This is a genomic window from Micromonospora sp. NPDC048839 (assembly GCF_040649915.1).
Taxonomy (GTDB): domain Bacteria; phylum Actinomycetota; class Actinomycetes; order Mycobacteriales; family Micromonosporaceae; genus Micromonospora.
This window is the reverse complement of sequence record NZ_JBEZGL010000016.1, coordinates 1-55,913: the sequence shown is the minus strand read 5'-3', so window position 1 is coordinate 55,913 and position 55,913 is coordinate 1. Positions and strand designations below refer to the sequence as shown.

The 55,913-nt window shown below is 70.1% G+C and carries 53 protein-coding genes and 2 pseudogenes; 32 read left to right on the top strand and 23 right to left on the bottom strand.

What is annotated here, in order from left to right; all coding sequences use genetic code 11:
• The first annotated feature begins 501 nt into the window (after window positions 1-501).
• The 6 genes from AB0C25_RS26345 (at window position 502) to AB0C25_RS26320 (ending at window position 8,556) form a co-directional block, all read left to right on the top strand.
• The gene (locus AB0C25_RS26345) at window positions 502-2,013 is read left to right on the top strand and encodes a sugar ABC transporter ATP-binding protein (protein ID WP_357376896.1); all 1,512 of its coding nucleotides are present in this window, start codon (window positions 502-504) and stop codon (window positions 2,011-2,013) included.
• A gap of 55 nt (window positions 2,014-2,068) precedes the next feature.
• Window positions 2,069-3,043, top strand: coding sequence for an ABC transporter permease (locus AB0C25_RS26340; protein WP_357376895.1), 975 nt, complete (start codon window positions 2,069-2,071; stop codon window positions 3,041-3,043).
• A gap of 2 nt (window positions 3,044-3,045) precedes the next feature.
• Window positions 3,046-4,029, top strand: a complete 984-nt coding sequence (locus AB0C25_RS26335; RefSeq protein ID WP_357254345.1) for an ABC transporter permease — start codon at window positions 3,046-3,048, stop codon at window positions 4,027-4,029.
• 25 nt (window positions 4,030-4,054) lie between these two features.
• A complete protein-coding gene (locus AB0C25_RS26330; protein WP_357376981.1) occupies window positions 4,055-5,227 on the top strand; it encodes a substrate-binding domain-containing protein in 1,173 nt (390 codons plus the stop codon).
• A gap of 6 nt (window positions 5,228-5,233) precedes the next feature.
• A complete protein-coding gene (locus tag AB0C25_RS26325) occupies window positions 5,234-6,085 on the top strand; it encodes a sugar phosphate isomerase/epimerase family protein (RefSeq protein ID WP_357376894.1) in 852 nt (283 codons plus the stop codon).
• Between the two features lie 74 nt (window positions 6,086-6,159).
• A complete protein-coding gene (locus AB0C25_RS26320; RefSeq protein WP_357376893.1) occupies window positions 6,160-8,556 on the top strand; it encodes an RICIN domain-containing protein in 2,397 nt (798 codons plus the stop codon).
• 65 nt (window positions 8,557-8,621) lie between these two features.
• On the opposite strand, the gene AB0C25_RS26315 is transcribed toward AB0C25_RS26320, so the two are convergent.
• Both AB0C25_RS26315 and AB0C25_RS26310 read right to left on the bottom strand, forming a co-directional pair.
• The gene (locus AB0C25_RS26315) at window positions 8,622-9,608 is read right to left on the bottom strand and encodes a family 43 glycosylhydrolase (RefSeq protein ID WP_357376892.1); all 987 of its coding nucleotides are present in this window, start codon (window positions 9,606-9,608) and stop codon (window positions 8,622-8,624) included.
• A gap of 38 nt (window positions 9,609-9,646) precedes the next feature.
• Window positions 9,647-10,672 (bottom strand): LacI family DNA-binding transcriptional regulator, encoded by a 1,026-nt coding sequence (locus tag AB0C25_RS26310; protein WP_357376891.1) that lies wholly within the window; start codon window positions 10,670-10,672, stop codon window positions 9,647-9,649.
• 371 nt (window positions 10,673-11,043) lie between these two features.
• Here AB0C25_RS26310 and AB0C25_RS26305 point away from each other — a divergent pair, with 371 nt between their 5' ends.
• The 9 genes from AB0C25_RS26305 (at window position 11,044) to AB0C25_RS26265 (ending at window position 22,640) form a co-directional block, all read left to right on the top strand.
• A complete protein-coding gene (locus AB0C25_RS26305) occupies window positions 11,044-12,399 on the top strand; it encodes an extracellular solute-binding protein (protein WP_357376890.1) in 1,356 nt (451 codons plus the stop codon).
• Complete coding sequence (locus AB0C25_RS26300; protein ID WP_357376889.1) at window positions 12,396-13,349, top strand: sugar ABC transporter permease; 954 nt, start codon at window positions 12,396-12,398, stop codon at window positions 13,347-13,349. Before AB0C25_RS26305 ends, AB0C25_RS26300 begins: the two co-directional genes overlap by 4 nt.
• Window positions 13,346-14,170 (top strand): carbohydrate ABC transporter permease, encoded by an 825-nt coding sequence (locus AB0C25_RS26295; RefSeq protein ID WP_357376888.1) that lies wholly within the window; start codon window positions 13,346-13,348, stop codon window positions 14,168-14,170. The genes AB0C25_RS26300 and AB0C25_RS26295 overlap by 4 nt, the downstream gene beginning before the upstream one ends.
• A 3-nt stretch (window positions 14,171-14,173) precedes the next feature.
• The gene (locus AB0C25_RS26290; protein ID WP_357376887.1) at window positions 14,174-15,328 is read left to right on the top strand and encodes a serine hydrolase domain-containing protein; all 1,155 of its coding nucleotides are present in this window, start codon (window positions 14,174-14,176) and stop codon (window positions 15,326-15,328) included.
• Window positions 15,329-15,542: 214 nt separating this feature from the next.
• Window positions 15,543-18,008 carry a family 43 glycosylhydrolase gene (locus tag AB0C25_RS26285; RefSeq protein WP_357376886.1) on the top strand — a complete coding sequence of 822 codons (2,466 nt, stop codon included), beginning with the start codon at window positions 15,543-15,545 and terminating at the stop codon, window positions 18,006-18,008.
• Between the two features lie 194 nt (window positions 18,009-18,202).
• Window positions 18,203-20,623 (top strand): family 43 glycosylhydrolase, encoded by a 2,421-nt coding sequence (locus AB0C25_RS26280; RefSeq protein WP_357376885.1) that lies wholly within the window; start codon window positions 18,203-18,205, stop codon window positions 20,621-20,623.
• A gap of 27 nt (window positions 20,624-20,650) precedes the next feature.
• Window positions 20,651-21,283: a hypothetical protein gene (locus tag AB0C25_RS26275; protein ID WP_357376884.1), complete on the top strand. Its 633-nt coding sequence runs from the start codon at window positions 20,651-20,653 to the stop codon at window positions 21,281-21,283.
• 60 nt (window positions 21,284-21,343) lie between these two features.
• A complete protein-coding gene (locus tag AB0C25_RS26270; RefSeq protein WP_357376883.1) occupies window positions 21,344-22,423 on the top strand; it encodes a hypothetical protein in 1,080 nt (359 codons plus the stop codon).
• Window positions 22,424-22,487: 64 nt separating this feature from the next.
• Window positions 22,488-22,640 carry a GntR family transcriptional regulator gene (locus AB0C25_RS26265; RefSeq protein ID WP_357376882.1) on the top strand — a complete coding sequence of 51 codons (153 nt, stop codon included), beginning with the start codon at window positions 22,488-22,490 and terminating at the stop codon, window positions 22,638-22,640.
• Between the two features lie 36 nt (window positions 22,641-22,676).
• On the opposite strand, the gene AB0C25_RS26260 is transcribed toward AB0C25_RS26265, so the two are convergent.
• Entirely contained in the window at window positions 22,677-23,342 is a 666-nt protein-coding gene (locus AB0C25_RS26260; RefSeq protein WP_357376881.1) for a TetR family transcriptional regulator, read from the bottom strand.
• A gap of 101 nt (window positions 23,343-23,443) precedes the next feature.
• Between AB0C25_RS26260 and AB0C25_RS26255 the strand changes: the two genes are divergently transcribed.
• A complete protein-coding gene (locus AB0C25_RS26255) occupies window positions 23,444-24,358 on the top strand; it encodes an SDR family NAD(P)-dependent oxidoreductase (RefSeq protein ID WP_357376880.1) in 915 nt (304 codons plus the stop codon).
• Between the two features lie 172 nt (window positions 24,359-24,530).
• On the opposite strand, the pseudogene AB0C25_RS26250 reads toward AB0C25_RS26255, so the two are convergent.
• The 7 genes and pseudogenes from AB0C25_RS26250 to AB0C25_RS26220 form a co-directional block, all read right to left on the bottom strand.
• A pseudogene (locus AB0C25_RS26250) lies at window positions 24,531-24,620 on the bottom strand (superoxide dismutase, Ni); the annotation flags it as partial.
• 58 nt (window positions 24,621-24,678) lie between these two features.
• Entirely contained in the window at window positions 24,679-25,485 is an 807-nt protein-coding gene (locus AB0C25_RS26245; RefSeq protein WP_357376879.1) for an inositol monophosphatase family protein, read from the bottom strand.
• A gap of 3 nt (window positions 25,486-25,488) precedes the next feature.
• Window positions 25,489-26,004, bottom strand: coding sequence for a hypothetical protein (locus AB0C25_RS26240; RefSeq protein ID WP_357376878.1), 516 nt, complete (start codon window positions 26,002-26,004; stop codon window positions 25,489-25,491).
• Window positions 26,005-26,161: 157 nt separating this feature from the next.
• Window positions 26,162-26,611: a hypothetical protein gene (locus tag AB0C25_RS26235; RefSeq protein ID WP_357376877.1), complete on the bottom strand. Its 450-nt coding sequence runs from the start codon at window positions 26,609-26,611 to the stop codon at window positions 26,162-26,164.
• Window positions 26,612-26,712: 101 nt separating this feature from the next.
• Window positions 26,713-27,426, bottom strand: coding sequence for an NADPH-dependent F420 reductase (locus tag AB0C25_RS26230; protein WP_357376876.1), 714 nt, complete (start codon window positions 27,424-27,426; stop codon window positions 26,713-26,715).
• 7 nt (window positions 27,427-27,433) lie between these two features.
• On the bottom strand, window positions 27,434-28,462 hold the full coding sequence (locus tag AB0C25_RS26225) for an LLM class flavin-dependent oxidoreductase (RefSeq protein WP_357376875.1): 1,029 nt from the start codon (window positions 28,460-28,462) through the stop codon (window positions 27,434-27,436).
• Complete coding sequence (locus tag AB0C25_RS26220) at window positions 28,455-29,504, bottom strand: LLM class flavin-dependent oxidoreductase (protein WP_357376874.1); 1,050 nt, start codon at window positions 29,502-29,504, stop codon at window positions 28,455-28,457. The genes AB0C25_RS26225 and AB0C25_RS26220 overlap by 8 nt, the downstream gene beginning before the upstream one ends.
• Before the next feature lie 108 nt (window positions 29,505-29,612).
• Between AB0C25_RS26220 and AB0C25_RS26215 the strand changes: the two genes are divergently transcribed.
• From AB0C25_RS26215 to AB0C25_RS26205, 3 genes are all read left to right on the top strand, one after another.
• Entirely contained in the window at window positions 29,613-30,104 is a 492-nt protein-coding gene (locus AB0C25_RS26215; protein ID WP_357376873.1) for a MarR family transcriptional regulator, read from the top strand.
• 137 nt (window positions 30,105-30,241) lie between these two features.
• The gene (locus AB0C25_RS26210) at window positions 30,242-31,387 is read left to right on the top strand and encodes a sensor histidine kinase (protein WP_357376872.1); all 1,146 of its coding nucleotides are present in this window, start codon (window positions 30,242-30,244) and stop codon (window positions 31,385-31,387) included.
• Window positions 31,384-32,052 carry a response regulator transcription factor gene (locus AB0C25_RS26205; protein WP_357376871.1) on the top strand — a complete coding sequence of 223 codons (669 nt, stop codon included), beginning with the start codon at window positions 31,384-31,386 and terminating at the stop codon, window positions 32,050-32,052. The genes AB0C25_RS26210 and AB0C25_RS26205 overlap by 4 nt, the downstream gene beginning before the upstream one ends.
• Here the strand turns inward: AB0C25_RS26205 and AB0C25_RS26200 are convergent, their stop codons facing one another.
• A complete protein-coding gene (locus tag AB0C25_RS26200; RefSeq protein WP_357376870.1) occupies window positions 32,053-32,466 on the bottom strand; it encodes a DUF6223 family protein in 414 nt (137 codons plus the stop codon).
• Window positions 32,467-32,922: 456 nt separating this feature from the next.
• On the opposite strand from AB0C25_RS26200, the gene AB0C25_RS26195 reads away from it, so the two are divergent.
• A complete protein-coding gene (locus AB0C25_RS26195; RefSeq protein ID WP_357376869.1) occupies window positions 32,923-33,306 on the top strand; it encodes a hypothetical protein in 384 nt (127 codons plus the stop codon).
• Here the strand turns inward: AB0C25_RS26195 and AB0C25_RS26190 are convergent.
• Window positions 33,296-33,976, bottom strand: coding sequence for a class I SAM-dependent methyltransferase (locus tag AB0C25_RS26190; RefSeq protein ID WP_357376868.1), 681 nt, complete (start codon window positions 33,974-33,976; stop codon window positions 33,296-33,298). The genes AB0C25_RS26195 and AB0C25_RS26190 overlap by 11 nt on opposite strands.
• A 140-nt stretch (window positions 33,977-34,116) precedes the next feature.
• Window positions 34,117-34,881, bottom strand: a complete 765-nt coding sequence (locus AB0C25_RS26185) for a hypothetical protein (RefSeq protein ID WP_357376867.1) — start codon at window positions 34,879-34,881, stop codon at window positions 34,117-34,119.
• Window positions 34,882-35,233: 352 nt separating this feature from the next.
• Between AB0C25_RS26185 and argS the strand changes: the two genes are divergently transcribed.
• Window positions 35,234-36,952: an arginine--tRNA ligase gene (gene argS / locus AB0C25_RS26180; protein WP_357376866.1), complete on the top strand. Its 1,719-nt coding sequence runs from the start codon at window positions 35,234-35,236 to the stop codon at window positions 36,950-36,952.
• Window positions 36,953-36,956: 4 nt separating this feature from the next.
• On the opposite strand, the gene AB0C25_RS26175 is transcribed toward argS, so the two are convergent.
• The 4 genes from AB0C25_RS26175 to AB0C25_RS26160 all read right to left on the bottom strand — a co-directional run bounded on the left by AB0C25_RS26175 (window position 36,957) and on the right by AB0C25_RS26160 (window position 40,053).
• Window positions 36,957-37,298, bottom strand: coding sequence for a metalloregulator ArsR/SmtB family transcription factor (locus tag AB0C25_RS26175; RefSeq protein WP_208641223.1), 342 nt, complete (start codon window positions 37,296-37,298; stop codon window positions 36,957-36,959).
• Between the two features lie 225 nt (window positions 37,299-37,523).
• A complete protein-coding gene (locus AB0C25_RS26170) occupies window positions 37,524-38,717 on the bottom strand; it encodes an endo-1,4-beta-xylanase (RefSeq protein ID WP_357376865.1) in 1,194 nt (397 codons plus the stop codon).
• A gap of 350 nt (window positions 38,718-39,067) precedes the next feature.
• Window positions 39,068-39,259, bottom strand: a complete 192-nt coding sequence (locus AB0C25_RS26165; protein WP_357376864.1) for a DUF397 domain-containing protein — start codon at window positions 39,257-39,259, stop codon at window positions 39,068-39,070.
• Complete coding sequence (locus AB0C25_RS26160) at window positions 39,250-40,053, bottom strand: helix-turn-helix transcriptional regulator (protein WP_357376863.1); 804 nt, start codon at window positions 40,051-40,053, stop codon at window positions 39,250-39,252. Before AB0C25_RS26160 ends, AB0C25_RS26165 begins: the two co-directional genes overlap by 10 nt.
• Window positions 40,054-40,455: 402 nt before the next feature.
• Here AB0C25_RS26160 and AB0C25_RS26155 point away from each other — a divergent pair, with 402 nt between their 5' ends.
• Complete coding sequence (locus tag AB0C25_RS26155) at window positions 40,456-40,692, top strand: hypothetical protein (RefSeq protein WP_357376862.1); 237 nt, start codon at window positions 40,456-40,458, stop codon at window positions 40,690-40,692.
• A gap of 87 nt (window positions 40,693-40,779) precedes the next feature.
• Here the strand turns inward: AB0C25_RS26155 and AB0C25_RS26150 are convergent, their stop codons facing one another.
• Window positions 40,780-41,610 (bottom strand): PIG-L family deacetylase, encoded by an 831-nt coding sequence (locus tag AB0C25_RS26150; protein ID WP_357376861.1) that lies wholly within the window; start codon window positions 41,608-41,610, stop codon window positions 40,780-40,782.
• A 180-nt stretch (window positions 41,611-41,790) separates the two neighbouring features.
• On the opposite strand from AB0C25_RS26150, the gene AB0C25_RS26145 reads away from it, so the two are divergent.
• Window positions 41,791-42,687 (top strand): alpha/beta hydrolase, encoded by an 897-nt coding sequence (locus tag AB0C25_RS26145; protein WP_357376860.1) that lies wholly within the window; start codon window positions 41,791-41,793, stop codon window positions 42,685-42,687.
• 9 nt (window positions 42,688-42,696) lie between these two features.
• Here the strand turns inward: AB0C25_RS26145 and prfH are convergent, their stop codons facing one another.
• The gene (gene prfH / locus AB0C25_RS26140; RefSeq protein WP_357376859.1) at window positions 42,697-43,332 is read right to left on the bottom strand and encodes a peptide chain release factor H; all 636 of its coding nucleotides are present in this window, start codon (window positions 43,330-43,332) and stop codon (window positions 42,697-42,699) included.
• Entirely contained in the window at window positions 43,329-44,516 is a 1,188-nt protein-coding gene (locus tag AB0C25_RS26135) for an RNA ligase RtcB family protein (protein WP_357376858.1), read from the bottom strand. Before AB0C25_RS26135 ends, prfH begins: the two co-directional genes overlap by 4 nt.
• 169 nt (window positions 44,517-44,685) lie before the next feature.
• Between AB0C25_RS26135 and AB0C25_RS26130 the strand changes: the two genes are divergently transcribed.
• The 3 genes from AB0C25_RS26130 (at window position 44,686) to AB0C25_RS26120 (ending at window position 46,227) form a co-directional block, all read left to right on the top strand.
• Window positions 44,686-45,216 carry an AAA family ATPase gene (locus AB0C25_RS26130; protein ID WP_357376857.1) on the top strand — a complete coding sequence of 177 codons (531 nt, stop codon included), beginning with the start codon at window positions 44,686-44,688 and terminating at the stop codon, window positions 45,214-45,216.
• A gap of 127 nt (window positions 45,217-45,343) precedes the next feature.
• On the top strand, window positions 45,344-45,592 hold the full coding sequence (locus AB0C25_RS26125) for a hypothetical protein (RefSeq protein ID WP_357376856.1): 249 nt from the start codon (window positions 45,344-45,346) through the stop codon (window positions 45,590-45,592).
• 293 nt (window positions 45,593-45,885) lie between these two features.
• On the top strand, window positions 45,886-46,227 hold the full coding sequence (locus tag AB0C25_RS26120; RefSeq protein WP_357376982.1) for a hypothetical protein: 342 nt from the start codon (window positions 45,886-45,888) through the stop codon (window positions 46,225-46,227).
• A 55-nt stretch (window positions 46,228-46,282) separates the two neighbouring features.
• On the opposite strand, the pseudogene AB0C25_RS26115 reads toward AB0C25_RS26120, so the two are convergent.
• Together AB0C25_RS26115 and AB0C25_RS26110 are read right to left on the bottom strand one after the other, a co-directional pair.
• Window positions 46,283-46,900 (bottom strand): annotated as a pseudogene (locus AB0C25_RS26115) (ice-binding family protein); the annotation flags it as partial.
• Between the two features lie 327 nt (window positions 46,901-47,227).
• On the bottom strand, window positions 47,228-47,881 hold the full coding sequence (locus tag AB0C25_RS26110) for a class I SAM-dependent methyltransferase (RefSeq protein WP_357376855.1): 654 nt from the start codon (window positions 47,879-47,881) through the stop codon (window positions 47,228-47,230).
• Window positions 47,882-48,011: 130 nt separating this feature from the next.
• On the opposite strand from AB0C25_RS26110, the gene AB0C25_RS26105 reads away from it, so the two are divergent.
• A complete protein-coding gene (locus AB0C25_RS26105; RefSeq protein WP_357376854.1) occupies window positions 48,012-48,758 on the top strand; it encodes an SDR family oxidoreductase in 747 nt (248 codons plus the stop codon).
• An 8-nt stretch (window positions 48,759-48,766) separates the two neighbouring features.
• Here the strand turns inward: AB0C25_RS26105 and AB0C25_RS26100 are convergent, their stop codons facing one another.
• Complete coding sequence (locus AB0C25_RS26100; protein ID WP_357376853.1) at window positions 48,767-50,995, bottom strand: hypothetical protein; 2,229 nt, start codon at window positions 50,993-50,995, stop codon at window positions 48,767-48,769.
• A gap of 278 nt (window positions 50,996-51,273) precedes the next feature.
• On the opposite strand from AB0C25_RS26100, the gene AB0C25_RS26095 reads away from it, so the two are divergent.
• The 5 genes from AB0C25_RS26095 to AB0C25_RS26075 all read left to right on the top strand — a co-directional run bounded on the left by AB0C25_RS26095 (window position 51,274) and on the right by AB0C25_RS26075 (window position 55,749).
• Window positions 51,274-52,449 carry an FUSC family protein gene (locus tag AB0C25_RS26095; protein ID WP_357376852.1) on the top strand — a complete coding sequence of 392 codons (1,176 nt, stop codon included), beginning with the start codon at window positions 51,274-51,276 and terminating at the stop codon, window positions 52,447-52,449.
• 65 nt (window positions 52,450-52,514) lie between these two features.
• Entirely contained in the window at window positions 52,515-53,039 is a 525-nt protein-coding gene (locus AB0C25_RS26090; RefSeq protein ID WP_357376851.1) for a hypothetical protein, read from the top strand.
• Window positions 53,040-53,111: 72 nt separating this feature from the next.
• Window positions 53,112-53,954, top strand: a complete 843-nt coding sequence (locus AB0C25_RS26085; RefSeq protein ID WP_357376850.1) for a DUF4097 family beta strand repeat-containing protein — start codon at window positions 53,112-53,114, stop codon at window positions 53,952-53,954.
• 32 nt (window positions 53,955-53,986) lie between these two features.
• Window positions 53,987-54,964, top strand: a complete 978-nt coding sequence (locus AB0C25_RS26080; RefSeq protein ID WP_357376849.1) for an ATP-binding cassette domain-containing protein — start codon at window positions 53,987-53,989, stop codon at window positions 54,962-54,964.
• Complete coding sequence (locus tag AB0C25_RS26075; RefSeq protein ID WP_357376848.1) at window positions 54,961-55,749, top strand: ABC transporter permease; 789 nt, start codon at window positions 54,961-54,963, stop codon at window positions 55,747-55,749. Before AB0C25_RS26080 ends, AB0C25_RS26075 begins: the two co-directional genes overlap by 4 nt.
• Window positions 55,750-55,913 lie beyond the last annotated feature (164 nt).

Here is a 55,913-nt window from a genome sequence, read left to right as displayed (position 1 = left end):
CTCCGAGTGCGCCCACGGGCTCACCCTGCGTCAGGTTGTGCCTGGTCGCATGGATGGGCACGAGTGCGCTGGTCTGTCCTCGTGCCGTTCGCCGAAACGGCAGTCAGACCCGCGGGACATCACAGAGGGTGATGGCGGCTGTGGTTCGTGTCCCGTGGTCCACAAGGTCAGGATGAGCTAGAGATAAACGGCTGTCAATGAATGGGGTGACGTCCGACGTCTTGCCCTGATGACGACGGCCATGTCCGAATCTCTCGGGCACGGCGTCGCTGCCGGCCGAGTGATGGCCCTGGCAATCAGCCCCGGTCGAGGATTGCGGACCTGCATCCAAACATCTATGTTCTTCATACGTGTGATGTTTCGTCGATGTCAAGAGAATGTTCGCAACATAAAAACGGAAGTCTTCGCAGCTAGCTGCGAAAGATCCTGGTCCGGCCACGAGTGGGTCGGACGCCGACCTGTGCACCTTGTTGATGACTACTATCTGTGAGGGCTTTCGGGATGTCAGATCCACCGCCGTCGCCGCTGCTCACCCTCCGGGGCATCGGCAAGTCCTTCCTCGGGGTACGCGTGCTCGACGGTGTCGACCTCGACGTCACGCCAGGCGAGGTCCACGCCGTTGTCGGTGAGAACGGCGCCGGCAAGTCGACCCTCATGAAGATCGTCTCGGGCGGGTACGCCCCGGACGAGGGCACCGTCGAGTTCGCCGGTGAGTCGCGTACGTTCCGTGGCCCGCGGGACGCCCAGCGGGCCGGCGTCGGCATCATCCACCAGGAGTTCAACCTGCTGCCGGAGCGCACCGTGGCGGAGAACGTCTACCTGGGACACGAGCCGGTCCGGCGCGGGCTGGTCGACCGTCGGGAGATGCTCGACCGCACCACGCGCCTGCTCGCCTCGATCGGGGAGACCACGTTGCCCGCCGACGCCCGGGTGGGGCAACTCGGCGTCGCCCAGCAACAGGTCGTCGAGATCGCCAAGGCCCTCGCCCTGGACGCGCGGCTGCTCATCATGGACGAGCCGACCGCGGCGCTCGCCGACCACGAGGTCGAGCTGCTCTACGGGTTGGTCCGCCGACTTCAGGAGCGGGGCATCGGCCTGCTGTACGTCTCGCACCGGCTCGCCGAGGTCTTCGACCTGTCCAGTCGGATCACGGTCCTGAAGGACGGCCGCCGAGTGACCACGGTGGACACCGCGAGCACCAGCGGCGACGAGTTGGTGCGGCACATGGTCGGCCGGGAACTGTCCAGCTACTACCCGGACCGGGCCGCCCCCGACGACCGGGGTCCGGTGCGGCTCAACCTTCGCGACGTGGGCAACCGGAAGCTGAGTGACATCAACCTCCAGTTGCGCGCCGGCGAGGTGCTCGGCATCGGCGGCCTCCAGGGCTCCGGGCGGTCCGCGCTGGCCCGTGCGATCTTCGGGGTGTCGCCGTTCACGACCGGCGACGTCACGCTCGACGACCGGCCGGTCCGACTGCGCTCGCCCCGCACCGCGATGCGGGCCGGCATCGCCTACGTCACCGAGGACCGCAAGGGCGAGGGGATCGTCCCCCGGCAGTCGGTGCTCGACAACGCACTGCTCGCCAGTCGGGCCGTCTTCGCGGCCCGGTCCGGCCGTGCGGCCCGCACCGTTCGGGTGCGCGAGCTGCTCAACGCCGTGGAGGTCCGTGGTGCGGGCGACGACCAGGAGATCCGGTTCCTGTCCGGCGGCAACCAGCAGAAGGTAGTGCTGGCCCGCTGGCTCGCGCTCAACCCGCGGATCCTGCTCTTCGACGAGCCGACCCGCGGCATCGACGTGGGCGCGAAGTCGGCCATCCACGACCTCGTCCGCCGCCTCGCCCGCGACGGCGCGGCCGTGTTGATGATCTCGTCCGACCTGCCGGAGCTGCTGGGCATGAGTGACCGCATCGTCGTCATGCGGGACGGCCGTGTCGCGGGTGAGTTGCCTGCCGGCGCGAGCGAGGAGGACGTCGTCACCCTGGCGGTCGGCGCCATCCCGGAGGCCGCCCAGTGAGCGCGAGGAGTGAGCCGGTTTTGCGAGCCCCGCAGCCGCGAACGGAGATGACTCAGTGAGCGCCCTGTCGCTTCTGCCGGCCCGGCGTCCCGTACCGGGCGTCTTCGTGGCCCTGACCCTCACCCTCGCGATCGGCTGGCTTGTCGTCCTCGTCGACGGTGGCCAGCTGTTCAACCAGAGCACGACGGTGAGTCTGCTGCACGTGGCGGCCGGCCTCGGGCTCGTCGCCGTCGGCCAGACATTGGTCATTTTGGGTGGGTCGCTCGACCTGTCGGTGGCGTACGTGATCAGCCTCAGCACCCTCGTCGCCGCGGAGACGATGAACGGCAGCGACGGCGCGGTGCTGCCGGCGATCGGCCTGGTGCTCGTCGTCAGCGCCGGCATCGGGCTGTTCAACGGGCTCCTCGTCACCAAACTCCGGGTCAACGCGTTCATCGCGACCCTCGGCGTCGGGCTGCTGCTCAAGGGCTACCTCGACAACGGCTACGACGGGCCGGCCGGCACCACCGCGCCGTCGCTCGTGCAGTCGCTCGGCTACCAGCGCATCGGCCCGGTGCCGGTGTCGTTCCTGCTGCTGGTCGCGGTGACCGCGGCGGCCTGGTTCGCGCTCTCGAAGACCCGCTTCGGCCATCACCTGGTCGCCGTCGGCGGGGACCCGGAGGTGGCTCGGCTCTCCGGCGTCCGCAACGACCGGGTCCTCGTCACCGCCCACGTGCTGTGCTCGATGTGTGCCGGGCTCGCTGGTATCTACCTCGCCAGTCGCCTCGGCTCAGGCGCGCCCCGGGTGGGCACCGAGGGCCTCTACGACCTGGAGTCGATAGCCGCGGTGGTGATCGGCGGCACGGCCCTCGCCGGTGGACGCGGTGGCGTCATCGGCACGGTCGGGGGTGTGCTGCTGCTCGCCAGCATCGACGCGATCTTCAACCAGTTGGAGGTCGACGCCTTCTTCAAGCAGGTGATCCGGGGCGCGATCATCATCGCCGCGGTGGCCGTCTACGCCCGCCGGGCCATGCGAAAGGCGGCTGCCTAGTCATGCAGACCGTTCAGCGCCGTACGCTGCCGCTGCGTCTTCCGCGGGTCCGTCCCGGTGGCATCCTGCCGATCCTCGCGATTCTCGCGGTGTTGGTGGTGCTCGTCGGCATTCGGCAGCCCGACTTCCTCTCCCCTCCGTCGCTGATGTCGTTCCTCGGGCGGTCGGCGCCGATCATCCTGCTCGCCGCCGGTCAGTACTTCGTGATCGTCTCCGGCGAATTCGACCTCTCGGTCGGCTCTCTGGTCACCGCGCAGGTGGTCGTGGCCGCCCGGCTCATCGACAGCGACCCGGCGCGTACCTGGCCCGTGGTGCTTCTCCTGCTCGCCTTCGGTGCGCTCGTCGGGCTGGTCAACGGCCTGATCACGACACGGCTGCGGGTGCCGTCGTTCATCACCACCCTCGGCATGTTCCTGATCCTGGTCGGCGCGGTCTACCTCTGGTCCGACGGTGCCCCGAAGGGTGGTCTCTCCGAGGAGTTCCGGCGGTTCGGCCGGCGGGCCTTCGAGGACGTGCCGGTGCTGGGTCGCGTGCCGTTCGCGTTGCTGGTCCTGGTGGCCCTGGCGGTGGTGGCCGTGCTGCTGATGCGGTCCGACTTCGGCCGGACGCTCGTTGCCGTCGGCGACAATCCGCGCACCGCCGAGCTGAGCGGCGTACGCGTCTGGCGTACCCGGACGATCGCCTTCATCCTCAGCGGGCTCGCGGCGGCGGCTGCGGCGATCCTGCTGGGCGGCTACAGCGGCGTGTCGTTCCAGGCCGGCGCCGGCCTGGAGTTCGGTGCGATCACCGCTGTCGTCCTCGGTGGCGTCGCACTGGGCGGGGGCCGCGGTTCGGTCGTCGGCGCGATGCTCGGTGCGCTGACCCTCGAGCTGCTGTTCGCCCTCATGAATTTCTACGGCGTCTCTGGCGCCCTCAGGTCGACCGTCCAGGGCGGGATCATCCTGCTCGCCGTGGCGGTCTCGGCAACGCGTTCTTCTTCGAGATAAAGGGGAATCCATAGTGCGACGTTCCATGGCGGCCTTGGCCGCTGTCACCCTGCTGTCCCTCACCGCCTGTGCCACCGACGAGCCCTCCGCGAGCCCCTCGGGCGGTGCCTCCACCGCCGCCGGATCGGGCACCGGGGAGCAGTCGAAGTTCTTCGTGCAGGCCGACTACGACGCCGAGCTGGCACTGCTCAGCGCGACCCCGACGGGCCCGGCCGACAAGCCGTGGGAGCAGGTGCTCAACCCGAAGATGGTGGACACCGCCAAGTTCAAGAAGGCCGGTCCGCACAAGATCTGCTTCTCGAACGCGGCGCTCAACAACCCGTGGCGGCAGGTCGGGTTCAAGACCATGCAGGCCGAGGTCGAGGCGCAGAAGAGCCGCATCAAGGAGTTCGTGCACGTCGACGCCGAAGGCAAGGACCAGAAGCAGATCGCGGACATCAACGACCTGCTCGGCAAGGGCTGTGACGCGCTGATCGTCTCGCCGAACACCACCGCCACGCTGACCCCGGCCGTCGAGGCCGCCTGCCAGGCGGGGCTGCCGGTCGTCGTCTTCGACCGTGGTGTCAACACGAAGTGCCCGGTGACGTTCATCAACCCCATCGGCGGCTACGGGTTCGGCCACGTCGGCGCCGAGTTCGTCAGTCAGAAGATGAAGCCCGGAGGCAAGGTCCTCGCTCTGCGGATCCTGCCGGGTGTGGACGTCCTGGAGACCCGCTGGTCGGCGGCGAAGGTAGCGTTCGACAAGGCGAAGGTCGACGTCGTGGGTGTCGAGTTCACCGACGGCGACCCGGCCAAGACCAAGAAGATCGTCGACGACTACATCCAGCGGTACGGCACGATCGACGGCGTCTGGATGGATGCCGGTGCGGTGGCGGTCGCGGCGGTCGAGGCGTTCCAGGACGCGGGCAAGCCCGTTCCGCCGATGAACGGTGAGGACCAGCTCGACTTCCTGAAGATCTGGAAGGACAAGCAGCTCACCGCGATCGCGCCGACCTACCCGACCTACCAGTGGCGTACGCCGATCATCGCGGCGCTGCGGATCCTCGACGGCGAGCAGGTCTCCAACCCGTGGAAGCTGCCGCAGCCGACCGTCACCCAGGACAACCTGGACACGTACCTCGACGCGAGCATGCCGCCGCTGCACTACGCGATGTGCGGCTGCACCGACCTGCCCGGCTACCCGCAGCGCTGGAAGTAGGACCTGATGTACGCCATCGGCGTCAACCCCTGGGTGTGGGCCTCGCCTGTCGACGACGAGGCCCTGGCCGAGCTGATCCCACGGATCGCCTCGTTCGGCTTCGACGCGGTCGAGCTGCCGATCGAGCAGCCCGGCGACTGGGACCCGATCCGTACCCGGGACCTGTTGGCGGCGCACGGCCTCGTCGCCGCCGGGGTCTGCGCGGCCTTCTCGCCGGGGCGGGAGTTGGTCGACGCCGCGCCAGCGGTGGTGGAGTCGACGGTGGCGTACCTCAAGGGCTGCGTGGCGAGCGCGGCGGCGATCGGCGCGCCGTGCGTCGGCGGCCCGGTGTACGCCTCGGTCGGCCGCACCTGGCGGATGTCACCGGCGGCTCGCGCGGCCTGCTATGCGGATTTCCGGCGGGCCCTGGCGCCGGTTGCCGAGCAGGCCGGCGAGTTGGGCGTGAGCATCGGTGTCGAGGCGTTGAACCGCTACGAGACGAGCGTCGTCAACACGATCGAGCAGACGGTCGAGTTGATCGACGGTCTTCCGTCGAGCGTCGGCATCATGATCGACACGTACCACATGAACATCGAGGAGGCCGACCCCTACGCGGCTCTCGCGGTCGCCGGCCCGCACATCAAGCACGTGCAGGTCAGCGGCTCCAACCGGGGCACACCCGGTGCGGACCACTTCGACTGGCCCCGCTTCTTCGCCGTCCTGCGGGACACCGGTTACCAGGGTGCGATCTGCATCGAGTCGTTCACCGGGGAGAACGAGGCCATCGCGGTCGCCGCGGCGATCTGGCGTCCGTTGGCCCCCTCGCAGGACCGTCTCGCCACGGACGGCCTGCGCTATCTCCGGGAGATCCTCGGGTGACCGCCCCCACCCACCGAGGTCCCGGCCCCCGGGCTCTGCCCGCCACCCCCCTCTAGAGTCAGGAGCACCGTCCCGTGTCTGTCTCGTCCAGTCCCCCGCTGCGGCGACTGTTGGCCGGCGCCGCCGCGTCAGCGTTGACCGCTCTGGTCGCGGTGACCGCCTCGGCGTCCCCCGCGCTCGCGGCCACCACCACCCTCTACGCGTCGCCCGGCGGCTCCGGCACCAGCTGCTCCGCCAGCCAACCGTGTTCGCTGTCCGCCGCGCAGACCGCGGTCCGGGCAGCCAACACCACGATGTCCGGTGACATCGTGGTCGAGTTGGCCGACGGCGCGTACCGGCTGTCGTCGCCGATGCGGCTGACCGCTGCCGACTCCGGTAACAACGGCTACCAGGTGATCTGGCGGGCGGCCGCCGGCGCCCGTCCGACGATCACCGGTGCCCGAGCGGTCACCGGCTGGTCGCTCGTCGACTCCGGCAAGAACATCTGGCGGGCCAACGTTCCCGCCGGCCTCGACTCCCGTCAGCTCTACGTCAACGGAGCCGTCGCCACGCGGGCGCGCACCGCCATGACCCGTGCCAACTTCACCTTCACCACGTCCGGCATGCGGTTCACCAACAGCGCGCTCAACTACCTCAACAACCTCGGCAACCAGAGCCGGGTCGAGGTGGAGAGCGTCGGCTCGTTCACCGACCGGTACTCGCCGGTGCAGAGCATCAGCGGCAACTTCCTGACGATGCAGCAGCCGGCCTGGAACAACAACACCTTCGGCTTCGACACCCTGTCCAGCCCGCACCGCGCCGGCCCGTTCTACCTGGCCAACGCGTACGAGTTCCTGGACTCGGCGGGGGAGTGGTACCTCAACCCCAGCAGCGGTCAGCTCAACTACATCCCGCTCGCCGGACAGAACATGAGCTCGGTCAGTGTGGAGCTGCCGCAGTTGCAGTCCCTGGTGAACGTCGGCGGCACCCTTGACGCGCCCGCGCACCACATCTCGTTCAGCGGCATCACCTTCACCGGCACCAGCTGGCTCGGCCCGAGCAGCAGCAACGGCTTCGCCGACCAGCAGACCGGTGCGCACATCACCGGCACGTGGTCCCGCCCGTCCGACGCGCTGACCTCCTGCCAGGCCGGCTGCCCCCAGTTCGAGGCGACCCGGCCGAACTGGAACCAGATGCCCGCCGCCGTGCAGGTCTCCGCTGCCAACACCATCACCTTCAGCGACTCCCAGTTCGTCAACCTCGGGCAGACGGCCATCGGCATCGGTAACGACGCCAACGCCCACGCCAGTGGTGTCGGCCTGGCCGCCAACAACATCACCGTCACCCGCTCCGAGATCGCCCGCAACTCCGCCGGTGGCATCGTGGTCGGTGGCGTACGCGCCGACGCCCACCACCCCAGCGACCAGCGGATGGTCAACCGCAACATCACCATCAGCAACAACAAGGTGCACGACCTCGGCCTGGAGTACCGGGGCGTCGTCTCGATCCTGACCACGTACGTGAACACCGCGCTGGTGTCGCACAACGAGGTCTACAACATGCCGTACACGGGTCTGTCGGTCGGTTACGGCTGGGGCGCCAACGACGCCGGCGGCAGCCAGCACTACGCCAACCGGGGTCTCTACAACTACCAGCCGCGGTACTCCACGGCGACCACCGCGGCCAACAACCAGGTCATCGGCAACTACGTCCACGACGTGATGCAGCAGATGACCGACGGTGGCTGCATCTACTCGCTGTCGGCGAACCCGGGCGGGACCATCAACGAGAACTACTGCCTGCGGACCAACGGCTGGTTCGGGCTCTACTTCGACGAGGGCTCGCGCTACTACACCGCCCGCAACAACGTGTTCTCCTCCACCGGCACCTGGGCCACGGCCAACTACTGGTACGCCGAGAACATGGGCAACTTCACCGTCACCAACAACTGGTCGACGAACAACAGCACGAACGTGACGAACGGTGACCGCGGCAACGTCGTCAACGGCAACGTCACGGTCGCCAACGGCAACTGGCCGTCCGGCGCGCAGACGGTGATCAACAACGCTGGCGTGCAGAGCGGCGGCAGCACCAACCCGCAGAACGTGCAGCTCGTGAGCGCTCAGTCGGGTCGCTGCGCCGAGATCGGGGACTCCAGCACGGTCAACGGCACGCAGGCCCAGATCTGGGACTGCATCAGTAACGTCGCCAACCAGCGGTGGACCCACACCGCGAGCCGGCAGCTCATGATCTACGGCACCAAGTGCCTGGACGCCTCCGGCCAGGGCACCGTCAACGGCACGAAGGTGGTGATCTGGGACTGCAACGGTGGTGTCAACCAGCAGTGGAACATCAACTCCAACGGCACGATCACGGGCGTGCAGTCGGGTCTCTGCCTCGACGTGAACGCCGCCGCGACGGCGAACGGCACGAAGTTGATCCTCTGGGCCTGCAGCGGTGGCGCCAACCAGCGGTGGACGGTACGCAGCTGATTCAGTAGCTGGACAACCGACAGATCCGGGCCGGGGCGACATGCCCCGGCCCGGACCTGTCCGGTCTACTGCGCCACGTCCGCCCTCGCCGCGTTCACGACCAACCCGGTCGCGGTTTCGTAGCGGACCGGGATGGGTTCGCTGAGTTCCCCGACGAACGTCTCGTCGACGTGGTCGAGGAAACCGATGAGGGACCAGCCGTCGTCGGGTCCGGGGACCAGCCGGGGCGCGTACAGGTGCGGGTGGGTGAACGGCTGGGCGGACGAGATGTCCCACGGCCCGAGGATGTTCTCGCCGGTTGCCACCCAGATCCGGTGGTCGTCGCGCCGGGCGCTGCCGGTGGCCTCGCTGGAGAAGAGCAGCAGCGGTTGCCCGTCGAGCACCGCGACCTGGGGCACCTCGAGGTGACCGAAGCCGGCCGGTGTCGACAGCGGCGGCGCGACGGTCCAGGTGACGAGGTCGGTGGAGGTGGCGTGGCCGACGACGCCACGGGTGTTCGCGGGCCCGGTGTTGGCGCGGGCGGTGATGAGCATGTGCCAACCCTCGCCGGCGGGGTCGGGGAACACCCATGGGTCACGCCACGCCTGCTCGTACCAGAGGTCCTTGTCCAGCAGCTCGTACCACGTGGGGTCGGCCTGGACGATCGGCTCGGTGCCCTGCCGGTGCCAGGTCATGAGGTCGTCGGAGACGGCCAGTCCGATGCGTTGGACGAGCCCGTCCTCGGCGCGACCGACGCCGGTGTAGAACAGGTACCAGCGTCCGTCCGGTCCGCGGACCGTGCAGCCCGTCCAGGTCGCCAGGTCGTCCCAGCTGGGCGCGTCGGCGGGGACCACGGCGTCGGCGACCAGGCGCCACGAGCGCAGGTCCGCCGAGACGGCGTGGCCGATGGTGGCCCGGTGGTGGCGGCGGTGCGGGTCGTGCAGGGCGCGGGACGCGCGCAGGAAGAACACGTGCCAGAGGCCGTTGTCGTCCCGCGCGTACCAGCTGTCCCACACCCAGTGGTCGGGTAGACGAAGCATGGTCGGAAACCTAGCACTAAACCGTTTTAGCATCGGTCAAGCCCAACCCGGCGGTACGGGTCGCGTGGTGGTCAGTCGGCCGGGGGCGCGAGGGACCGGCGTCGGCGCAGGGGCATCGGAACGAGCGAGGGCTCGGCGACGCCCCCGTCCAGGAGCAGTTCGATCGCTCGCCGCCCCATCTGCTCGTGTGGCAGCGCCGTGGTGGCCAGGCTGGGGCGCAACCAGGCGGCGATCGGGTCGTCGTCGAAGGAGATGACCGAGATGTCCTCCGGGACGGTCAGCCCCGCCTCGCCGAGCGCCTGGTAGGCGCCGAAGGCCAGTCGGTCGTTCATGCAGATGATCGCGCTGGGGCGCGTCGGCTTGCTCAGCAGGCCACGCATGGCGGCGTAACCGTGCTCTGGTAACCACTCGGTGCAGAAGCACTCGGCCAGGAGGCTGACCTCCGCCTCGTCCAGCGTCTGCCGGATGCCGTGCAGGCGAGCGCGGGCGGCGAGCGAGACCTCCGGGTCGTCCTCCTTGAGTCGGTGACGGCCGATGAGCGCGATCGCGTCGCGGTGGCCAAGCTCCAGCAGGGCGGTGGCGACAGAGCGGCCCGCCCCCTCGTCGTCCGGGACCACGCTGGGCAGACCGTCGGAGCTGGTGGCGTTGAGCAGCACCACCGGCCCGCCGAGGATGGCTGCGGGCACCGTCAGCCGTCGGGTCGCCATCGCCGCATAGATCACCCCGTCGACCTGCCGGTCCAGGATGGCCTCGATGGCGTACTGCTCGAAGGTGGCGTCGCCCTGCGTCTCGGTGATGAGTAGGACGTGGTCCCGTTCCCGGGCCGCGTCGAGAGCGCCACGAATGAGGTCACCGGCGAACCGGGTGGTGGCCACGATGTCGGAGACGAACGCGATGGTGGCCGTCTTGCGCGTGCGCAGGCTGCGCGCGGCGAGGTTGGGCCGGTAACCAAGCTCCTCGGCGGCGGCGAACACCCGCTGATGCGCCTCGGCCGAGAGCCGGGTGCCCTCTCTGCCGTTGAGCACCATCGACGCGGCGGTCTTGGACAGCCCGGCCTTCCGCGCGACGTCGGCGAGTGTTGCTCTGTTGCGGCCCATCAGTCCTCCGAATCAGGCGCGGTGCCACAGGCACCGCTCCTGCCCATCATGATGCGTCGTCGTCCGGGCTCGAGCGCCAGTCACGTCGGCGTGCGGTGAACCAGACGTTTCCGCACTGTTGCCAAGTTGTCCTTGACAGCTCCCCACGCCACGCGCATGCTCTGCTAAATCAGTTTAGCGACCACTTCTGGCGCATCCAGAGGCGCCTTCGGTGGCAGTGCCGGGTCCTTTCTGCTGACGGTACGGGTGCTGCGCCCAGGCGACAGGCCACGGCATCCGTGTCGTGGCCGCCACCCGGTCGCGGTAGTCCCGGTGGAGCTGTCGCGCGGCCGTGGGTCGCGGGACGCGTGGAGATGTCGAGGAGTCATGAAATGGCAGATTTGCTGACGAAGTTGTCGCGACGGAGATCGGTGCTCCTCGCGTCGCTGCTGGCGGTCGGGATGACCGCGACGGCCTGCAGCGCGCCGGGCGAGGACCGGTCGTCGACCCAGAAGTCCGACACCGCCGTCAAGACGGAGCTGGGGACCGACCCGATCACCCTGGAGATGTACGCGGAGACCGGCTTCCCGCTGGCCAAGGCATTGGCCGACGAGTTTTCCAAGCAGCACTCGAACGTCAAGTTCACCATCCGCGAGGACCAGTTCACGGTGATCGTGGAGAACGCGCCCCGCGTGATGGCCTCGGACAACTCGCCCGACATCATCCGGCTCCCGACCATGGTCGACCTGGTCAAGGACGACCTGCTCAAGAACCTCGACCCGTACTTCACCGCGTACGGCTGGGACAAGTTCCCCGCCTCGCAGCTCATGCAGTTGCGGGTCGGCGAGAACACCCGGGGCACCGGCTCGCTGTACGGGATGGGGCTCGGCTACAGCGTCACCGGCGTCTTCTACAACAAGAAGCTGGCCAGCCAGATCGGCATGACCCAGCCGCCGGCCACTGTCGCCGAGTTCGAGGAGCTGCTCGCCAAGGCGAAGACCGGCGGGGTCCAACCGATCATGCAGTTCAACAAGAACACCGCGGGCATCAACTTCCCACACCAGGCGTTGCAGAACCAGTTCGGCGACCCGACCCAGGTCGCCGACTGGATCTTCCAGAAGCCGGGGGCCACGTTCGACACCCCGGCCGCCCTGAAGGCCACCCAGACGATCCAGAAGTGGGCCCAGGCCGGCTACTTCACCAAGGACGCCAACGCCCTGGACTACGCGGGCATGGTGGGGGAGTTCCAGAAGGGCAACGGCCTGTTCATGTTCAACGGCGACTGGGAGTCGGCCAACCTCGACAAGTCGATGCCCGGCAACGTGGGCTTCTTCCTCTTCCCCACCGAGTCTGCCGGTGGAAAGCACGTGGCGATGTCCGCCCCCAACACCTTCGGCGTCTCCGCCAAGGCCAAGAACCCGGACGCGGCCGCGTACTTCCTGAACTGGGTCCACACCAACGCCAAGGCCCGCGAGATCTCGGTGACGGTCGGCGGCTCCAGCCCCGGCGGCCCGAGTGACCTGCCGGTGCCGAGCGCCGCCCCGAACACCGTGCTGGCCGAGACCCTCAAGGCGTCGCAGCAACTCGGCGCGGAGAACGGCGCTGTGGACTTCACCGCGAACGCGACCGGCGGCATCTTCGCCGCCGCGATCACGCCGGAGATGCAGAAGCTGATCGCCGGCCAGCAGACGCCTGAGGGGTACGTGAAGGCGGTCCAGGCCGAGTACCAGAAGGAACTGTCCCGATGACGTCTGCCCTCGGCAGCGCACCAACCGGACGCGACGATCGTCGCGCCCGCCCCACCCCCACGCGGGCCCACCGATTCCGGTGGGCCCGCGCGGCCGGGACCGGCTGGTTGTACGTCCTGCCCGCCCTGGTGATGTACGCGGTCTTCGTCCTGCGCCCGCTCGTCCTGACGCTCCAGTACTCGCTCTACGACTGGAACGGGATCGGCGTGGCCCGGTGGGTGGGCCTGGACAACTACCTCACCGTCTTCACCGACAGCGACCTGCTGAAGATCATCGGCAACGCGATGGTCCTGATCGTCTTCTTCAGCTTGATCCCGGTCGCCCTCGGGCTGTTGGTGGCGAGCATGGTTCGCCGGATCACCACCGGCGCGTTCGGCACCGTGGTCCGGACAATCCTGTTCCTGCCGCAGGTCATCCCCCTGGTGGCGGCGGGCATCGCGTGGAGCTGGCTGCTCTCGTCGAACGGTCTGGTCAACCAGGCGCTGCGGGCGGTCGGGCTGGGTGGCGTGGCCCGCGCCTGGCTCGGTGACTTCGACACGGCGCTGCCTGCCGTCGGCGTCATCGGTGCCTGGGTCCTGCTCGGCCTCTGCACGATCCTGCTGGTCACCGGCATGAGCAAGATCGATCCGGCGCTGTACGAGGCCGCCCGCCTGGACGGTGCAGGGCCGGTCCGCGAGTTCCTCGCCGTGACCCTGCCCAGCCTGCGCCAGGAAATCGGTGTCTGCCTCACCGTGACGATCATCGCGGCGCTGGCCAGCTTCGACATCGTCTACATCTCCACCAGCGGCGGCCCCGGCCTGCAGACCACGGTGCCCGGCCTGGAGATCTACCGGCTGGCCTTCTCGCAGCGGCAGGTGGGGCTCGCCTCGGCGCTGGCCGTCGTCCTCATGCTGCTGGTGCTGGCCTGCGTGCTGCCGATCCAGCGTCTGAGCCGAGGGGAGAAGCCGTGAACCTGAGCCGACGCGAACAGTTGACCGGCCGGGTCTTCCTGATCGCACTGATCGTCGTCACCCTGCTCCCGTTCGTGAGCATGCTGTCGGCGGCATTGCAGCCCCGGGGCACGGTGCCCAGCGGGCTCGAATGGCCGTCCGACCCGCAGTGGGGCAACTTCGCGGACGCCTTCACCGCCGCGAACATGGGCGCCCTGCTCCGCTCCAGCCTGCTCATCGTGGCCGGTGTGGTGCCGGTGTCGGTGCTCATCGCGACCATGGCCGGCTTCGGGCTCGGTCAGTTGCGGGTGCCCGGCGGCCGACTGCTCTTCGGCCTCTTCCTGCTGGGTCTGACCCTCCCCTTCGAGGCGGTGGTCACGCCGCTCTACTACCAGATGCAGGATCTCGGTCTGCTCAACACGCGCTGGGCCATCATCCTGCCGCTGATCGGCCTGTACATGCCGTTCGCGGTGTTCTGGATGCGGGCACACTTCACCAACGTGCCGGTCGAGTTGTCCGAGGCGGCCAGGGTGGACGGCAGCAGCACGTGGCAGCTGTTCTGGCGGGTCCAGGTGCCGCTCGCCCGGCCGGCGATCGCCTCGCTGACGATCCTGATGTTCCTCTGGACCTGGAACCAGTTCCTGCTCGCCATCGTCCTCGTCGACGACGCCACCAAACGCACGATGGCCGGGGCGCTCGGCGCGTTCCAGGGCCAGTGGGGCACCGATCTGGTGCTGCTGTGCGCCGGGTCGCTGCTGATCCTCACCCCGACCCTCATCGTGTTCCTGATCTTCCAGCGACAGTTCATCAAGGCCCTGATCCAGGGGTCAGTGAAGGGGTAGGCAGTGGTCACACAGCCGCAGATCCACGGCGACGTCGACGATCGCTATGGGCGCGTCGCCGACGTCTTCCGCGACAACTTCACCTCACGCGGGGAGGTCGGCGCCGCCGTCACCGTCTACGTGCGGGGCCGCAAGGTCGTCGACCTGTACGGCGGGGTGGCCGACACCCGTACCGGGCGGCAGTGGCACGCGCACACGCCGGCCGTCGTCTTCTCCTGCACCAAGGGGATCCTGGCGATCTGCGCCTACCTGCTCGTCCAGCAGGGCCGGCTCGACCTCGACGCTCCCGTGACGCGCTACTGGCCGGAGTTCGGACAGCACGGCAAGGCGGACATTCCGGTGCGGTGGTTGCTCACGCACCAGGCCGGTCTGCCTGCGGTGGACCGACCGCTGACCCTCGACGAGGTCCTGGCCTGGGATCCGGTCATCAAGGCGATCGAGGCGCAGGCCCCGCTGTGGAAGCCGGGCACGGCGCACGGCTACCACTCGATGACCTACGGTTGGCTGGTCGGAGAGGTGATCCACCGCAGCACCGGCCAACTACCCGGCGCGTTCTTCGCCGACACCCTCGCGGGCCCGCTCGGCCTGCACACCTGGCTGGGGCTCCCGGCCGCCGAGAGCGACGCCGTCGCCTGGGACCTGGCACCACCTCCCGACCCCGACCCGTTCGTGGACCCGGTCGCCGAACGGGGCATCACCATGGGGGGCGCCTTCGCGTTCCCCGCCGACGCCGACGGCCTGGTCAGCTTCAACGACGACGCCATCCGGGCCGCCGGTGTTCCCGGCGCGGGCGCGGTGAGCACCGCCGAGGGCCTCGCGCGCCTCTACGCGGCCTGTGTGTCGGATCTCCAGGGTGGACCGTTGCTCACGGCCGCGTCACTGGACGACGCGGTAGTGGTTCGTTCGCGCGGTCAGCAGCGGCACGGCCCGCCGGACTCCGGGCAGCGCTGGGGTACGGGGTTTCTGCTGCACTCGCCACCGGCCCGGCCCCTGCTGGGTGAGCGCAGCTTCGGCCACGACGGCGCGGGCGGAAACCTGGCCTTCGCCGACGCCGAACATCAGGTGGGGTTCGGATACGTGGTCAACCAGATGCGGGGGATGGGCGACGAGCGCGCCAATCGCCTGACCGCCGCCGTCCGCGCCTGCCTCGACGACTGAGGCGCTACGGGGCCGAACGGTCCGACCTCATGCGGGTTCGTCCACTGTGGGGGGGTGGGCAGTGTTGCGGGGATACTTCGGGCACGTTTCATTGATAGTCTTGACAGGCGTTGTTAGCGATAACACGATGGCCTTCACGCCGCTCTCGCGTTTGGAGCTCGTCTTGGTCGTGTCGGTCCGCTCGCGTGTCCTGAACATCGCCCGTGCATCCGCTGTGAACAGCCTGGACGTCGTCGCTCAGCACGCCGCGAACACACTGACCCGGCTGGCGTCCACTGTGCGTCCGAGCCGTCTCCGCTCACTGTGCGCGCTCGCATCGGCGGCCGTTCTCGCCGGGGCGGGCCTGGTGGTCACGCCCGCCGCCGCGCAGGCCGCCGACGGATGGTCTCCCCGCTCGTCGTACACCTCGACCGACACCGGCGCCGGCACCTACTCGGTGCCGCTGCTCAACGCCGACGTGCCGGACATCAGCGTCGAGCGGGTGCCCGCCGCCGAGAACGACGAGGGCCGCGACCTCTACTACATGATCAGCACCACGATGCACCTCAGCCCCGGCGCGCCGATCATGAAGTCGTACGACCTCGTCAACTGGGAGATCGTCAACTACGTCTTCGACCGGGCGAGCATCGGCGACTCGTTCTCGCTGCGCAACGGCCAGAACTCGTACGGCCAGGGCCAGTGGGCGTCGTCGCTGCGCTACCGCGACGGCATGTTCTACGCCGTCTTCAACACCAACAACCTCAACGGGGCGTACCTCTACCGCACCGACGACATCGAGAACGGCGCGTGGCAACGCACCGCCCTCGGCCGTGGTCTGCACGACCCGTCGCTCTTCTTCGACGTCGACGGCACGCCGTACATCTTCTACGGCTCCGGCGGCACCAGCGCGGTACGCCTCAACGCCGACCTGACGGCCATCGCGCAGGACTACCCGAACATCTTCACCGCGAACAACTACGCCGGGCAGCCGTTCATCGGCGGGCTGTTCGAGGGCGCGCAGGTCTACCACATCGACGGTTGGTACTACGCCGTCATCATCACCTGGCCGTCCGGGCAGGGACGCCAGGTCGTGATGTTCCGGTCGAAGGACCTGCTCGGGCGCTACACCTCGGCCGGCGGAGTCAACACCTACGAGGCGCGTGGCGTGCTCAATTCCAACGGCTTCGCGCAGGGCAGCCTGGTGCCGATCAGCCGCGCCGACGGCCGGACCGACTGGCACGGCATGTTCTTCCGCGACACGTTCCCGATCGGGCGGATCCCGGCGCTCATCCCCGCCACCTGGCAGGACGGATGGCCGACCTTCGGCACCAACGGGGTCGTGCCGGTCAACGGCCTGTTCGACAAGCCGATCCGGCTCAGCCCGGCCGAGGAGGTCTTCGAGCGGCAGAAGAGCATCGTCGCCTCGGACGACTTCGCCAACGACGCGCCGCACCGGGCGTACCAGGACGAGCAGTGGACGGTCCCCGCGCCGCTCGACCCGGCGGAGATCGCCCCCAACGGCTCACGGCTGGACCTGGCGTGGGAGTGGAACCACGCACCGGACAACAGGTACTGGTCGCTCACCGACCGCGACGGCTGGCTGCGGTTGACCGCCGGCAAGGTGGTCACCGGCCAGTACGTCTACACGAAGCTGTCCAACCGGGCCGAGCTGGCCTGGTTCGAGGAGGCCCGCAACACCCTCTCGCAGCGCACGTTCGGGCCACGGCAGTCGGTGCAGACCCGGATGGACATCTCCGCGCTGAAGAACGGTGACGTCGCTGGCCTGGCCGCCTACAACCGCGGATTCTCGTACGTGGCGGTCAAGCGCGTCGATGGCGTGAACACCCTCGGCGTCGTCAACCGGTCGCAGCCGTTCGCTGTCGACCTGGACCAGGTGACGTTGGAGAACTTCGTGGCGGGCACCACCGTGGCGTTGGGCGACGCGACCGAGGTGCACGTGAAGGCGGACCTCGACTTCGCCTCGCCGGTCGGCCAGTTGTGGACGACGTTCTACTACAGCCTGGACGGGTCGACGTGGACCCGGCTCGGCAACCGGGTCGGCCCGCAGACGCTGGACGGCAGCCTCGCCCACTTCATGGGTCACCGGGTCGGGTTGTTCACCTACGCGACGCAGGAGACCGGCGGGCACGTCGACTTCGACAACTACCTGCTCAGCGACACGCTGACCGCGCAGGCCCGACCGCTGGACACCGTCGCCCTCGACGCGGCCATCGCCCACGCGCAGACGCTCGACGCGCGCCACTACCCGCCCGACGCCTGGACCGCGACGCAGTCCGCGCTGGCGGCGGCGACGTCGGCACGGGCCGGACAGCTCGGCACCCAGAACCAGATCGACGCCCCGGAGCGCGCGCTCAGCTACCAGCTGGCCCGGCTCGGCGTGCTCGCGGCACTGCCGGTCACGGCCAGCGCCGAGGTGCGGTGTCTGGCTGGCAAGGCGTACGTGGCGGTGCGGGCACGCAACGACTCGGACGGACCGGTCGGGATCACCCTGGAGACCCCGTACGGGAACCGGTCGTTCGCGGCCGTGGCGCCCGGGGCGAACGTCTACCAGTCGTTCCCCACGCGCTCGGCGGCGGTACCTGCCGGCTCGGTGACGGTCCGGGCCACCGGGGCGGTCGCCGGCCGGGACGTCACCACCGTCCACTCCGCTCAGCACCCCGCCACCGCCTGCGGCGAATAACCCCACCTCGAGCCCCAGGCTCACCGACCAGCACCACCGGCGACCGGCCGTGCGGCGCGGAACAGCGACCTGTCCCGCGCCGCCGGCCGTGGTCGAGCCGGTGGCGGCGGTCGACCCCTGATGTCCGGATCACCCACCACCACCGATCCCCCGTACACCGATGACCGCACGTCAGAGATGAAGGAGGATGTCTCGTGGAACAACGAATGCGACGCGCGACCCGAGGACGGGTCGCCGCGATCGCGACGGTCGGCCTGATGCTGGCCGCAGGGTTCGCCACCGGGGCGGCGCCGGTCCAGGCCGCCGACACGAATCTCATCGTCAACGGCGGGTTCGAGGACGGCCTGACCGACTGGTTCGTCAACAACGGAAACGCCAGCGACGGCGCGCAGTTGTCGGCCACCTCGGATGCCTACGCCGGTACGAACGCCGCGCTCGTGACCGGCCGGGCGACGACCGGATCCGGGCCGATGCAGGACCTCAGCGGCAAGGTGCAGGCCGGCCAGGCCTACACCCTGACGGCCCGCATCAAGTACGAGAACGCGAACGGACCGGCCACCAAGCAGTTCTTCGCCACCATGCACTACGGCGGTGGCACCTACACCAACCTCGTCAGCGTGACGGCGACGAAGGGTCAGTGGGCGCAGTTCAACGGGACGTTCACGATCCCGGCGACGCAGACCGTGTCGACGGCGCGGCTGTTCTTCGAGACCCCCTGGACGGCCACCCCGGCCACCGACCCGGACCTGCACCTCATGGACTTCAAGCTCGACGACGTGTCGGTGGTCGGCGCCGCCCCGCCCGCGCCGGCATCGAAGACGATCGAGGTCGTCGGGAAGCTGCCCGGGGAGCACAACCCGTTGATCGGGCACAAGTTCGGCGCCGACGGCTTCGGCCTCGTGCACGACGGCCGGGTGTACATGTACATGACGAACGACACCCAGGGCTACGCCCCGAACCCGACCACGGGCGTCTCGCCAGGGATCAACTACGGCGACATCAACCAGATCACGGTGATCTCCTCGGCGGACCTGGTGAACTGGACCGACCACGGTGAGATCCAGGTCGCCGGCCCGAACGGGGTGGCCCCGTTCACCGCCAACTCGTGGGCTCCAGGCATCGCCAAGAAGGTGGTGAACGGCGTGGAGAGGTTCTTCCTCTACTACGCCAACGGCGGTGGCTCCAGCAACGTGATCACGGGTGCGTCGCCGCTCGGCCCCTGGACCAGCGAGCGCACCAGCACGCTGATCGACGGTCGCACCCCCGGTGCCGAGAACGTCGCGTGGAAGTTCGACCCGGCCCCGTTCGTCGACGACGACGGCCAGCCGTACCTCTACTTCGGTGGCGGCCCCGCATCGACGAGCATGCCGCCGGCCGAGCGCTTCAACAACCCGAAGAACATCCGGGCGATCGAACTCGACGACACGATGGTCGCGACCCAGGGAACGGCCGCGGTGGTCGACGCCCCGGTCGCGTTCGAGGCGGGTCACGTCTTCAAGCGCGACGGCAAGTACTACCTCTCGTACTCGTCGCACTTCGGCGGGAACGACTTCGGTGGCAGCCAGCAGCCGCTGCCCGGCTACCCCGGTGGCGGCCAGATCGGCTACATGATCTCCGACAACCCGATGTCGTGGCCGAAGGAGACCTACGCCGGCGTGCTCTTCCCGAACCAGTCGCAGTTCTTCGGCAGCGGCACCGGCGGCAACAACCACCAGTCGGTGTTCGAGTTCGAGGGCAAGCACTACTTCACCTACCACGCGCCGACGTTGAACAAGCGCATCAACGGAAACACCACCCAGGGGTACCGCAGCCCGCACATCCAGGAGTTGGCCTTCAACCCGGACGGCACGATCCAGCAGGTCGTCGGCACCTACGCCGGGGTGAACCAGGTCCGCGACTTCGACCCGTACCGCGTCTTCGAGGCCGAGACCTTCGGCTGGAGCAAGGGTGTCGCGACCACGACTGTCGACGGCAGCTCCGCCCAGTTCGGCGGCGCGGCACCGAATCTGGTGGTCCGCGACATCGACAACGGCGACTGGGCCGCGCTGTCGTCGGTGGACTTCGGCGACAGTGGCGCGCAGAGCGTGACGGCGAAGGTGCGGGCGCTCGCCGCCGGCGGGCAGATCCAGGTCCGCCTGGACACCGCCACCGGTCCCGTTGTCGGCACGGTCGCGGTGGACACGCCGGTCGGCCAGTGGGCCGAGGTGACCGCCCAGCTTGACGGCGTCAGCGGCGTGCACGACGTCTACTTCACCTACGCCGGCCCGGCGGGTGTCGACCTCTTCGAGATCGACAACTGGGCCTTCCAGGCGGCCACCCTCGAACTGCCCGTCACGGCCACCGCGTCGGCCCGGTGCGTGGCCGGCAAGGTCCACGTGGCCGTGCAGGCGCGCAACGACCATGACGCGCCGGTGACGATCGCTCTGGAGACCCCGTACGGCGAGCGCTCGTTCGCGGCCGTCGCGCCGGGCGCGAACGCGTACCAGTCGTTCAGCTCGCGTGCCGTCTCGGTGCCGGCGGGTTCGGCGACGGTCCGGGTGACCGGGGCGGTGGGTGGACAGGACGTGACGACCGTCCGCACCGTGCAACAACCCGCCGGCACCTGCGGCGGATAACCCTTCATGGCTGAGAACGGAGACCACATGAACACAGACAAACGGCGGCAGTTGCTCGCGGCCGGTGCCGTCGGCGCGGTGCTGGCCGGGGCCGCGGTGCTGCCGTCGCCCGCCCTGGCCGAGCCGGACGACGACGCCAGCGTGCGGGTCACTGTCGACATCGACGAGATCAGGGAGCCGGGCGTCCTCGCCCTGTCCATCGCCGGTGACGCCGTCGCGCTGTCCGAGGACGGCTCGACCCTGCTGGTGCGCCAGTTCGTCGGTACGCTGCCGACGGTGACGGTCACCGACACCCGCGTCGCCGACGAGGTTCCCGACGGTGCCAGCTGGGCGGTGCTCGGCAACGCGACCGACTTCGCGGGCAACTCCGGCCAGGCGCCGATCACCGCCGACCACCTCGGCTGGAAGCCCCGGCTGCTCGACGGCGGGGAGACCGGCCTGGTCACCGAGGGCGAGGAGGTGGTGACCGCGCTGGACGAGGCGACTCAGCCGGGCAACAACGTCGGCCTCGTCGACCAGGAGCTGCTGGTCTCGGCCTTCGACTCCGAGGCCGTGGCCAGCGACTCGTACTCCGTCAACGCCGACCTGTACCTGCGTACCCCGGCGGAGGTCGCCGCCGGCGCGTACAGCTCGACGCTCACGCTCTCACTGTTCGAGTAGTGCGGTGGCGGGGGCCCGGACCGGGCCCCCGCCACACCCCCTGCCGAAGGGCTCATCGTCATGACCGTTCCCCCGCTGCGCCGGGTGCTCACCGTCCTCGCCGTCGTGACCCTCGCGGTGACGGCCGCGCCGGCCGTGGCGGCGGCGGAACCAGACCCGAAGGCGCTGACCTGGACGGTCCAGCCGGCCACCCCGAGCGGCCCCGACCAACGCCGGTGGATCAACGCCAGCCTCGACCCGGGGCAGGTCGTGACCGAGCACCTGGCGGTCCGCAACTTCAGCAGGAACGCGGTCGCCTTCTCGCTGAAGGCCGCCGACGGCTACCTCACCGACAAGGGTCGCTTCAACATGCTCTCGTCCGACCGCCCCTCGGTCGACGGTGGCACCTGGATCGACGTGCAGGAGAAGGTCACCGTCGGCCCCGGCGAGACGAGGGTGGTGCCGTTCACGATCACGGTGCCCGAGGGTGCCGCGCCGGGGGACCACCCGGCCGGCATCGCGGCAACCGTCACCAGCACCGGTGGCACGGTCAACGTCGAGAGCCGAGTGGGTTTCCGGGTCATGGTCCGGGTCAACGGGACCGTCCAGGCGAGCCTGCCCGTTCAGGGCCTCACCGCGAGGTACACGCCGTCGTGGAATCCCTTCGCCGGTGGCACGCTCCGGGTCCGCTACACCGTCGGCAACGACGGCAACGTCTGGGTCAGCGGAACGAGCCGGGTGGCGGTGTCCGACCTCTTCGGCCGGACCAGTCACGACGCCACAGGTGGGGTCGAGGAGCTACTTCCGGGCGGCAGCCGGGAGATGGCGACCCGCGCCGACGGCGTCTGGGCGCTGGGACGTCTGCGCACGACAGTCACCACGTCACCGGCCCTGCTCGGCGACGGTCAGGTCGGTGCGGACCTCCGACCGGTCTCGGCCACTGTCACCACCTGGGTCGTCCCGTGGGCGCAGCTCGCGCTGCTGGGTCTCCTCGCCGTGCTGCTCGTCGGTCTGCGGGCGGCGATCCGTCACCGCCGACGTCGACTGGCGGGGCTGCTCGCCCGCGCCCGCCAGGAGGGTCGGCAGGAGGGGCAGGAGTCGGTGCTCGTCGGAGGTGGCCCCGCCGACGGTGAGCCTGACGCGGGCGACGCCCGTCGGTAACCCGGCATGCGGTGGCGGCCGCGCCGCCGAACCGCATCACCACCGACCGGGGCAGGACCTACAGGTGGGGGACATCCTGGCCGCACGCATCGCCAGCGGTGAACTCGCGTCGCACCGGCCGATCCCGAACAAGTCGGTAATCGTGCAGGAGTTCGGGGTGGCGCGCGGCACCGCCCGGCGTACGGTGGCGCTGTTGCGCGAGCGCGGGTTGGTCTAACGGTGCCGCAGCGCGGGACGCTGCCGCGCTCCGGACTCAGGAGCGCGGCAGCATGCCCACGAGCGACGTGATGATCGCGACCCGCAGGGCTGTGCGTAGATCGACATGGTGGACCGCGAGCGCCGGCTCGGACTCGTAGACGGCGAGCAGGCTCGGCGGCGGCGAGGTGTAGGCGGACAGCGCGCCACCCACGAGCAGGATGTTCAGGCAGAACAGCTCGGCGCGGTCGCCGACCTCGGGCAGGTGCCGCCGGACCAGGTCGGCCATCACCGCGAGGTTGCCCAGCGAGGCCCGCTTGTGTCGGCGGGCCACCTCGACCGACACATTGTGCTCAAGCACCCCGCCCTGCGCGCCGAAGAGATCACAGAGCACGGCCTGGGCGGCGAGCGACTGGCTGAGCACGTCGGCCACCTGCTCCGCCCGTTCCAACGCGGACCGGCCCAGGTCGACACCATGAGCCAGCTCCTGGTCAAGCTCGGCCAGCCAGGTTGTCGTCCGGTGGTCCATCAGGTCGAGCAGCACCGCCTCGCGGGACTCGAAATAGCGCAGCACCGCCGTCTTGGCCAGGCCGACCCGCCGGCTCAGCTCGTTCAGGGTCACCTCGGCGACCGGCATCTCGTCGAGCATCGCCGAGGTCGTCTCCAGGATCGACCGGCGCCGGATCTCACGCTGCTCCTCGCTGCGCGCCCGCTGGAACGTCATGACGTCAACCCTAGCTTAGGTACCGGCGGTCTCTTGACATCGTACTGGCGGTACATTAGCGTTGAGGTATAAGTTACCGGCGGTACATTGGGGAGCCCGAGATGAAGTGGACCGAGCAGCAGATTCCGCGCCAGGACGGCCGGGTGGCCGTGGTCACCGGTGCTAACACCGGACTCGGCTTCGAGGCCGCCCGGCGGCTCGCCGAGCGCGGGGCGTCGGTCGTGCTGGCCGTGCGCGACACCCGGAAGGGCAAGCTGGCTGCCGCCCGGATAGACGGCGACGTCTCCGTACGGGAGCTGGATCTGGCCTCGCTGGAGTCGGTGCGCGCCGCTGCGGACGGCCTGCGCGCCGCCCACCCGAGGATCGACCTGCTCATCAACAACGCCGGCGTGATGTACGTCCCGAAGCAGACCACCCGCGACGGCTTCGAGATGCAGTTCGGCACCAACCACCTGGGCCACTTCGCCCTCACTGGCCTGTTGCTCGACCTGCTGCTGCCCGTGCCAGGCTCCCGGGTGGTCATGATCAGCAGCAACGGCCACCGCATCCGCGCGGCCATCCACTTCGACGACCTGCAGTGGGAACGTTCCTACGGACGGGTTGCCGCCTACGGCCAGTCCAAGCTCGCCAACCTGATGTTCGCCTACGAGTTGCAGCGCCGGCTCGCCGCGTACGGCACCACCGCCGCGGTGGCCGCACACCCCGGCATCTCCAACACCGAACTGCCCCGCAACACCCCGGCGGTCGTGCGCCGGCCGGTCACCTGGCTCGCCCCGGTGATCACGCAGCCCGCGACGGCGGGCGCGCTGCCCACCCTGCGGGCCGCCACCGACCCGTCCGTTCTCGGCGGGCAGTACTACGGTCCTGACGGCCTGGGCGAGGTGCGCGGCCACCCGCGGCTGGTCACTTCCAGCCCCGAGTCCTACGACGTGACCGTCCAGCAACGCCTCTGGGCCGTATCGGAAGACCTCACCGGCGTACGGTTCCCGGTGGCTCGGGCGGTCGTCGCGGCGTGACCATGCCACGGGCACCCGTCACGAGGGCCGTGGCAGGCAGGGTGCCCATCACGAAGCTGACCGAGAAGACGGCCCGGCCGGACCCGGCCGGGCCGGACCCGGGTGGGCTGGACAGGCCGTGGGGTTCATCGTCGCCGGTAGACCTCCAGCAGGCGGACGTGATGTGTCGGGGGCGCCTTTCCCTGATGAGCAACGATCGGGTGCGGAACTCGGGGTCGTCGCTGGCCTGGTACTTCTCGGAGATCGCCGTGATCGACTCGGCGCGACGCTAGGACCTGAACCGCGGTTCAGGTCAAGCTGCCCGGTCCAGGCCTCGGCCGTCAGTCCCTTCCGGTGCGTTGCTTGCGGATGAGAGCCAGCAGGGCGCCATGTGTCTGCTCGTCCCCGGCGGCGACGAGGCCCTCGCCGCCGGCGTGCAGCGGTCGGCCGTCGATCCCGGTGACCACACACCCGGCCGCCTGGCAGAGGGCGATGCCGGCGGCGAAGTGGACGCTCTGGCGCAGGTCGTGGCCGTCCGTCACGTACGCGGCGCGGCGACCGGCAGCCACCCAGGCCACGGCCAGGGTGCTGGAGACCACACGTGGGCGGAACTGTGCGATGAAGCCTTCGTCGGCGAGCATCCGGGCAGCCAGGAAGATGTCCCGGTGCGGGAACGGTGGATCAAGATTGACGTCGACCAGCGTCGACTCGGCCGACGGCACGAGTCGTCTGTCGGTCCCAGCGCATCGGACGTACGCGGCGGTGCCGTCGGTCCAGAACACCTCGTCGCTGAACGGATCCGCGGAGGCGGCCGCGGCGAGCCGTGTGCCGGTGCGTAGAGCGACGTTTACCGAGACCAGCATGGTCCGCGCACTGTAGTTCAGCGTGCCGCACAACGGGTCGACCAGCCAGGTGCGTCCGTTTGCGCCGGTGCCCGTGCGTCCGCTCTCCTCGCCCACCAGCCCGTCGTCCGGACGCACCGCCCGCAGGATGTCGAGGATGGCCTTCTCCGCCTCGATGTCGGCGGTGGTGGCGAAGTCGGTGCCGATCTTCGCGAAGCGGGTCAGCGAGGATCCGTACTGCGAGCGGACCACCGTGGCTCCGGCCTCCGCCGCCTTGATGGCCAGCGCGTGGTCTGTGGTGGACATCCGTCACTCCGCCAGTTCGATGATCGGGGCATGACTGACGACCGCAGTCATGATCATTGGGGCGTCGCCGTCACACTGGTTGACCGAGACCGCGATCCATCGGCCTCCGGTCGCGGTGGGTCCCCAGACCGTCAGATCGCCGAAGCAGTCCAGCTCGCCAAGCGCCTGGAACAGCGCCGGCATGGGTGCGCGGGCCTGGTGCCGGAGCAGCGGCACGCGCATGGAGACCTTCTGGTGCGGGCCCCACCGACGGTCCGACTCCCGGACGACGAGAGCCAGGTTCGCCTCGGCGGCATCCTCGGCCTGGTTCCAGTCGGCCCCGTACAGGCCCGTGAGGGCTCCGCTCTCCCAGAGCGGGATGATCCGAAAACCCGCACCCCGGGTGCCGGTCCACTCCCCGGTGGCCGGGTCGCCCTCGCTGACCGTCGCGCTCTCGGTGGGCAGCGCCGCGGCGAGCAACGTCTCAATGTCGGACACCGCCCGAGCGGTGTCGAACACCTCACCGGCCCGGCCCGTCACCGGGCGCCTCGTCCCACCGCTGTCGGCCTGTGCCACATCGTTCGCACCGCCTGCCTCCCTCAGCGTCCGGCCCTCGATCATCGTCCACGGCACGGCCGTCCGGCCACCGGGGGACTGACGCCGCCCGCGCCGATGGATGGACGGGGCGGGGCGTAGGTCAGGAAACCGCCGCCCGCACCAGCTCGACGACCTTCTTCTCCACCGCCGGGCTCCACTTCTGCAGGGCGTACGCCACCGGCCACAGGTCGCCGTCGTCGAGGTTGGCCACGTCCTGGAAGCCCAGGGTCGAGTACCGGTAGTTGAACTTGCCGGAGTCCTGGAAGAAGACGACGATCTTGCCGTCGGCGTTCGCGTAGGCGGGCATCCCGTACCAGGTCTTCGGCGACAGCTCGGGCGCGGCAGCGCTCACCGCCACGTGGACGCGCTCGGCGAGCGCCCGGTCGTCCGGCTCCATCTGCGCGATCCGGTCGAGGAGCGCCTGTAGCCCGTCGGCCTTCTTGGCGCCCTTCTTGCCCTCGGCGCGCAGCTCGGCGGCCCGCTCCTTCATCGCGGCCCGCTCCTCGGCGCTGAAACCATCGGATTTGGTCGTGGTGGTCTTCGCGGACATGCGCGGGCTCCCTCTCCTCGTTCCGGGTTCGGCGTGCTGCCGTTGACCTGGGAAAAGGCTAGACCGGGTGACACCGGTCGGGCTTCTCGATTCCTGATCGGTCAGGCCGAGGCGCGGGCGGCGGCAATGGTCCGTCCACGCTCGGACTCCGGGAAGCGGTCGAGCATGGCACGAACCTCGTCGGCGCTCACATTGGCGCCGAACAGCTCGCTGCCTGGTTCGAGTCGTACGCCCTCGGCCAGGGTGCCGGCGACGACCGGATCGAAGCCCAGCACGTCCACCAGGGTCGCGACCGTGGCGAGGTCCGTGGCGTCGTCGCCGGCGATCGCGATGGCCTTCCGGTCCGGCGAACCGGTCGGCCGCGCCCCGTCCTCGAGATCGTGGTAGCCCATGTGGTTGAACGCCTTCACGACCCGGGACCCGGACAGGTAGGCCTGGACGATCTCGCTCGACGAGGTACGCGCGTCGGTGAGGTCGTCCCGGATGCCGTCGATCTCCCACCAGTAGTTCATCGCGTCGACGACGAGCTTTCCGCGCAGCGCCTCGGCGGGAACACTTCGGTATTTCCCCAGCGGCAGGGCCAGGATCACGATGTCGGCGTCGGCCACCGCGTCGGCCGACGTGGTGGCCGACGCCCCCGGAGCGAGCACCTCGACGGTGAGGGCGATCTTCGCCGGATCGCCGGAGCCGGCAACCAGCACGCGGTAGCCGGCGGCGACGGCGAGCCGGGCGAGCACCGTGCCCACCTTGCCGGCCCCGAGCACACCAAGGGTCTGGGGCCGGTCGTTGTCGAACATGTCGTCCTCTCGGTTCATGTGTCGATCAGGCCAGCAGCTCGCGGACCATGGGGATCACCCTGGAGCCGTACAGTTCCACGGCGCGCATCCGGGCGCTCACCGGTTGCGCTCCGGCGGAGTAGATGAGGTCGAACCGGCCGACTCCGAGGCTGCGGATCGCGCGCGCCATCCGACGGGCCACCGTCTCGGGTGAGCCGATGTAGAGCGAGCCGTTCTCCACCTCGGAGTCGAACTCCTGGCGACGGATCGGTGGCCAGCCCCGCAGCGCGCCGATGCGGTTGCGCATCACCCGGTAGTGCGGCCAGTACACCTCCTTCGCCTCCTCGTCGGTGTCGGCGATGAAGCCCGGCGAGTGCATGCCGACCGGGTGCGCGGTCGTACCGAGCTGCTCGGCCGCCCTGCGGTAGAGGTCCAGGTACGGCGCGAAACGCTCGGGGGCGCCGCCGATGATGGCGAGCATGAGTGGGAGCCCGTACTGGGCGGTGCGGACGACCGACTGCGGTGAGCCACCCACGCCGACCCAGGTGCTCAGGTGCCCGGATTCCGTCTTGGGAAAGACGTCGGCGTTCTCCAGCGGGGCACGCAGGGTGCCGCTCCAGGTGACCGGCTTCTCGTCCAGCAACTTGACGAACAGTTCGATCTTCTCCTCGAACAGCGTGTCGTAGTCGCGCAGGTCGTAGCCGAACAGGGGGAACGACTCGGTGAACGAGCCGCGACCGAGGATGACCTCGGCCCGGCCGTGGGACAGCGCGTCCACCGTGGCGAAACGCTGGAACACCCGGACCGGGTCGTCCGAGCTCAGCACGGTCACCCCGGAGGCCAACCGGATCCGGGAGGTACGGGTGGCGATGCCCGCCAGCACCGTCTCCGGCGTCGACACCGAGTACTCCGGCCGGTGGTGCTCGCCCAGCGCGATGACGTCGACGCCGAGCTGGTCGGCGAGCACCGCCTCGTCGACCACCTGACGGATCGCCGCGGCGTGGGAGACGAGCTTGCCGGCGTCGTCCTCCGGTACGTCGCCGAACGTGTCGAGGCCGAACAAGAGGTCAGACATGGGTGGGCTCCTTCGCCAGCAGCTCCCGGACCCGCGGCGCGACCTCACTGCCCAGCAGTTGGATGGTGCGCGCGCGTGCCTCGCGGGGCAGGTGCATGATGTCGTACTTCAGGTCGAAGCGGTTCAGTCGCAGGTCGCGGGCGACCGTGGCGATCTTCTGCGCCACCGTCTCGGGTGACCCGACGAAGAGCGCCCCGTGGTCGATTTCGGCCTCGTAGCGTGCGCGGTCCGGTTTGTAGAAGCCGCGTTCCGCGGCGAGCGCCGCCGCGACCGGCTGCCAGTATCGCCACCACGTCTCCACCGCCTCCTCGTCGGTGTCTGCGACAAGGCCGAGTGAGTGCTGCCCGATTGGCTGCGGGGTATGCCCGAACTGGTCGAGCGCTTTGGTGTAGAGGTCGACGTGGCCGGCGAACCGTTGGGGTCGTCCACCGATGATCGCCATCATGAGCGGGAGACCGTGCCGGGCGGCGCGGACCACCGAGTTCGGGCTGCCCCCGACGCCGATCCACGTCGGGATGCCACCGGGCCGCATCCGTGGGTGCAGGCGCTGTTCGGTCAGGGGGCTTCGCACGGTTCCGGACCAGGTGACCGTTTCGTCGCGCCGGAGCCGCAGGAAGAGGTCGAGCTTCTCCTCGAACAACCGCTCGTAGTCGGCCAGGTCGTAGCCGAACAGCGGGAACGACTCGGTCGCCGACGCGCGTCCGAGGACGAGCTGGGCGCGGCCGTTGGACACTGCGTCGAGGGTGGAGAACTCGTGGTAGAGGCGGACCGGGTCGTTCGTGCTGAGCACGGTCACCGAGGTGCCGAGGCGGATCCGCTCGGTGGCCGTCGCGGCCGCCGCGAGCAACACGGGCGTCGCCGAGTCGTTGTGGCCCTGCCGGTAGTGCTCACCGAGGCTGAACACGTCGAGTCCGACCGACTCGGCGAGTCGTGCCTCGTCCACGAGGAGTCGTACGGTCTCGGCGTCGCTCAGGACCCGGTCGCCGTCGGTGGCCACCTCCCCGAACGAGTTGAGCCCCAGTTCGAATCCGGTAGCTGTCATCGTGTCCTCCTCGGTGCTTCCGCCGGCGACCCGCGGGAGCGGACCTACCGGTTGACGTGTCAATGATGCTAACTTGGCGATTGACACGTCAATTCCCGGGAGAATGAGATGACGGAGACCACACCTGCCCGGCGGGGAGGGCGCCAACTGCCGACGGCCGAGGAACTGCGGATCTGGCGGAACTTCATCGAGACGACGGCGGCGCTGAGTGCCCGGCTGGAGTCCCGCCTCCAGGGTGACTCCTCCCTCTCCACCGGGGACTACGCCGTCCTGCTCGCTCTCAGCGAGGCGCCGGACCAGGCGATGCGCTCGTCCGCGCTCGCGGCGCACATCGGCTGGGAGCGGAGCCGGCTCTCCCACCACCTGCGGCGGATGGAGCGGCGCGGCCTCATCCGCCGCCAGGAGTGCCCGACCGTCCCTCGGGGGGCGGAGGTGCTGCTCACCGCGGCCGGAGCCGAGGCGTTCGGCACCGCGACGTTTCCCCACCTGCGCGCCATCCGAGAGCTCTTCGTCGACGCCCTCACGCCCGAGCAGATCGTCGCGGCGGGCGAGATCGCGGCGGCGCTGCGAGCCCGCCTCGACGAACAGTACGAGGATTGAGGGCATTCACCGCCGCGGAGAGGAGTACGCATGCTCAGGGGCCTGCTGATCAGTGAGAGCCTGCGAACCGGCGCGGAGCTGCTGCCCGCCGGTTCGGGCGATCGCCCGTAGGCATTCGGAGGGCTAGGCTTCGGCGTATGTCAGGGGCGCGATGGCGTGGCCGGACGGCGGATGTCGCCCTGGTGCTCACCGTCGGTCTGGTCGCCCTCGTCGGCCTGGTGGTGCAGTCGCGCGGCGTCGACAGCACCGCCGAGTGGACGGCACTGCTGGTGGTGCTCGCCTCCTCCGCCGCGCTGTCCGTCCGGCGCCGCCATCCGGTGCCGGTGGGTGTGGTGGCGTTGGTCGCCGTCGGCGCGTACGGGGCGTTGCTGCACACGCCCGGCCCGATCATGTTGGTCTTCGTCGTGGCGCTCTACACGGTTGTCGACGAGGGACACCTCTGGATCGCCATCGCCATCGGTCTCGCCTCGGTGATCGCCTTCGCCGCCGCCGACAGCGACAACCGATCCCCGGACACCATGAACGGGGCGACACTGCTGCACGCCGGTTGGCTTGTCGCGGTCATCGTCGGCGTGACCCGCAACCGCCGCGCCTACCTCGCCGAGGCGCAGGCCCACGCGGTCGTCGCCGAACAGCGGATGGAGGAGGAGGCCCGGCGGCGGGCCACCGAGGAGCGGTTGCGCATCGCCCGCGAGGTGCACGATGTCCTCGGCCACCACCTCTCGCTGATCAATGTGCAGGCCAGTGCCGCGTTGCACCGGCCGGACCCGGCCCGCTCCGAGCAGGCGCTCACCGCGATCAAACAGACGAGCAAGGAGACGTTGCGGGAGCTGCGGACGACGCTCGGCGTGCTGCGGCACGAGGGCGAGGCGCCGACGGTGCCCGGCCCCGGCCTCGATCGCCTCGACGATCTGGTCCGGACAGCCGGACGGCCCGAACTGACGATCAGCACCGAACTCGCCGAGACCAGGTCGCTGCCCCCGGACGTCGACCTGGCGGTGTACCGGATCGTCCAGGAGGCACTCACCAACGTGGCCCGGCACGCGGGCGCCACCGCCGCGGTGGTCCGGGTGCGGGCCGACCGCGACGACGTGCTGGTCGAGGTGGAGGACGACGGCACCACCACACCCGGCGCGCCGGGCAGCGGGATCATCGGCATGCGCGAGCGAGTGAGCGCGCTCGGCGGTTCACTGACCACGGGTACGGCCCCGGACGGTGGCTTCCGGGTCCGCGCCCGCCTGCCGCTGCGATCCGGCTCGACGACGGCGGGGGAGTCGGCGTGATCCGACTGCTGCTCGCCGACGACCAGACCCTGGTCCGCGCCGGCTTCCGCTCCATTCTGGACGGTGAGGACGGCATCGAGGTGGTCGGCGAGGCCGCCGATGGCGCCGAGGCGGTGCGCCTCGCCGCGCAGCTGCGTCCGGAGGTCGTCCTCATGGACATCCGGATGCCCGTACTGGACGGCCTCGCCGCGACCCGGCAGATCGTCGCTGCCTGTGCGGCCCGGGTGATCATCCTGACCACGTTCGACCTGGACGAATACGTCTACGGTGCGCTCCGAGCCGGCGCGAGCGGCTTCCTGGTCAAGGACACCGAGCCGGCGGAGCTGATCCACGGGGTGCGGGTGGTCGCCCGTGGTGACGCGCTGATCGCGCCGTCGATCACCCGTCGGTTGATCGCCGAGTTCAGTGCGCGGGCCACGCATCCGGACCCCGGGCCGCGACTGAGTGTGCTCACCACCCGCGAGCGTGAGGTGCTCGCACTTGTCGCCGCGGGCCTGTCGAACGACGAGATCGCCGCGCGCCTGGTGCTGAGCCCGGCCACCGCCAAGACCCATGTCAGCCGGATCATGACCAAGACGCAGGTCCGGGACCGCGCCCAACTGGTGATCCTCGCCTACGAGTCCGGCCTGACCGTTCCCGGTTGGCTCACCCGCTCCGGACCGTGATCAGGCGGCCAGCCGGGCGCTCCGGGCCAGGGCCAGTCCACCGAGGATGACGCCGACCAGCCCGACCGCCAGGGCCACGAACGCGCCGCCGCGCCCGTTACCCGTACCGATGCCGCTGTCGGAGGTGGCGACCACCACCCCGCCCAGCACCATGCCGGCCAGTCCCAAAGTCAGGGCCAGGACGGCTCCGAGTCGCGCCGAGCTCAAGCCGACGCGGCGGGCGGGGCGGGCCAGGGCCAGCCCGCCGACAACGACGCCGACCAGCCCCAGCAGGACGCCGACGCTCGCACCGGCTCGCCCGGAACTCATGGTGAGAGCGGTGGCGGCGGCCGGCTGGACCGAGGCGTGGACGGCCAGCTCGATCCCGGCGGGCGGGGCGGCCACGGCGGCGACAAGCAGATGACGGACGGACATCAGGGGTTTCCCTTCGACGGTGTGACAGCTACCGGTGGCAGCGTAGGTAGCGCAGCGCACACGAGTCGTCAGGCCGGAGTTGCCGAAAGACCCACAACCCGGGAGGTACGCGCGCGGGGCGGCATACCGCCGCAGTCGTCTCCCGGGGTCTCCGACGTACGCCCACTACCACCGGTCTGTCGGCAACCGGACAGGTGCCCGATCGACGAACGGCACCCGTAACCCCTGTGCGGAGAGCGGCAAATATGGCTCTGACCTGCGGATCTGTCGGATCCCGGCAGTCGCTTTCCGGCCCCGCGGGTGGTACGACTGGTGCGTCGCCCGGCCGGACGGTGCGGCGGCAGGAGGAGGTCTTGTCTTGCGTCTCGCACCTAGCACGTCTCCGCGGCGACCCAGGCACTTGTCACGGGCCGCGGACGGGATCGATGTCGCACCACCGCCGGCGGTGACACCGTGGTGACGAGCCCGGAGACCAGCGAGGAGAAGGAGGCCGCCTACAACCGCGGTGTCGACGCGGGTCGGATCGAGCAGCGTCTCCAGGGCCACGACGAGCACCTGCGGCACATCAACGGCTCGATCGACTCGATGACCCGGGCGTTGCAGAGCCTCACCGAGGAGCTTCGGGCCAACGTCGCCCTGTTCAGCGCCAGCGCGATCGCGGCTCACCGGGACACCAAGGAGCGGGACAGGATCGCGGAGGTCCGGGTGGAGGAGGCGGACATCGCCGAGTCCCAGCGGACGGTCCGGTGGACGGCCTGGCAACGCGGGTTCGCCGTCATCGGCGCGATCATCCTGATGGTGAACTTCGGCCTCGGTCTGTACCTGGCCTTCAACCGCTGACGCGAGGTGCCGTGGCCAGCAGGAACGCCTGATCGTCCCGCTCGGTGCCGCAAGCCCGCCGCACCAGGCGGCACTCCTCCCGCAGGCCGGCGGCCGTGATCTCGGCGGCGACCTGGTCCGCCGTGTAACGGTGTCGCTCCAGGCGGATCTCGTGGCCGAAACGGCGGCGGTAGGGCCCGGACAGGTCACTCGTACCTTCACCGGCCTGGAAGCCGACGAGCAGGTGACCGCTGGGTCGGAGGACCCGGGCCGCTTCCGCGAAGACGCGTGCCTGCCCGGCCGGGGGCGTGTGGATGGTGGAGTACCAGAGCAGGACGCCGGCGAACCGGGCGTCCGGGTAGGGGAGAGCGGTCAACGAGCCCACGGTGAACATCAGGCCAGGGTGGTCCCGGCGCGCCATGGCGATCATGCCCGGCGACAGGTCGACCCCGTGCACCAGGCACCCACGGTCGGTGAGGTACCTGCTCATCCGGCCCGGGCCGCACCCGGCGTCGAGGACCCGGGTGTCGCCGCCTGACGTCACCGCCGCGGCGAACGCGTCGACCATGGCGAGGTCGAGTGGGGACTCGGCGCGGGTGTCCGGCAGAGAGGTGGCGTAGTCCTTGGCGACGATGTCGTAGGCCCGTCGCACACCGTGTAGGTCGAGCGGATCGGCGGGTGCGGAAGTCACGGGCCGCATCATCGCACCGGGGAGTCGTCCGTTGGTCTGGCGACAGGTCTTCGGCGCGCGCATCGCCACGACCGAACGTGTCACGATGCGGAGCGCGCCGAAGACCTGGGGGACCGAGGCGCCGGGGCGCCCGCGGTGGGCTACCCCTGCCAGGCGTCGATGGTCCGCACAGCGTCGCGGACGACCCGGTCCAGGATGGCGGGATTTCCGCTGGAACCCTCCCACCCCTGGTCGTCGAACACCGTCACCACCGTGTCGACGCGGGCCACCGCGATCTGGCTGGACTCGGTGCCGCCTGCGCGTTCTCCGTTGAGGCTGGTCGCGGGCCAGGTCAGGTTCAGTAGCAGCGCTTCGTCGCCGACGCCGGGCAGAGCCTCGCTCTTGGCGGTCGCTCGGCTCCCGTCGTGCTGGAAGGAGGGACACGCCTCCAGGGCGGTGCGGAGACGCCCCATGTAGTCCGCGGCGCCGGTGCCGTCGAACGTGAAGATGGTCTGGTGGATCATCCCCTGGGGGGTGTTGGAGGGATTGTCGCCAGCCTTCTTGTAGGTGACGGTCATCGCGGCGCTCGCCGTCACCTGGCGGCCTCCGGTGCCGAACTCGTTGGCACACAACTTCGGCAGGGCCTCCTCGACCGGCACCGTCCGGCGCGGAGACTTCCGCAGCTCGGTCGGCAGCTCGACGAAGGCCGACGTCGGGATGGTCGTCGGGCCGCTCGCGCTCGGCGACGCCTGGCCCGTCGGGTCCACTGCGGCCGCCGCGGAGGTCGGCGCCGCACTCGACGGGGTCGAGGCGGGCGGGTCCGCGGTGGTGGTGCAGGCGGTGGCAAGTGTGATGGTGCCCAGCAACGGGATCAGCGCAAGCACGCGTCGCGTACGGGTCGGCGGTAGCGGTGTGTGTCGGCTCATGATCACCTTTCGTCGATGTCGAGGCAGTTCCCGGTGGCGTACCGTCCCAAACGAGATTTCGCTGCGCCGGACGCTCACCCGAGCGGTGGTAATCGGGATGTCGACACACCTGCCGGCCCGCTATGCTGCCCGCATGACCAGCGTGATCGCCAAGTGCACCGGAGCGTCGTCCGACGTCCAGGTCGGTGCGCGGCGACGCCGGCGATCCGTCGCCCGCCCGCGCTGACCTGCTCCTCCCTGCGACCGGCGGATCGAGCCGCCGGTCGTGCGCTGGTCGTCCTCGGTCCGCCCCGCATCTCCTGTCGTCTGAGGCCCGCCTGACAGCGCGGGTCCGAGTGAGATCGGCGTACTCATGGATCTTGAAAGGTTGTTGTCCGACCGGCTGGCACCGGCGTTCGCCGCGGTGGCCGGCGGACCGGTTGACCCGCTCGTGCGGCGCTCCCCGCGAGCGGATTTCCAATCCGACGCGGCGCTGGCGCTGGCCCGACGGCTCGGCCGTCCGCCGCGCGACATCGCCGCCGAGGTGCTGGCACACGCGGTGCTCGACGACGTCTGCGTGTCGGCGGAGGTCTCCGGGCCGGGGTTTCTCAACCTCACCGTCGCCGACCCGGCACTTGCCGACCTGGTCTCCGGGCTGGCCGGCGACGCCCGGCTCGGCGTGCCGGTGACGGCGGCCCCGCAGACCGTGGTGGTCGACTATTCGGCACCGAACGTGGCGAAGGAGATGCACGTCGGGCATCTCCGCTCCACTGTCATCGGCGACGCGGCGGTACAGCTGCTGGACTGGCTGGGGCACCGGGTGGTGCGGGTCAACCACCTGGGTGACTGGGGGACACCGTTCGGCATGCTGATCGAGCACCTGGTCGACCTCGGCGAGGCCGGGGCGGCACACGAGTTGTCGATGGGTGACCTGGACGGCTTCTATCGGGAGGCGCGGGCGAAGTTCGACGCCGACGAGACGTTCCGGGAACGCTCGCGGCTGCGGGTGGTCGCCCTGCAGGGCGGCGACGCGCAGACGCTGCGGTGGTGGCGGCTGCTGGTGGCGCAGTCCGAGCGGTACTTCCTGACCGTCTACGACCTGCTCGACGTGACGTTGTCCGAGGGCGACTTTCGGGGCGAGAGCGCCTACAACGATCTGCTGGCGGGGGTCGTCGACGACCTGGACCGGTTGGGCGTGCTGGTGCCCAGCGGCGGGGCCGACTGCGTCTTCCCGGCCGGGTTCAGCGGCCGGGACGGCGAGCCGACGCCGCTCATCGTGCGCAAGAGCGACGGGGGGTACGGCTATCCCGCCACCGACCTGGCCGCGCTGCGGCAGCGTGTCGGCGAACTGGGCGCAACCCGGTTGCTGTACGTCGTCGGACTGCCGCAGCGGCAGCACTTCGCGATGGTGTTCGCGGTCGCCCGGGCGGCCGGGTGGCTGTGCCCGCCGGCGCGGGCCGAGCATCTGGGCTTCGGGTCGATCCTCGGCGGCGACGGGCGGATGCTACGCAGCCGGGCGGGCGAGTCGGTGAAGCTGGTCGGGCTGCTGGAGGAGGCGGTCACCCGGGCCACCGACCTGGCCCGGCGGAGGAACCCGGAGCTGGATGCCGAAGCCGCCGCCGAGATCGGTCGCGCGGTGGGGATCGGCGCGGTGAAGTACGCCGACCTGTGCACCGATCGGACCAAGGACTATGTCCTGGACTGGGAGCGGATGCTCGCCCTGGAGGGCAACACCGCGCCGTACCTCCAGTACGTGTACGCCCGGATCCGGTCGGTGTTCCGGCGCGCCGGGACACCCGCGCGGCCGGACACGCCGATCGTGCTCACGTCGCCGGCGGAGCGGGCGCTCGCGGTCGAGCTGCTCGGCTTCGCCGCGGTGGTCGGCGAGGTGGAGCGGAGCCTCGAGTTTCATCACCTCGCCGGTTACCTGCACCGGCTCGCCACCGCGTTCAACGCGTTCTACGAGCGCTGCCCGGTGCTGCGGGCCCCGGACGAGCTGCGGGGGAGCCGGCTGCTGCTGGCCGAGCTGACGGCCCGGACGCTGCGGCAGGGGCTGCACCTGCTCGGCATTCGAACCCCGGAGCGGATGTGAGGGGTCAGCGGGTCTTCTTCGTGGCCCGCTTCCGGGGCGGCGTCAACAGGTCGGCGATCTGTGCGATCGCGGCGGGCACCAGGCGGTAGTACGCCCACACCCCCCGCTTGTCGCGTTCGAGTAGGCCGGCCTCGGTGAGGATCCGCAGGTGATGACTCACGGTCGGCTGGGACAGGTTGAGCGCCCCGGTGAGGTCACTGACGGACGCCTCACCTTCGGGCGCCGACTGGATCAGGCTGAGCAGGCGCAGTCGCGCCGGATCGGCGAAGGCCTTCAGCACCCCCGCGAGTCGTTCGGCATCGGCCCGCTTGATTGGATCGCCGGTGAGCGGCGAGATCGCAGGCATGGCAGTTTTCGCAGTTCCCACGCCCACTATGGTTACACCAACACCATCAATAAGCAGGTAGAACCGGCATCAATACTCCAATGGCGTCCGTACGGCCACTCGATGCGGCTGAACGTGAGTCGAACGTCGACGACCGTGGTGACGTATCGGCCGTGTGGGGCTCCGCCGTGCCCCACACGGCCCTACGCCGACGGACCTGCCGTCGAGTGAGCCGCGACCCGAGGGTCAGCGGCGTGGTCTGGGTGTGCTGCGCGGCTGGACGTACGGCGGTCCCGCGAGGATCAGATCCGACTTCAGCTCCTGGTACGCCCGCTTGGGCTGGTAGTTCTCGTCGTAGATCGTGGCGAGGCCCTCCGGCGGGTCGTCGAACCAGCCCGGCACCCAGGAGTGCTTGTCACTGAAACCCCAGACCGTGTACGACAGGCAGCTCCGGACGGCGAGGCACGCCTTCATCAGCACGCTGAAGTTCGCCGCCGAGGCCTGCAACCGGGGGTTGATCTCCTCCGCGTTGCCGGCCTGGACACCCGCCGTCATCTGGCTGCGGACGTCGACCTCGGTGAACGCGGTGGCGACGCCGAGCCCACCGAACTTCTTGAGCGCGGCGGTCACCTGGAGGGTGTCGAAGTTGCCGTACTGGGTGCCCAGGTGACCCTGGGAGCCGACGCCGTCGATTGGCACGCCCTGTGCGAGTAGGCCCCTGGTCATCTCGTAGACGAACTGGGTCTTGTCGTCGGCCGGGCTGCCGGAGCCGAACGCCTCGATGTTGTAGTCGTTGTAGAACAGCAGGGCCTTGGGGTCGGCCGCCCGCGCCCAGCGGAACGCGTCGGCGATGTAGCCGGGCCCGAGGTTCTCCGCCCAGAAGCCCTTGTAGTGCAGGGTCGACGGGGTGTCCCAGGGGTCGCTGACCGCCTCGTTGACCACGTCCCACTGCCAGATCTTGCCCTTGTACCGGTTGACGACGGTGGTGATGTGCTTGCGCAGCAACTCGCGCAACTCCTGCTTGCTGATGGAGCCGTCGGCGACACCGCTGGTCAGCCAGCCGGGCAGTTGGTTGTGCCAGACCAGCACGTGGCCGCGGACGCTCTGCCGGTTGCGCTTGGCGAAATCGATGAGCTGGTCGGCCGCGGCCCAGTCGTACGTGCCCCGGGTGGGCTCCAGGACCTCCCACTTCATCACGTTCTCGGCGGTGACGGAGGCGAACTCCGAGGAGGCCAGCGCGCGGTACTGCGGGTCACCGGCGTCGTTGAGGGCATCCATGTTGACCGCGGTGCCGACCTGGAGGCCGTGGCGCAGGCCGAGGGCGCCGAGGCTCTGCGCCGTGGGGTCGTACGGCCGACTGGCGGTGGCGGGCACCGTGTTCAGCGCCGCAACGGTGACGATGGCGACCACGCCGACGCTGGTCCACTGTCTCAGCAACATGTGCCTTCCTTTCCAGACCTTGATCGACAAATGTCGATCAACAAGGTGCGGGTCCGGTGTTGGCGGATGGGGAGCGGGGTTGGCGATCGAGCGCCCTGGCTCGGGGCCGGAGGGCCGGTAGTTCCGGCCGGTGACCGGAAACCTGCTCGAAACATTAAGGCCGTCTATGTCTGGGCGTCAACGCTGAAAACTTCCGGAAATTCGTCAGATGACCTGCGGGGGCGCGCCGGAGTCGCCCGCGAAACTTCCGGGGACCGGCGGCGTGCTGTGGCCAGGCTGCCGACATCGCCGAACAACATGAAGCGCCCGCCTCCGATATCGGGGCGGGCGCTTCGTGCGTCTGGCGTTGCTTACGACCGCTCGGCGACCTGACCAACGAAGGCCCGCCAGGACTCCGGCGCGAAGACCAGCGCCGGCCCGGCCGGATCCTTCGAGTCCCGTACGCCGACGACGCCGGGAAGGTTGTCGGCGACCTCTACGCAGGCCCCTTGATTGCTGCCGCTGCGGGTGCTCTTGTACCAGCGTGCGCCGGTCAGGTCCATGACTTTGCCACTTCCGTTATCAGCTCGGTGGACTGTTGCAGGGTCAGCGCCTCGGCGAGGATGGCTTCCCACTGCTCACGCAGGGCCGCTACCTCGGCAGTCCGCTCGACCACCTGACCCCGGAGCCGGTTGTCGAGGTAGCCCACATCAACCACATCCGCCAGGGTCGCGAGGACAAACGGCCCGTCGAGGCCAGCGTACGCGCCGACCCCCCGTGGAACGACATGGATTCTCACGCGCCGCCGGTCTTGGTTGAGCTGCGCCAAGTGGAACAGTTGCTCACGCATCACAGCCGCGCCGCCGACGGGACGCCGAAGGACGGCATCGTCCAGGACGGCGACGAGGCGCGGTGGGTCGCCACTGGTGAGGATCTGTTGCCGGGCAAGCCTTCCAGCTACCCGCGTCTCGACCTCCTCGGCGCTAACCCGGCCGTCGCTCGCAAACACGGCACGGGCGTACGCCTCGGTCTGCAAGAGACCCGGCACCCACGCGACCTCACACCATCGCAACGTGCGGGCCTGCTGCTCGAAAGTGATCCACTCACGCAGCCAGAGCGGCGCGGCGTCAAGGTCTGAGAGCCGATCGAGCAGCCGAGCGAACATTCCTCCGGTCTTCAGCGCGCGATCGATGGCCGTGGCGTAGTCGCCCGTCGGCGGCCGCGAACCAGTCTCAACGGCGCTGACGTGCGTACCTGAATAGCTGATGAGCTTGCCAAAGTCGTCCTGGCTTATCCCGCGTGAGGCACGAGCGTGCCGTAACTCATCGAGCAGGATTTCGGCGGCCGTCATGCTCATGTCCCCCAGCCCTTCCCCACCTCCAGCTCGCGTGCCCCCATGTGTCCCCACCAGGGCAAACGTTGGCCTTCGCGGTCTCTCCAACGTGGTCGAACACCTTCCGACACTAGGCGGTCACGCACAAGAGTGGAACCAGGCGGCGCGGCCGGTAGGGACCCGAACCCGGCGGACGCGTTCGCACCGGGGCCGCCCCTGCGGGCGAGCGCTCATGGGGGCGGCCCTTTCCCAACGGCAGCAGGGGGGAAAATCGTGCCCGACGAGAAGCCGAAGCCCAAACGTGAGCCGATAGCGCCGTGTGAATCCCGGCCACCCGGACCGTTGATCCCGTCCGCTGGCGTGCCGCCGCCGGCCGATCGCCGCGCCCGCCGCTGGACTTCTCGCGTCGCCCGCGCCCACATCCCGATGCGCCCCGCGTGGCTGTGCCGCAACTGCGCCGCGCCCTGGCCGTGCAACCCGGCGCAGCTTCACCTCGCGACCGAGTTCTACGGCCACTCGATCGCCCTCGCGTTCTACATGGCGTCGAACCTGCAAGACGCGACCGACGACCTGTACGCCCTCGGCGCACGTCCCGACGTACGAGCGCTGCACCTGCGCTTCCTCGGGTGGCTGTCGATCTCCCGCCGACCCCGCCGCGCCTAGGTGCTCTGACCGCCTGAGCGAGCAGGTCGCAAGATTCCTCGGTCGCCGCCTGAACACCTCGCCGCTGCTGGGCCGACTCCTCTGCAATCAGCGCAGGCCGGCGAACAGGTCGTTCTCGGGGATCGGCGCGTCGGTGCGGTCCCGCACCCGGACGAAGGTCTCCACCCCCATCAGCTCCGTGAACCGATCCCGGCCCAGTTGCAGGAAGAAGATGTTCTCGGTCTGACTGGCGTGGGTGGCCAGGGCGTCGAACTTCTGCGCCCCGAAGCTGCTCGTGTCCACCCAGGTGCTGATCTCGTCGTCGGGCAGGCCGAGCTGCGGCATCGGCTCCGCATCCGGGTCCGGTGCGTCCCACTCGACGCCGAGCTCCTGCATGATCTGGCCGAACTGCTCGAACGCGGTGCGCGGCACCGTGGTCCAGTACACCTTCGCCGGGGTGTCCGTCTGCTCCACGGCGGCCATGGTGATCCGGTGCGCCTGGATGTGGTCCGGGTGGCCGTAGAAGCCGTTCTCGTCGTACGTGACGATCACGTCCGGCTGGTACTGCCGGATCAGCTCGGCGAGGCGGTTCGCCGCCTCCGCGACCGGCGTCGTCCAGAACGCGCCGGGCTGGTCGTTCGTCGCCCAGCCCATCATCCCGGAGTCGGCGTAACCGAGGGTTTCCAGGTGGCTGACCTTCAACACCGCGCAGCTGGCTTCCAACTCGGCCTGGCGCATCGCCACGACAGCGGCCGGGTCGTGCTTCGGGTCACCCGGTTTGACCCCACCCGGGCCGTCACCGCAGCGCCCGTCGGTGCAGGTCACCAGGACCGTCGTGATCCCCTCCGCGGCGTAGCGGGCAAGGACGCCGCCGGTGCTCGTCGCCTCGTCGTCGGGGTGGGCGTGCACCGCCATCAAGGTCAGAGGTCGCTCAGCCATGCCATCACCCTACGGTCGTGTTCCCACCCGGAGTCGCGCAGGGCGACGCTGTGTGCATCCTAGCCAGTCCGGATCGGGCCGGGGTCGATCACCGACAAACCCTGATCGGCCACCCGGCGGGTCCCTAGATTGAGGCGTGGTCAGCACATCCGAGGGTGAGAACGCGAGGAGAGGTCCGGCATGGGGGCATCGTTCGGTGACGTGCGACAGGTCGACGCCGGGGTCCTGACCATCGGGTACGTCGATGCTGGTCCGTCCGACGGTCCCGCGGTGATCCTCCTGCACGGCTGGCCGTACGACATCCACAGCTTCGTCGACGTCGTGCCGCTGCTCACCGACGCCGGCTACCGGGTCGTCGTGCCGTACGCGCGGGGCTACGGCACGACCCGGTTCCTCTCCGACGACACCATGCGCAACGGCGAACCGGCAGCCATGGGACTCGACCTCATCGCCCTCATGGACGTCCTGAAGATCGACAGCGCGAAGCTGGCGGGGTTCGACTGGGGTGCGCGTACGGCCGACGTCGTGGCCGCGCTGTGGCCCGAGCGCTGCCGAGGGCTGGTCTCGGTGAGCGGCTACCTGATCGACGGCCAGGCATCGGGCCGGGTGCCGCTGCCCCCGAAGGCGGAACTGGCCTGGTGGTACCAGTACTACTTCGCCACCGAACGCGGCCGGGACGGGTATGACCGGAACCGGCGCGACTTCGCCAGGCTGATCTGGCAGACCGCGTCCCCGAAGTGGTCGTTCGACGACGCGACATTCGACCGCACCGCGGCCGCGTTCGACAACCCCGACCACGTGGACATCGTGATCCACAACTACCGGTGGCGGCTGGCCCTCGCACCCGGCGAGTCGCAGTACGACGAGGTGGAGAAGCGATTGGCCGCGAAACCGAAGATCACGGTGCCCAGCATCTCGCTGGAGGGGGATGCCAACGGCGCGCCGCACCTGGAGCCCGCCGTCTACGGCAAGCAGTTCGCCGGGCAGTACGAACACCGGACCGTCGGCGGCGGCGTCGGGCACAACCTGCCCCAGGAGGCGCCCCAGGCGTTCGCCGAGGCGGTGCGGGACGTCTGACCCGGGCCGCTACCCTCGGCGGCCCGATCGCTGGGGCTCCGGACGTTCCACCCGCACCGGGTCGCCGCGCACCAGCTCGTCGTGCACCCGCCAGCGGGCGGTGGTGACGGCACGCCGGGCCGCCTCGTCGCCCTGCTCGACGCGTTGCCGCAGCAGTTGCAGGGCGATCCGGCGGTTGAGGCTGAACTGCCGTTCCTCGTCCACCACGACGACGAGGCCCGACGGGCGGTGCGTCGCGCGGACCGCCGTGCTGGCCTTGTTGCGGTGCTGACCACCCGGACCGCCGGTACGGCAACCGACGACGTCGACGTCCGCTTCGGCGAACGGCGTCGGCGCCGCGTCGGGTGACGGCGGCTGCGCGGTGACATACCAGTTCTTGCGGCCCGTGCTCGCCCGGTACGGACTCGGGGCCTGCCAGCACAGCGTTCCGGTCCACGAGGCCGCGAACTCCTCGGCGTCCGCGCCGGTGATCCGGAGGAGCGCCGAGCGGTAGGTGCCGGGCCGATCGCCGGGTGTCACCTGAACCTGTTCGATCGTCAGACCTCGGCGGGTGCCAGCTCCGGTCAGCCGATGCAGGAGCTGGGCCAGCGCCCAGGCGCACTCACTCGGGCCACGGCCGGCGGACAGCAGCAGGAGCACGCTCACGACCGGCCCCGTCCGTCGCGGTGACCCCGCCGCTGGGTGCGGGGGGCGGACCCGAGATCGGGCGTCTTGTAGGTGACCAGGGGAGTCGTGCTGACCACCGGGGTGGCCAGCCGGTGCTCGACGAGATCGGCGATCACCTGCTCGATGCGCTTGTACGCCGTGGGTGCCTCCTCGAACAGCAGTTGGCGGTCGCCGCACACCACGAGCGAGCCCACGGGCGTGCGCCGTAGTTCCTCGACCGTGTGCTTGGCCCGGCCCCGCCGCAGGGCGTCGGCGCGCGACATCTTCCGACCGGCGCCGTGCGCCACCGAATGGTTGGCCTCCGGCCCGGCGTGGGCGGCCACCAGGTAGGAGGCTGTGCCCCGGGTGCCGGCGACGAGGACGTCGCGGCCGTCGCCCGGCGCCGCACCCTTGCGGTGCAGGTAGACCCCGTCGGAGACCTCGACCAGGTTGTGGCACTGATCGACGATCGGCGGGGTGGGCTCGGCCCCCAACGCGTACGCGACCCGGGCCGCCAGCACCCGCCGGTTGAGCGATCCCCAGCGCACGGCCTCGTCGTGCCTCGTCAGGTAGACGTCGGGATCGGGCGCGGCCCCGGCGCCGTGCACCTCGGTGTGCGCCCGCAGAATCCGTTCACCCAGACCACGGGAACCGCTGTGCACGATCAGCACGAGATCACCGGCGTCGAGCCCGAGACGACTCGCGTGGTTCGCGTCGAGGATGGTGTCGACCCGAGCCAGTTCGACGAAGTGGTTGCCACGGCCGACCGTCCCAAGGCCGTCCAGATGACCGGCCGGAACGTCACCCTGGACGACCGCCCAGGCCGGGTCGTCGGCGTCCTGATCCGGGTCCAACGCGCGGTCGAGATCGGGGAACCGGGCGGCGAGGCGCTCCGGCACAGCACGCTTGAGCTTGATGGGAAACACGGCGATGCCGCAGCCGATGTCGGAACCCACCAGGAACGGGTAGAGCACCCTCGACGACATGGCCGCACCGATGGGCGCGCCCTTGCCGGGGTGCAGGTCCGGCATCGCCGCGACGTGGATCATGCCGTCGAGTGCGGCAACCTGCTGGCACTGGTCGAGTGCGGCGGACTCGATCCAGCTCGCGGGTGAGGCGAACACCGTGACGGTGGCCGGGGTGGACGGGGGCAGGGACTCCCGGGGGGAGTGGTGCTGCAACAAGGAGACTCACTTCGCACGCAGACGCGGGAACGGACGACAGCACGGCCCTCCGGGAGGTGTCACCGGGGGCGAATGCGCGGGGTGGTTCCGTCAGTACGTCATGGACGTCACTCTTGTGCAGCCCGTCCCGTACGGCAAACGATTTCCGGTCGCGGCGTACGCTGCCGCGATGACCGCACCGCGTCGCATCCTGGTCTACGGGGTGCACGGCTCGGGCAAGTCCACTGTCGCCGAGCGCCTGGCCGAGCGCCTCGGGTTGCCGTGGTACCCGGTGGACGACCTGTTGTGGCTGCCGGGGTGGGTCGAGGTGCCGGTCGCGCAGCAGCGCGGGCGTATCGAGGAGATCTGTCGTCGGGACACCTGGATCCTCGACGGCGCGTACCACGGATGGCGGGACGTGCCGCTGACCCGTGCCGACCTGGTGGTGGCCCTGGACTACCCGTGGTGGCGCTCGTTCTGGTGGTTGCTGCGTCGTACCCTGCGTCGCCTGGGTACGGGCGAGGTGATCTGCAACGGAAACCGGGAGTCACTGGGCAGTGTGCTGTCCTCGGACTCGATCCTGGTCTGGCACGCCTCCGCGTTCGGCCGGGAACGGCGGCGAATGCGGGCCTGGCAGGCCGATCCGGCCGGGCCGCCGGTGGTGCTGTTCACGAGCCCGGCGGGCCTGGATGACTGGTTGGCGGGCCTGCCGACCCGGTGACGCCGGTCAGGGCTCGAGCCACGCCGCCGCGCCGCGGATCGCCTGACATACTCGCGGCACTGGGCACCCGAACGCCATCACCAACGACGCCGCCTACCGGGCCGCCCTCGACGAGCGGCACACCGCGATGACCGAGCAGTTCGGTCTCCGCGGCGCCCAGGTGACCGTCCTGGATGTGCTCGACCTCGCGCCGGGGTACGTCCTCGTCCCCACTCAGTGGACGTTGGACTTCGCGCCGCCCACCGGCGAGGCCGGTAGCGCGCGGTTCGCGCAGACCTACGTCGTGCGGCTGGGGGGCGACCGGCCGCAGATCCTGCTCTACCTCTCGCACGAACGCGAGGACGATGCCCTACGGGAGTTGGGCCTGACCGACTGACCGGCCCCTGCTCAGCCCGGCTCCGACCACAGGCCACGCGTCGGCCCATCCCCGGATCGGGGACGGGCCGACGGTGTCCAGGCTGGTCGGTGTTGAGGGGCCCGGCCGGCAGGTCACCGGCCGGGCCACCGATCAGGACTCCCGGGTACGACGTCGGGCCAGGAGGAGCGCGAACGCGCCCAGCACGACCAGCACACTTCCGATGCCCGTCAGGGCCGGGACCGTGCCACCGCCGGTGACCGGCAGGATGGGACCCCTGCCGCCAGGGCGACCGGGTGCGCCCTGTTCTCCGGGTGCGCCCTGTTCTCCGGGTGCTCCTTGCGGTCCGCGTGCTCCAGGGCTACCAGGTGCTCCAGGACTGCCAGGTGCTCCAGGACTGCCAGGTGCTCCAGGTGCGCCAGGCGCTCCGGGGCTACCGGGTGCTCCAGGTGCGCCAGGCGCTCCGGGGCTACCGGGTGCTCCAGGTGCGCCAGGCGCGCCAGTTGCTCCGGGGCTGCCGGGTGCTCCGGGACTGCCAGGGCTGCCGGGCGGACCGGACGGGCCGGGTGCTCCAGGGCTGCCGGGTGGTCCGGACGGGCCGGGTGGCCCGGACGGGCCGGGTGGCCCGGTGGGGCCGGCGCACAGCGGTGCCGTGATGACGTTGGTGTCGAGGGTGACGGCGGCGGTGCGCGCCAGCGCACGGCCCTGGAGGGTCGCGCCGGTGGCCATGGTGATCGCCGCCTGGGCCATGATGGTGCCCACGAAGGTGGTTCCCGTGCCGATCGTCGCCGAGCTGCCGATCTTCCAGAAGACGTTGCAGGCCGAAGCGCCGTTGATCAGGACGACGCTGCTGTTCGACGCTGTCGTCAGCGAGGAGTCGATCTGGAAGATGAACACGGCCGCCGGGTCGCCCTGGCCGTTCAGCGTCAACGCCCCGGTCAGTTGCGCGGCCCCGATCCGGTAGACGCCGGGGTTGAGCGTGTTGCCGCCGAGTTCTGCGGGCAGGTTGGTGAACGGTGTCCGGCCGGCGGCGTCGTTGAAGGCGATGGTCAGGTCACTCTGGGCCTGGAGGGCGACCGCGTCGCCGAGGTGGACCTCACCGCCGATGGTTGCCGTTCCGAAGCCCGACGCGGTGTTTCCCGGGAACCGCCCGAGGCTCTGCCCCAGGAAGCTCGGGCCGGTGTTTGTCGGCTCGGCTCCGGCGAGAACGGAGAAGGTGCCCGCTGTTCCCAGGTTTACCGGTGCGTCGGCGGCACTGGCCGGGGTCGAGCCGAGCAGCAGGAAGCTGGCCGCGACTGCGGCGGCTGCGGATGCCGCGAGCGCCGCCATGAGCCCTCGGCGAAGACGATGATGATGGGGCTTTGCTGTCACAGAACACCCTCCGTGGGTTATTACTTCGCAGGTTGGCTTGGTGAAGCCAAGACCTGCGTCAGACGGCCTGGATGGCACTGCCAAAGTGCGGTGACCACCACATCACGTCCGAGCCGCCGATACCCACAAAACGGGCTAATAGGTGCATTACACGTGCAATACGTATTCACCTTCACATTGCTCTGAACCGCACGAGTGATCGGCTGACCACCTCGCTCGGGGCGGCCGACACCACGGCGGCAGGGCGTCGGTCGTCCTACCGTGTTGGCAGCCCGGCGGTCGTCCTCAGTGCTGGTGTGCCGGCGCGGGCCGGATCGCCCGGCCGTGCACGCAGGGTGAGGACGGGCTGTTGCTGGTGGCCGGGAAGCGGAACCGGCGCAGCTCCTCGATCACGAAACCTTCGGCACTGATGGCGGCGACGGTGTCGCGGTTCGTGTGGCAGCCGGCGAACAACTTCGGCCACAGTGTCGCGTCGAGCAGGCGTTGGGTCCGGTGCAGGCGGCTGCTCTGCTCGGCGGCGACGTGTTCGAAGAAGCGTAACTGGCCGCCGGGGCGCAGCACCCGGCTGGCCTCCGCGAGCGCGCTCGCCTGATCCGGCACGGTGCACAACACGAGCGCGACGACGGCCGCGTCGAACTCGCCGTCAGCCGCGGGCAGGGCGTCCGCCAGACCGTCGACGACGGTGACCGGCACCGGCGCGCTCGGTGCCGCCCGCTCGGCGGCGGCGCGCAGTCGACGTTCCGGCTCGACCGCGACGACCTCGGTCACCGCGGGTGGATAGTGGACGAACATCCTGCCGTTGCCCGCGCCGATCTCGATTACCCGGCCGGACAGGCCGGCGACCAGGTCCCGTCGGAACTCCGCCGTGCCGGCGCGGTCCATGGCGACGCTGAGCCTCTCGTACACCCGGGCGAACACCGGATGGGACACCACGGCCACGTCAGACCTCCAGGGGGACCGGCTGATTCTCGGCGCACTGTTTTGAGCGATTGTCCTGCATCGGTGCACGGTTTCCGTCTTACTGGTGGGCAGCGGTTGCAGACCCAGCACAGACAGGACGTGTTCGACCATGAAGATCGTCGTCATCGGTGGCAGCGGCCTCATCGGCTCCAAGCTCGTGGACAATCTCGGAGCGCAGGGGCACGAAGCGGTGCCGGCGTCACCGAAGACCGGCGTCAACACACTGACCGGCGAAGGAGTGTCCGAGGCACTCGCCGGAGCGGATGTCGTGGTCGACGTGTCGAATTCGCCGTCGTTCGAGGCCGCCGCCGTGCTGGAGTTCTTCGAGACGTCCACCCGCAATCTCCTCGCCGCCGCGGCGGCGGCCGGGGTGGGCCACTACGCGGCGCTCTCGATCGTGGGGTGCGACCGGATCCCGGACAGCGGGTACATGCGGGCGAAGGTCGCCCAGGAGAAGCTCATCGTCGCGGCCGGGATCCCGTACTCCGTGGTGCACGCCACGCAGTTCTTCGAATTTCTCCAGGGGATCATCGACGCCGCCACGGAGGGCGACACCGTGCACCTCGCGCCGGTCCTCATCCAACCGATGGCGGCGGACGACGTCGCGGCCGCGGTGGCCGAGGTCGTGGTCGACGCGCCGACAAACGCGGTGGTCGAGGTCGCTGGCCCGGAGCAGCTCCGCCTCGACGAACTGGGCCGATCCATCCTCGCGTCCCAGCAGGATCGCCGGTCGGTGGTGGCCGACCCGGGTGCCCGGTACTTCGGTGCCACGCTTGGCGAACGCTCGCTGGTCCCCGCCGACGGCGCCCGCATCGCCGCCACGAGCCTCGACGACTGGCGTACCCGAGCCCGGTGAACGGGCCGTTACCCGGCCGCGACGGGTGGGTCCGCCCGTCCACCGAGACGCCGCACCAACTCCCGCACCGCCGCGGTGAACGACTCGTCCGCCTCGTCCGGCCAGTGGCCGTGGATCGGAGGGGGAACGCTGTCGCTGGCCGGCGTCACCACGTCCCGGGGATCGCGTTGTCGACGATCGACGGTGTCTGCCGGGTCGCTGCCCGCAGCCGACCGGGGTGACCGGTGGGCGGAGAAGACCCAGCCGCCGATCGGGTCGGTGTCGCGCCACAGGTTCACCCAGCGCCAACCGACCCGGTGGCCGATGTCGTGCAGTGCCGCATCGTCGATGTAGGCGGGGAAGAGCCGCGCGTAGAGGCGACGCAGCGGTGACCCGTGGGTGAGTAGGGCGACCCGACTGCCGACCTCCGGCGGCAGCTGGAGCACCGTCGCGGCGAGCAGCACCGAGCCGTGGCTGTGCCCGGTGAGCAGCACGGCATGGCCGCTCTCGACGAGGTACGTGATCCGGCGGGTCAGCTCCGGCACGGCGCGTTCGGCGTAGCAGGGCGGTGCGAAGGGGTGGGCGGCTCGGGGCCAGAACGTGCCGAGGTCCCAGAGCACGCCGACGTGCCGCCGGAACGGGATGGTCCGGTAGGCGAAGACGCTGCCGACGATCAGGCCGAGGATGATCGCGGCGATCAGCCAACTGCCGAACGCGATGGCGAAGGTGACCACGTCCGCGGGCAACCCGATGTTTCTCTCGACGGCGTCGCTCGGGAACTGTCCCAGCAGGCCGATGGTGGTGTTGGCCGTGGCGAGGCCGGCGAGGCAGCCGAAGAGCACCGCCAGCGGCACCAGCTTCTCGGTGAACCGGGCCCGGGCTATCGCGTCGCGGACCTGCCGCAGTCGGGTCCTGACCTCCGGCGGCGGGTCCGGGTAGTCGTGGGCGACGATCGCCGCGGCGTCGCGACGCCGGCCCCGGCGGGAGATCACGATGACCAGACCGGCGACGACCAGCGTGACCACGATCGCGCGCAGGAAGCCGAAGATCACCCACGTGTACGCGCGGGGTGGACCGGCGGCGATGCCCGCACCGGTTGGCGTGTCCCGGTCGAGGAAGTCCGCCGCCCGGTAGACCACCTCGGCGGAGTACGCCACCGCGACGCTGATCCCGGCGGCCGCGATCGCGAGCCCACCCAACCCGAACAGCGGTGTCGCACCTCGCCGTCGGTCGCGGCGCCGGAGCAGCACCACGGCCAGCGCGGCCAGCAGGGTGGTCTGTGCGACGAACAGCCCGGCCAGGGTCGTGTCGTAGCCGGGCAGCTCGCGGCGTCCGTCCCACGGCTGCGGGCTGGCCAGCACGTAGGCCACCACGAGGACGGTCAGGACGATGGCGCTGGACCGTAGCGCGTGGGTGATCCCGTCGAGTCGCCGATCGGTCGCCGCCCGGTCGATCAGCGGGGGAGTGCAGAGCGATCCCACGCAGGCGGCCAGGACCACCACGGTGGCCACGGTCAACGCGACGCCGGTGGCGGTGGCGCCGCTGGCGATCCGGGCCAGGAGCAGGGTGAGGTCCAGCGTCGCGAAGGCGGCGGCGACGTGGATCGAGCGCAGCCGCCCGACCAACGGCTCGGCGTTCCACTGACCGACCGCGCCGAGCCGATGCCCGGAGACCTGCTCGGGTGCGCGAAACGCCTCGAACGTCCGCCCCGGCCGGTTGCTGATCCGCCAGATCAGGCCGATCGCGGTGGCCGGGACCAGCGCGAGCACGGCCAGTCGCAGACCGACCGGCCGTCCGCTCAACCAGGACAGCCAGCTGCGTCCGGCGAGGCAGTTCGCCGAGTTCAGACACTTCCAGCCGACGAGATCCAGGGTGACGCCGGCGATGGCGAGCACGTAGAGCACGGTGAGCGTGAGCGCCAGCAACCGGCACAGCGACCGGACCGTCGCCTCGGAACCGGAGTTCGCGGGACGCATCCAGATCGCCACGTTGACCAGCATGAACGGCAGCAGGAAGACCAACCCCAGGGCGCGGACCACCGTCCCGGAGGGCAGATCACCCCAGCGGTACGACTCCAGCGTCACCCCGTGCGCGCCGGTGGCGTCCGAGTACCGGGGGCGCGGCCGGTAGAAGCCTCCGTTGCGGTCACCCGCCACCTGCGCGACCTGCCGCAGGCCCAGCACCTCTTCGGCGTTCGCGCCGGAGACGCCGTGCACCCGCAGCTCCACGATGCCGCCGGTGCTGTCTGGCCCGCTCAACCGCGCTGATCCATCCGAATGTTCCCCCCGAGGCGTCTCGGCAGCCCCCGGGCACACGATCCACCCAGGGCCAGCCCTGCCAGCCCGCCGTGCCGGGGCCGCCACCCAGACGGCGGCAGACCGCGGTCTACCCGAACCGGACGGCCTCAATCGCGGCCCACCCACGCTGCGACGGACGCTGTGGCAGACCTTCGTCGTGGTCGACGCCGCGCTCGGGCGGGGATGTCGACGCACCGGCGCGGGGGGATTGACCGGGTGCTGGCGGGGTAGGTGCCGCCATGGTCGCTGCCGGTCGGCACGGAGCGGACGGCCGCGCTCCGGTCGTGGTCCGACTCTGGGACCGCGTGGTGGCCACGCTGCGCGACCGGATGCGTCGGGTACGGGCCTTCGGCGGGCTCGCTGCGCAGGCCGGTCTGGCCGCGGCGCTGGCATGGTTCGTGGCGCACGAGCTGCTGCACGTGTCGCAGCCGATCTTCGCACCGATCTCCGCGGTCTCCACTCTCGCCGCGTCCGTCGGCCAACGGCTCCGCCGTACCGTCGAACTGATCATCGGTGTCGCCGTGGGGGTGCTGATCGGCGATCTGCTGCTCCTGCTGATCGGCACCGGGTGGTGGCAGCTCGTCCTGATCGTCGTGCTCGCGATCGTGGTCGCGTTGTTCCTCGTGGGCAGTGCGGCGGTGGTGGTCCAGGCCGGAGCGACGGCGGTGCTGATCGCCACGCTCAGTCCGTCCATCCGTGATCTGGAGATCCCTCGGTTCGTGGACGCGCTCGTCGGGGGTGGTCTGGCGCTGCTGATCACCACCGTGCTGCTGCCGCTGAACCCGCTGCGGGTGCTCAACCGGGCCGCGCGGCCGGCGTTGGATCTCCTCGCCACCCAACTCGACGCGACCGCCGGCGCGCTGGCCGAGCGGGACGCTGATCGGGCCCGCGCCGCCCGTAGCGAACTGCGGCAGAACAAGGGTCAGGTGCAGGCGTTCGTCGAGGCGACCCAGGGCGCGCGGGAGGCCAGCGTCCTGTCGCCGGCGCACTGGCGCGAACGGCACGGTCCGGTGAGCCGGTACGCGCAGGCGGCAGAGCCGATCGACCGGGCGATGCGCAACAGCGGGACCCTCATCCGCCGGTCGGTGACGCTGATCGAGGACGGTGAACCGGTCCCGGACGCGCTGCCGGGGGCGGTGGCCGATCTCGCCGAGGCCGTCCGGTTGCTCAAGCGGCAGTTCGCCGCCGCGGTCGAGCCGAACCGGGCACGTGAGCAGGCGCTGCGGGCGGTCCGGGCAGCCGGTGCGGCCTATCGGGAGGGGGTCGGCTTCTCCGGGGCGGTGGTGGTGGCGCAGGTCCGGACGACCGTCAGCGACCTGCTGGTGGCCTCCGGGCTGACCCAGGCGGAGGCGAACCACCTGGTCCGGGGCATCTTCGGCGAGCTGGAAGCGCCAGGCGTGCCGCGGCGGGACTAATCCGCCGGCACCATTGTGAGCCACGCCTGTTGCACTTTGAGCCAAAGTGGTGCCATGATGGTGCCATGGAGCTGAGGTCGTACGTCGAGAACCTGCGAGACGAGTTCGCCATTGCCGCGGAGGGGGTCGACCCCGAGGCCCGGATGCTGGCCGAACGGCTCTTCGCCCAGTTGGAGGCGGCGACACGTCTCACGTTGCTCGAGGCCCTGTCCGACGCCGCCGACGAGATCACCCGCGATCTCGCCCCGGGTTCGGTGCACGTCCGGTTGCGCGGGCGCGAACCGGACTTCGTGGTGACGCCGGCCAGCCCGCTCGTCGACGAGGTGAGTGAGGCCAGCGGCCCGCCGCCGCTCGCCGCGCCAGCCCCCGCGCCGGAGGGGGAGGACGGTGGCACCTCGAGGATCAACCTCCGACTCCCCGACCACCTCAAGGCAAGCGTGGAGGAGGCCGCCGGGCGGGCCGGGCTCTCGGTCAACGCCTGGCTGGTGCGCGCCGTCGCCGGTGCCGTCAGCGCCGGCGAGACGGAGCGTCGCCCGCCCCGTCGGGTGGAGCCACGCTCCGGCCAGCACATCACCGGCTGGGCCCGCTGACTCTCCGTACCCCCTTGTTTTCGCGCCGCTGACCAGCGGCGACAGTCGCCGACCACCTTTCGGGAGACCACCATGCCTGTTTTCGAAACACCAGAACCCATCGCCGTCCGGGTCGAGCTGCCCGTGGGAGATGTCTGGATCAAAGCGACCGACCGCACCGACACCGTGGTGACGGTGCGGCCCCGCGACCCGTCGAGCAAGGCCGACGTGAGCACCGCGGAACAGACCACCGTCCAGTACGCCGCAGGACAACTGTCGATCAGGGTGTCGAAGAGTTGGCGCCGCTACGGCTTCGGTTCCGGGCCGTCGGTCGACGTCCTGATCGAGCTGCCGGCCGGGTCGCGGGTGCACGGCGAGTCGTCCTGGGCGGCGTTCCGCTGCGAGGGTCGGCTGGGCGAGTGCCGGATCAAGACCGGGAGCGGGATCCGGCTCGACGAGACCGGGCCGTTGGACATCGACAGCAGCCACGGCGAGGTCGCGGTGGAGCGGGTCACCGGCTCGGCCCGGGTGAAGGTCTCCTCCGGCAAGGTCCGCATCGGGGCGGTCGACGGCGACGCCGAGATCAAGAACTCCTCCGGTGACTGCTGGATCGGCCGCAGCGGCGGCGACGTCCGGGTCAACACCGCGTACGGCGACATCACCCTCGACGCGCCGCTGGCCTCGGTGACGGCCCGCACCGCCTACGGCAACGTCCGGTTGGGTGAGGTCGTCCGGGGGGCGATCGAGCTGAACACCTCCTACGGGGCCATCGAGGTCGGCATCCGACGTGGGACCGCCGCCTGGCTCGACGTCAGTTCCAAGCACGGCCGCGTCCACAACGCCCTGGAGACGACCGACGGCCCGGCGCAGACCGACGAGACGGTCGAGGTCCGGGCGAACACCTCCTACGGCGACATCATGATCCGCCGCGCCTGACCCGCCGCACCGCGACCACGAAGGAGGAGACCATGACCAGCTCCACGAAGCCCGCGATCGTCGCAACCGACCTGCGGAAGTCCTACGGTGACAAGGTCGTGCTGGACGGCATCGACCTGGTGATCAGCGAGGGAACGATCTTCGCGCTGCTCGGCCCCAACGGCGCCGGCAAGACCACCACCGTGCAGATTCTCTCCACCCTGATCAACGCCGACGGCGGTCACGCCCGCGTCTTCGGCCACGACCTGACCCGAGACCCCGACGCGGTACGCGAACTGATCGGCGTCACCGGCCAGTTCTCCGCCGTCGACAACCTGCTCACCGGCCGGGAGAACCTCACCCTGATGGCCGACCTGTGTCACCTGGACAAGGGCGCCGGCCGGCGGCGGATCACCGAACTGCTCGACCAGTTCGACCTGACCGAGGCGGCCGGCAAGCCGGTGTCGACGTACTCGGGGGGCATGCGGCGCAGGCTCGACCTCGCGATGACCCTGGTCGGCGCGCCCCGCGTGATCTTCCTCGACGAGCCGACCACCGGGCTCGACCCGCGCAGCCGCCGGGCCATGTGGCACATCATCCGCGCGCTCGCCGCCGAGGGCGTCACCATCCTGCTCACCACCCAGTACCTGGAGGAGGCCGACCAGCTCGCCGACCGCGTCGCGTTCCTCGACCACGGCCGGCTGATCGCCGAGGGCACCCCACGTGAACTCAAGCGGCTCATCCCGGGTGGCCACGTGGTGCTGCAGTTCGCCGACCAGGACGGGCTCGACTCGGCGGCCCGTACGTTCGCCGCCGGTAGGCGGGACGACGCGGCGCTCACCCTCCAGGTGCCGAGCGACGGCGGGGTCGGGTCGCTGCGTTCGCTTCTCGACCACCTCGACCGTGCCTCGATCAGCGTGGCCGGGCTCTCCGTGCACACCCCCGACCTCGACGACGTCTTCCTCACCCTCACCGGCCAGCCGGACTCCCGCGCCGGCCGACCCGACCAGGAAAGGGCTCCAGTGCGATGAGCACCGTCTCCCTCGCCGTGCGCGACTCGAGCACCATGCTGCGACGCAACCTCCTGCACATGCGGCGGTACCCGTCGATGACCATGCTGCTCATCGGCATCCCGATCATCATCCTGTTGCTCTTCGTCTACGTCTTCGGCGGCACGCTCGGCGCCGGCCTCGGCCCGTCCGGCGGTCGCTCCCAGTACGCCAACTACGTCACCCCCGGCATCCTGCTCATCACGGTGGTCAGCGCGGCGCAGGGCACCGCCATCTCGGTCGCGATGGACATGACCGAGGGCATCATCGCCCGGTTCCGGACGATGGCGATCTTCCGACCGTCGGTGCTCACCGGCCACGTACTGGGCAGCCTGGTGCAGACCCTGCTCAGCCTCGCGGCCGTCATCGGCGTGGCGCTGCTCGTCGGGTTCCGGCCCACGGCCAACCCGGTCGAGTGGGTCGCGGCGATCGGCGTCCTCGCCATGATCACCTTTGCGCTCACCTGGCTGTCGGTGGCCCTCGGTCTGGTGAGCGAGAGTGTCGAGACGGCCAGCAACCTGCCCATGCCGCTGATCCTCCTGCCATTCCTCGGCAGCGGCTTCGTCCCCACCGACTCCATGCCGACCCCGGTCCGGTGGTTCGCCGACTACCAGCCCTTCACGCCCGTCATGGAGACCCTTCGCGGCCTGCTGCTCGGCACCGGGATCGGCGCCAACGGGATCATCGCGGTGGTCTGGTGCGTCGTCATCACCGTGGGCTGCTTCTTCTGGGCCAAGGCGCTGTACAACCGCAGTCGGGCCACCTGAATCCCGGCCCCCGCCCGACGTCCCGCCATCGCGACGGACAGCCGGCGACTCGGCCCTCGGGGCCGAGTCCAGCAACGCGTAGCCGACCGACGCCTCGCCGGCCGCCACGTCGGTGTACGACAGCCCGCAACTGCCCACCGGCTCCCCGCCGGCCACGTCCGTGA

What these genes read in the sequence shown, in the direction of transcription:
- AB0C25_RS26345 (WP_357376896.1), top strand. Translation starts at nt 502, where the DNA reads ATGTCAGATCCACCGCCGTCGCCGCTGCTCACCCTCCGGGGCATCGGC.
- AB0C25_RS26335 (WP_357254345.1), top strand. Translation starts at nt 3,046, where the DNA reads ATGCAGACCGTTCAGCGCCGTACGCTGCCGCTGCGTCTTCCGCGGGTC.
- AB0C25_RS26330 (WP_357376981.1), top strand. Translation starts at nt 4,055, where the DNA reads ATGGCGGCCTTGGCCGCTGTCACCCTGCTGTCCCTCACCGCCTGTGCC.
- AB0C25_RS26325 (WP_357376894.1), top strand. Translation starts at nt 5,234, where the DNA reads ATGTACGCCATCGGCGTCAACCCCTGGGTGTGGGCCTCGCCTGTCGAC.
- AB0C25_RS26315 (WP_357376892.1), bottom strand. Translation starts at nt 9,608, where the DNA reads ATGCTAAAACGGTTTAGTGCTAGGTTTCCGACCATGCTTCGTCTACCC.
- AB0C25_RS26310 (WP_357376891.1), bottom strand. Translation starts at nt 10,672, where the DNA reads ATGGGCCGCAACAGAGCAACACTCGCCGACGTCGCGCGGAAGGCCGGG.
- AB0C25_RS26305 (WP_357376890.1), top strand. Translation starts at nt 11,044, where the DNA reads ATGGCAGATTTGCTGACGAAGTTGTCGCGACGGAGATCGGTGCTCCTC.
- AB0C25_RS26300 (WP_357376889.1), top strand. Translation starts at nt 12,396, where the DNA reads ATGACGTCTGCCCTCGGCAGCGCACCAACCGGACGCGACGATCGTCGC.
- AB0C25_RS26275 (WP_357376884.1), top strand. Translation starts at nt 20,651, where the DNA reads ATGAACACAGACAAACGGCGGCAGTTGCTCGCGGCCGGTGCCGTCGGC.
- AB0C25_RS26270 (WP_357376883.1), top strand. Translation starts at nt 21,344, where the DNA reads ATGACCGTTCCCCCGCTGCGCCGGGTGCTCACCGTCCTCGCCGTCGTG.
- AB0C25_RS26260 (WP_357376881.1), bottom strand. Translation starts at nt 23,342, where the DNA reads ATGACGTTCCAGCGGGCGCGCAGCGAGGAGCAGCGTGAGATCCGGCGC.
- AB0C25_RS26255 (WP_357376880.1), top strand. Translation starts at nt 23,444, where the DNA reads ATGAAGTGGACCGAGCAGCAGATTCCGCGCCAGGACGGCCGGGTGGCC.
- AB0C25_RS26245 (WP_357376879.1), bottom strand. Translation starts at nt 25,485, where the DNA reads ATGTCCACCACAGACCACGCGCTGGCCATCAAGGCGGCGGAGGCCGGA.
- AB0C25_RS26235 (WP_357376877.1), bottom strand. Translation starts at nt 26,611, where the DNA reads ATGTCCGCGAAGACCACCACGACCAAATCCGATGGTTTCAGCGCCGAG.
- AB0C25_RS26230 (WP_357376876.1), bottom strand. Translation starts at nt 27,426, where the DNA reads ATGAACCGAGAGGACGACATGTTCGACAACGACCGGCCCCAGACCCTT.
- AB0C25_RS26225 (WP_357376875.1), bottom strand. Translation starts at nt 28,462, where the DNA reads ATGTCTGACCTCTTGTTCGGCCTCGACACGTTCGGCGACGTACCGGAG.
- AB0C25_RS26220 (WP_357376874.1), bottom strand. Translation starts at nt 29,504, where the DNA reads ATGACAGCTACCGGATTCGAACTGGGGCTCAACTCGTTCGGGGAGGTG.
- AB0C25_RS26215 (WP_357376873.1), top strand. Translation starts at nt 29,613, where the DNA reads ATGACGGAGACCACACCTGCCCGGCGGGGAGGGCGCCAACTGCCGACG.
- AB0C25_RS26210 (WP_357376872.1), top strand. Translation starts at nt 30,242, where the DNA reads ATGTCAGGGGCGCGATGGCGTGGCCGGACGGCGGATGTCGCCCTGGTG.
- AB0C25_RS26200 (WP_357376870.1), bottom strand. Translation starts at nt 32,466, where the DNA reads ATGTCCGTCCGTCATCTGCTTGTCGCCGCCGTGGCCGCCCCGCCCGCC.
- AB0C25_RS26185 (WP_357376867.1), bottom strand. Translation starts at nt 34,881, where the DNA reads ATGAGCCGACACACACCGCTACCGCCGACCCGTACGCGACGCGTGCTT.
- argS (WP_357376866.1), top strand. Translation starts at nt 35,234, where the DNA reads ATGGATCTTGAAAGGTTGTTGTCCGACCGGCTGGCACCGGCGTTCGCC.
- AB0C25_RS26175 (WP_208641223.1), bottom strand. Translation starts at nt 37,298, where the DNA reads ATGCCTGCGATCTCGCCGCTCACCGGCGATCCAATCAAGCGGGCCGAT.
- AB0C25_RS26170 (WP_357376865.1), bottom strand. Translation starts at nt 38,717, where the DNA reads ATGTTGCTGAGACAGTGGACCAGCGTCGGCGTGGTCGCCATCGTCACC.
- AB0C25_RS26165 (WP_357376864.1), bottom strand. Translation starts at nt 39,259, where the DNA reads ATGGACCTGACCGGCGCACGCTGGTACAAGAGCACCCGCAGCGGCAGC.
- AB0C25_RS26160 (WP_357376863.1), bottom strand. Translation starts at nt 40,053, where the DNA reads ATGAGCATGACGGCCGCCGAAATCCTGCTCGATGAGTTACGGCACGCT.
- AB0C25_RS26155 (WP_357376862.1), top strand. Translation starts at nt 40,456, where the DNA reads ATGCGCCCCGCGTGGCTGTGCCGCAACTGCGCCGCGCCCTGGCCGTGC.
- AB0C25_RS26150 (WP_357376861.1), bottom strand. Translation starts at nt 41,610, where the DNA reads ATGGCTGAGCGACCTCTGACCTTGATGGCGGTGCACGCCCACCCCGAC.
- AB0C25_RS26145 (WP_357376860.1), top strand. Translation starts at nt 41,791, where the DNA reads ATGGGGGCATCGTTCGGTGACGTGCGACAGGTCGACGCCGGGGTCCTG.
- AB0C25_RS26130 (WP_357376857.1), top strand. Translation starts at nt 44,686, where the DNA reads ATGACCGCACCGCGTCGCATCCTGGTCTACGGGGTGCACGGCTCGGGC.
- AB0C25_RS26125 (WP_357376856.1), top strand. Translation starts at nt 45,344, where the DNA reads ATGACCGAGCAGTTCGGTCTCCGCGGCGCCCAGGTGACCGTCCTGGAT.
- AB0C25_RS26105 (WP_357376854.1), top strand. Translation starts at nt 48,012, where the DNA reads ATGAAGATCGTCGTCATCGGTGGCAGCGGCCTCATCGGCTCCAAGCTC.
- AB0C25_RS26095 (WP_357376852.1), top strand. Translation starts at nt 51,274, where the DNA reads ATGGTCGCTGCCGGTCGGCACGGAGCGGACGGCCGCGCTCCGGTCGTG.
- AB0C25_RS26090 (WP_357376851.1), top strand. Translation starts at nt 52,515, where the DNA reads ATGGAGCTGAGGTCGTACGTCGAGAACCTGCGAGACGAGTTCGCCATT.
- AB0C25_RS26085 (WP_357376850.1), top strand. Translation starts at nt 53,112, where the DNA reads ATGCCTGTTTTCGAAACACCAGAACCCATCGCCGTCCGGGTCGAGCTG.
- AB0C25_RS26080 (WP_357376849.1), top strand. Translation starts at nt 53,987, where the DNA reads ATGACCAGCTCCACGAAGCCCGCGATCGTCGCAACCGACCTGCGGAAG.
- AB0C25_RS26075 (WP_357376848.1), top strand. Translation starts at nt 54,961, where the DNA reads ATGAGCACCGTCTCCCTCGCCGTGCGCGACTCGAGCACCATGCTGCGA.